Source organism: Ruminococcus sp. XPD3002, from assembly GCA_900119535.1.
Classification (GTDB): Bacteria; Bacillota; Clostridia; order Oscillospirales; family Ruminococcaceae; genus Ruminococcus; species Ruminococcus flavefaciens_H.
Genome location: FPJT01000011.1, coordinates 57,672 through 115,342 on the forward strand (window position 1 = coordinate 57,672; position 57,671 = coordinate 115,342).

The 57,671-nt window shown below is 47.0% G+C and carries 55 protein-coding genes (2 of these 55 cut by a window edge); 24 read left to right on the plus strand and 31 right to left on the minus strand.

Annotation, left to right across the window (positions count from 1 at the left end; genetic code table 11):
- The 5 genes from ilvB to BT127_RS10940 all read right to left on the minus strand — a co-directional run.
- Window positions 1-811, minus strand: partial view of a biosynthetic-type acetolactate synthase large subunit gene (ilvB, locus tag BT127_RS10920; protein ID WP_075425101.1) — the beginning only. It extends 887 nt beyond the left edge of the window; 811 of the gene's 1,698 nt are visible here — the first part of the coding sequence; its start codon is at window positions 809-811; its stop codon lies beyond the left edge, outside the window.
- 491 nt (window positions 812-1,302) lie between these two features.
- Window positions 1,303-2,979, minus strand: coding sequence for a 2-isopropylmalate synthase (locus BT127_RS10925; protein ID WP_075425035.1), 1,677 nt, complete (start codon window positions 2,977-2,979; stop codon window positions 1,303-1,305).
- Between the two features lie 458 nt (window positions 2,980-3,437).
- Entirely contained in the window at window positions 3,438-4,751 is a 1,314-nt protein-coding gene (murA, locus tag BT127_RS10930) for a UDP-N-acetylglucosamine 1-carboxyvinyltransferase (RefSeq protein WP_075425036.1), read from the minus strand.
- Between the two features lie 94 nt (window positions 4,752-4,845).
- Window positions 4,846-6,393, minus strand: a complete 1,548-nt coding sequence (locus BT127_RS10935) for a peptidylprolyl isomerase (RefSeq protein WP_075425037.1) — start codon at window positions 6,391-6,393, stop codon at window positions 4,846-4,848.
- Between the two features lie 177 nt (window positions 6,394-6,570).
- Window positions 6,571-7,368 carry a peptidylprolyl isomerase gene (locus tag BT127_RS10940; protein WP_075425038.1) on the minus strand — a complete coding sequence of 266 codons (798 nt, stop codon included), beginning with the start codon at window positions 7,366-7,368 and terminating at the stop codon, window positions 6,571-6,573.
- A gap of 342 nt (window positions 7,369-7,710) precedes the next feature.
- On the opposite strand from BT127_RS10940, the gene BT127_RS10945 reads away from it, so the two are divergent.
- Complete coding sequence (locus BT127_RS10945) at window positions 7,711-8,184, plus strand: DUF2726 domain-containing protein (RefSeq protein ID WP_075425039.1); 474 nt, start codon at window positions 7,711-7,713, stop codon at window positions 8,182-8,184.
- A 110-nt stretch (window positions 8,185-8,294) separates the two neighbouring features.
- Entirely contained in the window at window positions 8,295-9,002 is a 708-nt protein-coding gene (locus BT127_RS10950; protein ID WP_075425040.1) for a sporulation initiation factor Spo0A C-terminal domain-containing protein, read from the plus strand.
- A gap of 395 nt (window positions 9,003-9,397) precedes the next feature.
- Here the strand turns inward: BT127_RS10950 and BT127_RS10955 are convergent, their stop codons facing one another.
- The 24 genes from BT127_RS10955 to BT127_RS11070 all read right to left on the minus strand — a co-directional run bounded on the left by BT127_RS10955 (window position 9,398) and on the right by BT127_RS11070 (window position 29,229).
- Window positions 9,398-10,021: a hypothetical protein gene (locus BT127_RS10955; protein WP_075425041.1), complete on the minus strand. Its 624-nt coding sequence runs from the start codon at window positions 10,019-10,021 to the stop codon at window positions 9,398-9,400.
- A gap of 10 nt (window positions 10,022-10,031) precedes the next feature.
- On the minus strand, window positions 10,032-11,318 hold the full coding sequence (gene purD / locus BT127_RS10960) for a phosphoribosylamine--glycine ligase (RefSeq protein WP_075425042.1): 1,287 nt from the start codon (window positions 11,316-11,318) through the stop codon (window positions 10,032-10,034).
- A 28-nt stretch (window positions 11,319-11,346) separates the two neighbouring features.
- On the minus strand, window positions 11,347-12,321 hold the full coding sequence (locus tag BT127_RS10965; protein ID WP_075425043.1) for a hypothetical protein: 975 nt from the start codon (window positions 12,319-12,321) through the stop codon (window positions 11,347-11,349).
- A gap of 24 nt (window positions 12,322-12,345) precedes the next feature.
- Entirely contained in the window at window positions 12,346-13,395 is a 1,050-nt protein-coding gene (locus BT127_RS10970) for a hypothetical protein (protein ID WP_075425044.1), read from the minus strand.
- A gap of 35 nt (window positions 13,396-13,430) precedes the next feature.
- Entirely contained in the window at window positions 13,431-13,937 is a 507-nt protein-coding gene (locus tag BT127_RS10975; RefSeq protein WP_075425045.1) for a hypothetical protein, read from the minus strand.
- A gap of 57 nt (window positions 13,938-13,994) precedes the next feature.
- On the minus strand, window positions 13,995-15,176 hold the full coding sequence (locus BT127_RS10980) for a phosphoribosylaminoimidazolecarboxamide formyltransferase (protein WP_075425046.1): 1,182 nt from the start codon (window positions 15,174-15,176) through the stop codon (window positions 13,995-13,997).
- A gap of 39 nt (window positions 15,177-15,215) precedes the next feature.
- Entirely contained in the window at window positions 15,216-16,223 is a 1,008-nt protein-coding gene (locus BT127_RS10985; protein ID WP_075425047.1) for a hypothetical protein, read from the minus strand.
- Between the two features lie 22 nt (window positions 16,224-16,245).
- Window positions 16,246-17,256 carry a hypothetical protein gene (locus BT127_RS10990; protein WP_075425048.1) on the minus strand — a complete coding sequence of 337 codons (1,011 nt, stop codon included), beginning with the start codon at window positions 17,254-17,256 and terminating at the stop codon, window positions 16,246-16,248.
- Window positions 17,257-17,280: 24 nt separating this feature from the next.
- Entirely contained in the window at window positions 17,281-17,760 is a 480-nt protein-coding gene (locus BT127_RS10995) for a hypothetical protein (RefSeq protein ID WP_075425049.1), read from the minus strand.
- Between the two features lie 18 nt (window positions 17,761-17,778).
- Window positions 17,779-18,492, minus strand: a complete 714-nt coding sequence (locus BT127_RS11000; protein ID WP_075425050.1) for an IMP cyclohydrolase — start codon at window positions 18,490-18,492, stop codon at window positions 17,779-17,781.
- An 18-nt stretch (window positions 18,493-18,510) separates the two neighbouring features.
- The gene (locus tag BT127_RS11005; RefSeq protein ID WP_075425051.1) at window positions 18,511-19,068 is read right to left on the minus strand and encodes a putative ABC transporter permease; all 558 of its coding nucleotides are present in this window, start codon (window positions 19,066-19,068) and stop codon (window positions 18,511-18,513) included.
- A gap of 85 nt (window positions 19,069-19,153) precedes the next feature.
- The gene (gene purN, locus BT127_RS11010) at window positions 19,154-19,780 is read right to left on the minus strand and encodes a phosphoribosylglycinamide formyltransferase (RefSeq protein ID WP_075425052.1); all 627 of its coding nucleotides are present in this window, start codon (window positions 19,778-19,780) and stop codon (window positions 19,154-19,156) included.
- A gap of 26 nt (window positions 19,781-19,806) precedes the next feature.
- Window positions 19,807-20,214, minus strand: coding sequence for a DUF3592 domain-containing protein (locus tag BT127_RS11015; RefSeq protein WP_075425053.1), 408 nt, complete (start codon window positions 20,212-20,214; stop codon window positions 19,807-19,809).
- A 15-nt stretch (window positions 20,215-20,229) separates the two neighbouring features.
- The gene (locus BT127_RS11020) at window positions 20,230-21,114 is read right to left on the minus strand and encodes an expansin EXLX1 family cellulose-binding protein (protein ID WP_075425054.1); all 885 of its coding nucleotides are present in this window, start codon (window positions 21,112-21,114) and stop codon (window positions 20,230-20,232) included.
- A gap of 15 nt (window positions 21,115-21,129) precedes the next feature.
- Window positions 21,130-21,597, minus strand: a complete 468-nt coding sequence (locus BT127_RS11025) for a DUF3592 domain-containing protein (protein ID WP_075425055.1) — start codon at window positions 21,595-21,597, stop codon at window positions 21,130-21,132.
- 1 nt (window position 21,598) lies between these two features.
- Window positions 21,599-22,636 (minus strand): phosphoribosylformylglycinamidine cyclo-ligase, encoded by a 1,038-nt coding sequence (gene purM / locus BT127_RS11030; RefSeq protein ID WP_075425056.1) that lies wholly within the window; start codon window positions 22,634-22,636, stop codon window positions 21,599-21,601.
- Between the two features lie 123 nt (window positions 22,637-22,759).
- On the minus strand, window positions 22,760-24,187 hold the full coding sequence (locus BT127_RS11035; RefSeq protein WP_075425057.1) for an amidophosphoribosyltransferase: 1,428 nt from the start codon (window positions 24,185-24,187) through the stop codon (window positions 22,760-22,762).
- A 4-nt stretch (window positions 24,188-24,191) separates the two neighbouring features.
- On the minus strand, window positions 24,192-24,911 hold the full coding sequence (purC, locus tag BT127_RS11040) for a phosphoribosylaminoimidazolesuccinocarboxamide synthase (protein ID WP_075425058.1): 720 nt from the start codon (window positions 24,909-24,911) through the stop codon (window positions 24,192-24,194).
- A gap of 73 nt (window positions 24,912-24,984) precedes the next feature.
- Window positions 24,985-25,191, minus strand: a complete 207-nt coding sequence (locus BT127_RS11045; protein ID WP_075425059.1) for a DUF6440 family protein — start codon at window positions 25,189-25,191, stop codon at window positions 24,985-24,987.
- 21 nt (window positions 25,192-25,212) lie between these two features.
- Window positions 25,213-25,863 (minus strand): HAD hydrolase-like protein, encoded by a 651-nt coding sequence (locus BT127_RS11050; protein ID WP_075425060.1) that lies wholly within the window; start codon window positions 25,861-25,863, stop codon window positions 25,213-25,215.
- A complete protein-coding gene (locus BT127_RS11055) occupies window positions 25,863-26,519 on the minus strand; it encodes a DUF4272 domain-containing protein (RefSeq protein WP_075425061.1) in 657 nt (218 codons plus the stop codon). The genes BT127_RS11050 and BT127_RS11055 overlap by 1 nt, the downstream gene beginning before the upstream one ends.
- Window positions 26,520-26,558: 39 nt before the next feature.
- Window positions 26,559-27,059 (minus strand): 5-(carboxyamino)imidazole ribonucleotide mutase, encoded by a 501-nt coding sequence (gene purE / locus BT127_RS11060; RefSeq protein ID WP_075425062.1) that lies wholly within the window; start codon window positions 27,057-27,059, stop codon window positions 26,559-26,561.
- Between the two features lie 17 nt (window positions 27,060-27,076).
- Window positions 27,077-28,234 (minus strand): hypothetical protein, encoded by a 1,158-nt coding sequence (locus BT127_RS11065; protein WP_075425063.1) that lies wholly within the window; start codon window positions 28,232-28,234, stop codon window positions 27,077-27,079.
- 26 nt (window positions 28,235-28,260) lie between these two features.
- Window positions 28,261-29,229: a glycosyltransferase family 2 protein gene (locus BT127_RS11070; RefSeq protein ID WP_075425064.1), complete on the minus strand. Its 969-nt coding sequence runs from the start codon at window positions 29,227-29,229 to the stop codon at window positions 28,261-28,263.
- A 538-nt stretch (window positions 29,230-29,767) separates the two neighbouring features.
- On the opposite strand from BT127_RS11070, the gene BT127_RS11075 reads away from it, so the two are divergent.
- Both BT127_RS11075 and BT127_RS11080 read left to right on the plus strand, forming a co-directional pair.
- Entirely contained in the window at window positions 29,768-32,005 is a 2,238-nt protein-coding gene (locus BT127_RS11075; RefSeq protein ID WP_075425065.1) for a hypothetical protein, read from the plus strand.
- A gap of 102 nt (window positions 32,006-32,107) precedes the next feature.
- Complete coding sequence (locus BT127_RS11080) at window positions 32,108-33,190, plus strand: hypothetical protein (RefSeq protein WP_075425066.1); 1,083 nt, start codon at window positions 32,108-32,110, stop codon at window positions 33,188-33,190.
- Between the two features lie 239 nt (window positions 33,191-33,429).
- Here BT127_RS11080 and BT127_RS11085 read toward each other — a convergent pair whose 3' ends face one another.
- On the minus strand, window positions 33,430-34,632 hold the full coding sequence (locus tag BT127_RS11085) for a CPBP family intramembrane glutamic endopeptidase (RefSeq protein ID WP_075425067.1): 1,203 nt from the start codon (window positions 34,630-34,632) through the stop codon (window positions 33,430-33,432).
- A 405-nt stretch (window positions 34,633-35,037) separates the two neighbouring features.
- On the opposite strand from BT127_RS11085, the gene BT127_RS11090 reads away from it, so the two are divergent.
- The 20 genes from BT127_RS11090 (at window position 35,038) to BT127_RS11185 (ending at window position 54,914) form a co-directional block, all read left to right on the plus strand.
- Window positions 35,038-35,538, plus strand: coding sequence for a terminase small subunit (locus BT127_RS11090; RefSeq protein WP_075425068.1), 501 nt, complete (start codon window positions 35,038-35,040; stop codon window positions 35,536-35,538).
- Entirely contained in the window at window positions 35,516-36,760 is a 1,245-nt protein-coding gene (locus tag BT127_RS11095) for a PBSX family phage terminase large subunit (protein ID WP_075425069.1), read from the plus strand. Before BT127_RS11090 ends, BT127_RS11095 begins: the two co-directional genes overlap by 23 nt.
- A gap of 39 nt (window positions 36,761-36,799) precedes the next feature.
- Window positions 36,800-37,924 (plus strand): phage portal protein, encoded by a 1,125-nt coding sequence (locus tag BT127_RS11100; RefSeq protein WP_075425070.1) that lies wholly within the window; start codon window positions 36,800-36,802, stop codon window positions 37,922-37,924.
- Window positions 37,925-37,937: 13 nt separating this feature from the next.
- Complete coding sequence (locus BT127_RS11105; protein ID WP_075425071.1) at window positions 37,938-38,894, plus strand: phage major capsid protein; 957 nt, start codon at window positions 37,938-37,940, stop codon at window positions 38,892-38,894.
- A gap of 58 nt (window positions 38,895-38,952) precedes the next feature.
- Window positions 38,953-39,780: a hypothetical protein gene (locus BT127_RS11110; protein WP_139275506.1), complete on the plus strand. Its 828-nt coding sequence runs from the start codon at window positions 38,953-38,955 to the stop codon at window positions 39,778-39,780.
- A gap of 8 nt (window positions 39,781-39,788) precedes the next feature.
- Window positions 39,789-40,154 (plus strand): hypothetical protein, encoded by a 366-nt coding sequence (locus BT127_RS11115; protein ID WP_075425073.1) that lies wholly within the window; start codon window positions 39,789-39,791, stop codon window positions 40,152-40,154.
- Complete coding sequence (locus tag BT127_RS11120) at window positions 40,151-40,561, plus strand: hypothetical protein (RefSeq protein WP_075425074.1); 411 nt, start codon at window positions 40,151-40,153, stop codon at window positions 40,559-40,561. The genes BT127_RS11115 and BT127_RS11120 overlap by 4 nt, the downstream gene beginning before the upstream one ends.
- Window positions 40,558-40,950: a hypothetical protein gene (locus tag BT127_RS11125; protein ID WP_075425075.1), complete on the plus strand. Its 393-nt coding sequence runs from the start codon at window positions 40,558-40,560 to the stop codon at window positions 40,948-40,950. The genes BT127_RS11120 and BT127_RS11125 overlap by 4 nt, the downstream gene beginning before the upstream one ends.
- A gap of 1 nt (window position 40,951) precedes the next feature.
- Window positions 40,952-41,878, plus strand: a complete 927-nt coding sequence (locus tag BT127_RS11130; RefSeq protein ID WP_075425076.1) for a hypothetical protein — start codon at window positions 40,952-40,954, stop codon at window positions 41,876-41,878.
- 235 nt (window positions 41,879-42,113) lie between these two features.
- Complete coding sequence (locus BT127_RS11135; RefSeq protein WP_075425077.1) at window positions 42,114-42,944, plus strand: dockerin type I repeat-containing protein; 831 nt, start codon at window positions 42,114-42,116, stop codon at window positions 42,942-42,944.
- A 380-nt stretch (window positions 42,945-43,324) separates the two neighbouring features.
- Window positions 43,325-43,753 (plus strand): 50S ribosomal protein L13, encoded by a 429-nt coding sequence (rplM, locus tag BT127_RS11140; protein ID WP_075425078.1) that lies wholly within the window; start codon window positions 43,325-43,327, stop codon window positions 43,751-43,753.
- Window positions 43,754-43,771: 18 nt separating this feature from the next.
- Window positions 43,772-44,173 carry a 30S ribosomal protein S9 gene (gene rpsI, locus BT127_RS11145; RefSeq protein ID WP_075425079.1) on the plus strand — a complete coding sequence of 134 codons (402 nt, stop codon included), beginning with the start codon at window positions 43,772-43,774 and terminating at the stop codon, window positions 44,171-44,173.
- A 584-nt stretch (window positions 44,174-44,757) separates the two neighbouring features.
- Window positions 44,758-45,405, plus strand: a complete 648-nt coding sequence (locus tag BT127_RS11150) for a signal peptidase I (protein WP_075425080.1) — start codon at window positions 44,758-44,760, stop codon at window positions 45,403-45,405.
- Window positions 45,406-45,508: 103 nt separating this feature from the next.
- Window positions 45,509-46,351 (plus strand): hypothetical protein, encoded by an 843-nt coding sequence (locus tag BT127_RS11155; RefSeq protein WP_075425081.1) that lies wholly within the window; start codon window positions 45,509-45,511, stop codon window positions 46,349-46,351.
- 185 nt (window positions 46,352-46,536) lie between these two features.
- Complete coding sequence (locus BT127_RS11160; RefSeq protein ID WP_075425082.1) at window positions 46,537-47,475, plus strand: hypothetical protein; 939 nt, start codon at window positions 46,537-46,539, stop codon at window positions 47,473-47,475.
- Window positions 47,472-48,014: a signal peptidase I gene (locus tag BT127_RS11165; RefSeq protein ID WP_075425083.1), complete on the plus strand. Its 543-nt coding sequence runs from the start codon at window positions 47,472-47,474 to the stop codon at window positions 48,012-48,014. The genes BT127_RS11160 and BT127_RS11165 overlap by 4 nt, the downstream gene beginning before the upstream one ends.
- A gap of 54 nt (window positions 48,015-48,068) precedes the next feature.
- Window positions 48,069-48,680, plus strand: a complete 612-nt coding sequence (locus BT127_RS11170; protein ID WP_075425084.1) for a hypothetical protein — start codon at window positions 48,069-48,071, stop codon at window positions 48,678-48,680.
- Window positions 48,681-48,702: 22 nt separating this feature from the next.
- On the plus strand, window positions 48,703-49,308 hold the full coding sequence (locus BT127_RS11175) for a hypothetical protein (protein WP_075425085.1): 606 nt from the start codon (window positions 48,703-48,705) through the stop codon (window positions 49,306-49,308).
- Window positions 49,305-53,855 (plus strand): InlB B-repeat-containing protein, encoded by a 4,551-nt coding sequence (locus tag BT127_RS11180; RefSeq protein ID WP_075425086.1) that lies wholly within the window; start codon window positions 49,305-49,307, stop codon window positions 53,853-53,855. Before BT127_RS11175 ends, BT127_RS11180 begins: the two co-directional genes overlap by 4 nt.
- A gap of 120 nt (window positions 53,856-53,975) precedes the next feature.
- Entirely contained in the window at window positions 53,976-54,914 is a 939-nt protein-coding gene (locus BT127_RS11185) for a hypothetical protein (protein WP_075425087.1), read from the plus strand.
- 471 nt (window positions 54,915-55,385) lie between these two features.
- Here the strand turns inward: BT127_RS11185 and BT127_RS11190 are convergent, their stop codons facing one another.
- Window positions 55,386-57,671: the 3' portion of an ABC transporter substrate-binding protein gene (locus tag BT127_RS11190; RefSeq protein WP_075425088.1), read on the minus strand. Its footprint extends 117 nt past the window's final position; only the last 2,286 of its 2,403 coding nucleotides appear in the window; its start codon lies beyond the right edge, outside the window; it ends in the stop codon at window positions 55,386-55,388.

Below are 57,671 nucleotides of genomic sequence, written 5' to 3' on the forward strand. Positions count from 1 at the left end.
GGTCCGCTTCGTCCTCTGCGACCGATGAAGCGTAGTGGCCGTGCATACCCTGCATACCGAGGAAGCGTGGATCGTCCGAAGGTACTGCCGAGAGTCCCATAAGAGAGCAGCCCATTGGAGCGTCTATTTTCTCTGCAAGCTTTCTTACTTCCTCCGAAGCCTTGCCCGAGATGATGCCTCCGCCGAAGTAGATATACGGACGCTCTGCATGTGCTATAAGGTCCGAAGCCTTTTTCAGCTTGCCCTCTGATGCGAAGCTTACAGGGTAGGGACGTACAGGATCGGGTTTGGGTTCAAAGTCCCATGTTGCAGTCTGTACATCCTTTGGGATGTCCACGAGGACAGGTCCCGGACGTCCTGATTTGGCTATCTTGAAGGCTGTGCGGAGGGTATCCGCAAGCTCACGTATGTCCTTTACGATGAAGTTGTGCTTGGTAACGGGCATTGTCACACCGACTATGTCCACCTCCTGGAAGCTGTCACGTCCGATGAGGCTTGTGGGGACGTTTCCCGTTATGGCTACCATTGGGACCGAGTCGAGGAATGCTGTAGCTATTCCCGTAACGAGATTGGTAGCTCCGGGACCTGAGGTAGCTATTACAACGCCTACCTTTCCCGTAGCTCTTGCGTAGCCGTCGGCTGCATGAGCTGCACCCTGTTCATGTGCGGTGAGTATGTTGCGTATTCTGTCCTGGCAGAGATAAAGCTCGTCGAAAAGGTCTATTACCTGTCCTCCCGGATAGCCGAAAATAGTGTCGCAGCCCTGTTCGATGAGAGTCTCTGCTACTATCTTTGCGCCTGATATTTTCATAGTATCAAAGTCCTTTATTATTTTTTGGTACGGCGGCGGAGGCTGAGCTCCGCTTTTCAGTCGTCCGCCCATGACTGCGGGTTACGCCGTCTTTCACTCCGTGCAGATGTAAAGTCATGGACATTCCGCAGGAGAGCATTTGAAACAGTTTTTACGTCCCTGACTGTCGGAGCATAACAAAAAGCCTCCGACATTCCGCCGGAGGCTTGTAGCTTCATTGCTTGCACATATACATCGGTATATATCAAAAAGCATGAGACTCAGCGCCGTGAGGGCAGAATGAAAAACAGCTGCAGCCAGAGACGTTAATGACCGCGCCGACGTTAATGACGATACCGTTGTAAGTGATAACTGTTCTCATCATTTTCACTCCTTACTGAGATCTTTAACATCATTGTAGCACGTTGGAAAGTTAAAATCAATAAGGAAAAACGGATCGGCTTATATTTTGTCAATATTATACACTTCATTACGTCGTAGTGATAAAGGATTTATTTGTTTTGAACCTTTTCCTTCAGCATGTTGTTAACCGCACTTATCAAAGCCTTTACTGAAGATGTGATGATATCGTTGTCTATACCTGTTCCCCAGAAGCTGTTTCCGCTTCCGTCAACTATCTCAACGTAGGAGACAGCCTTTGATGCAGAACCTACTTCAAGAGCATGCTCGGTATAGGTGCTGATGTTGAAATCCGAACCTGTATAGGATCTTATCGCATTGCTTACGGCGTCGAGACGTCCGTTACCTGTATCAGATGCGGTAACTCTTCTGCCGTCATAATCGAATACTACCGAAGCTTCGATGCCGTTGCGCTGAACGAAGTGAGTCTCCTGAAGCTGTATAGGAGTAGTTATGTCCACGAAATACTGCTTGAATACGGTGTAGACCTCGTCGGGAAGAAGCTCCTTGTGGGCGTGGTCCGAAACGCTCTTGACCATGTAGCCGACCTTTTCGCGCATCTTCTTAGGCAGATTGTAGCCGAAGCGTGTTTCCAGTATATAACCGATGCCGCCCTTGCCCGACTGACTGTTGATGCGGATAACGTCCGCTGAGTATTCCCTTCCGATGTCCGCAGGATCGATGGGGAGATAAGGTACGTTCCAGATGGGAGAATTCTTTTCCTGACGCCATTTCATGCCCTTTGCGATAGCGTCCTGATGTGAACCGCTGAATGCGGCGAATACAAGCTGTCCCGAATATGGCTGACGCTCGTATATGTTCATTCTTGTTACACGGGAGTACATTTCCGCAATGTCGGGGATGTCCGAGAAGTCCAGCTTGGGATCAACGCCCTGAGAGTACATGTTCATTGCAAGAACTATGATATCAACGTTGCCTGTTCTCTCGCCGTTTCCGAAGAGAGTACCCTCAACACGGTCCGCACCTGCAAGGAGTCCCATTTCGGTATCTGCAACAGCACATCCGCGGTCGTTGTGCGGGTGGAGCGATACGATGACGTTCTCGCGGTATTTCAGGTTATCGCACATATACTCTATCTGGTTTGCGTATACGTGGGGCATTGAGAGCTGCACCGTTACAGGCAGGTTGATTATGACCTTATCATCAGGGGTAGGCTTCCAGACGTCCAGCACCGCATTGCAGACCTCCAATGCGTATTCGGGCTCGGTACCCGTAAAGCTCTCGGGGGAATACTCGAAGCGGAAATTGCCCTCGTACTTCTCACGGTACTCCTTGCAGAGCTTTGCTCCCGAAACTGCGATCTCCTTTATTTCCTCCTTGTTCTTGCGGAAAACCTGTTCACGCTGTGCAAGGGATGTGGAGTTGTAGAGGTGGACTATGGCGTTCTTACAGCCTTTCAGCGCCTCGAAGGTCTTTTCGATGATATGCTCTCTTGACTGCGTGAGAACCTGTATCGCCACATCATCGGGGATGAGGTCCTGTTCGATAAGAGCACGGCAGAAATCGTACTCGGTCTCGGAAGCGGCAGGGAAGCCTATCTCTATCTCCTTGAAGCCGATATCCACCAGCTTTTTGAAGAATTCGAGCTTCTCATCAAGGCTCATGGGTACTATGAGCGCCTGATTGCCGTCACGCAGATCAACGCTGCACCACTGGGGCGCCTTATCCACGTAGGACTTCTTTGTCCATTTCATTTCTGTTTTCGGAGCTTCAAAAAATTGTCTTGTGTACTTTTCTGTGTTTTTCATAAATTTTCCTCCATTCCGATCCGTTTTTACCAGTGCAGGAGGGTAATAAAAAAGTCCCTCCCATGCAAGGCATGGAAGAGACGAAGCTGTTCTTATAATACTCCGTGGTACCACTCTTCTTGACGTATGATGATACGCCCACTCGTCTGCGTCGGATCAACGCATATCTCTGTAACGGGAGAACCCGTTCAAGCCTAATCATCCGCAGACTTTCAGCCGACTGCTCGGGGAGGAGCTATGACCTGTAATGGTTTACTGCCTTTCACCGCACGGCAGCTCTCTGTGGAAACGTTTTACAAGCTTTATTTCCCTTCATCGCATTTGGTAGTTTGTAATTGTTATTATAAACCGCTTTTTTGATTTTGTCAAGGGCTTTCTGAAAAAATTTTTTGTGACTGAGTTCGGCTTGCATACAAAAAAGCCGCAAAGCTTGTGCTTTACGGCCTGATCTTTACTTTTCAGACAGCCTGTTTGCTGTCCTTGCTTTCTTTATTGTCCTTATCCTCGGGCTTGTCGGGAACGCTTACCTTCTCGATATCTGCGCCGAGTGCCCTGAGCTTGCCTTCCATGCAGTCATAGCCGCGCTCGATATGGAAGATATCCTCTATCTCGGTGATGCCGCTTGCTGCAAGTCCTGCAATGATAAGTGCTGCACCAGCTCTAAGGTCACAAGCCTTTACGGGTGCGCCCATGAGCTTGCCTGTACCCTCGATAAGTGCTATCTTACCGTTAACTGTGATATCAGCGCCCATGCGTCTGAGCTCGTCCACATAGCGGAAACGCTGCTCCCAGATATTCTCGGTTATGATGCTTGTACCCTCTGCAAGACACAGGAGAGTTGCTATCTGCGACTGCATATCAGTGGGGAATCCCGGGTGCGGAGCGGTCTTTACATTGGTCTTTACCAGCGGACCGTCTACCCATACTCTGATGCTGTCATCAAACTGCTCTATCTTTACGCCGATCTTTTCGAGCTTCTTTGTTATGGACTCGAGATGCTTCGGGATAACGTTCTTGATGAGAACATCGCCCTTTGTAGCGGCAACAGCTACCATGAATGTACCTGCCTCGATCTGGTCGGGGATAACTGCATAGGTGGTACCGTGGAGATGCTCGACGCCGCGTATCTTGATAACGTCTGTACCTGCACCCATGATGTTAGCTCCCATAGAGTTGAGGAAGTTTGCCAGGTCGACGATGTGGGGTTCCTTAGCTGCGTTTTCGATGACTGTAAGTCCATCTGCCTTGACAGCAGCGAGCATAGCGTTCATAGTAGCGCCGACTGTTACAACATCGAAGAAGATCTGACTTCCTGTGAGCTTATCAGCAGTGAGGTCGATCATTCCCTGGCTGAGGGAGTAGTTAGCACCGAGGGCAGAAAATGCCTTAAGGTGCTGGTCTATAGGACGGTCTCCGAGAGGACATCCGCCGGGCATCGAAACTCTTGCCTTATTGAACTTGCCAAGGAGCGCTCCCAGGAAATAATAGGAAGCTCTCATTTTCCTTGCGGTCTCGTAGGGAACGCATGTGTTATTTATGGATGTAGGATCTATTCTGTAGGCATCCTTGCCGATATTCTCGACTTTTGCGCCCATTTCCTCGAGTATCCTCAGGCTTATGGTAACATCGCTGATAGTCGGAACGTTCTCAACAATACAAGGCTCGTCCGACAGTATAACAGCAGGGAGTATGGCTACAGCGGCATTTTTTGCACCGCTGATGGTAACTTCACCATGAAGCCTTCTTCCGCCTCTGATTATGAACTTATCCAAAATGAATTCTCTCCTTATTTCACGGGATTTCTATTTTTTCCCGCTATTCTGTTGTCTACAAGCGGAAATCCCTCCGCCTGCGTCAAGCTTTGGTTCATTCCGCAGCTGCTGTAGTCTCAGCCTCGGGAGTTTCAGACTCCGCAGCTGTAGTTTCCTCACTTTCAGCAGCTTCTGTTTCTTCTGTATTTTCTGTTGTTTCAGCCTCGCTGTCGGCTGTGCTGTAATCGCTTATATACCAGCGTGGGGCTCTTCCGTCATAGTCCACTACCTTGACGGATTCGATTATAAGGTCCTCAACGGGCTTGTCTGCTGAATCGGTATCAACGTTCTGAGCATCAAAAACGATATCGAGTCCGTCGAATACCTGACCGAACAGCGTATAGCTTCCGTCCAGCCATGGAGCTCCTCCGACTTCCGAGTATATCTTCTGAGCGTTCTCGCTGAACTTATATCCGTTTGCTGCAAGCTTCTCGAAGTCGTCGGAAGTGTACTTTTCACCTGTTACGATGTAGAACTGACTTCCGTCGGTCGCAGTTCCCCCGCTGTTTGCGTAAGCAAGAGCGCCTGCTGCGTGGCAGAGATGCGGATCTGTACCGCCGTCGAACTCTCCGCCCCATACGGATTCGCCGCCTGTACCGTCGCCGTTGGGATCACCGCCCTGTATCATGAAATCCTTGATAACGCGGTGGAATGTAAGACCGTCGTAATAGCCGCTTTCTGCAAGCTGGAGAAAGTTGTCAACGCCCTTTTCCGCATATTCGGGGAAAAGCTTGACCATAACGTCTCCGCGGTCCTTTATCTTTATGTCTACTACCTTTTCGCCTTCCTCGGGAGCTGTGAAGTTGTTGAGGTCGACGTTTTCTATAGGTGCCTCTGTAGGAGGCTGATAGTTATAATCACTGAGATACCATTTAAGGTCCTCACCGTTATATTCGCTTACCTTTATGGATTCGATGATAACGGGAGTTGTGGGCATATCATTTGAGCCTGTAGCTACATGCTGTATGTTGAAGATAACGTCCAGACCGTCGAATACCTGTCCGAAAACGGTATAGCTTCCGTCAAGCCACGGAGCACCGCCTGTCTTGGTGTATACGTCCAGTGCGGGACCTGAGATACCCATGCTTGAAAGAGACTCTGCATCGCATTCGGAGCCTGTTACAATGTAGAACTGGCTTCCGTCGGTCGCAGTTGAACCGCTGTTTGCGTAGGCAAGAGCGCCTGCGGCATGTATAAGGTGGGGATCTGTACCGCCGTCGAATTTACCGCCCCAGAATGATTCGCCGCCTGTACCGTTTCCGAGGGGATCGCCGCCCTGTATCATGAAATCCTTGATAACACGGTGGAATGTGAGTCCGTCGTAGTAGCCTTTCTTAGCGAGCTCTACGAAGTTCTCAACGCCCTTTTCGGCGTATTCGGGGAACAGCCTTATCTTGACTGTACCGTAATCCTTGATATTCATTTCAATTATCGTATCGCCCTTTTGCGGAGCGGTGAAGTTCATTACCTCTGCGGTCTCGTTTTCACCTGCGGACTGGGATGTTTCCGAATTGCTGCTGTAACTTATTTCCTTTCCGCAGGACGTAAGTGAAGCAGCTGCAGCAGTCGCACAGAGAAGTGCAGCAAGTATTCTTTTGAACATAGTTTATTTACCCCCATTTTTACGCGAATGGTCGCGGAGTAGGTATTATACTGTTATTCTCAACCAATTCATTATACAACAAAAAAATCCATTTGTAAATAGTTTTCGCATATTTTTGGTCATAATCGGGAAAAGCGGGCAGGTTGAAAGCAGGGTTTTTCTTCATATTGCCGCAGATTATGACTGTTTTTCCGATGTATAAGAATCTATTTTTACTGAATTTATCATTATGTCCTTGACCGGAAGCTTGTAAACGCCGTTGTTTTCGGTCTCAAGCTCTGAAAGCGCTTCTATTACCTCTATTCCCTCGTAGGTCTGACCGATAATGGTCATCTGCTGAGAAAAGTTCGGTATTCCGCCTTTTTCGATGAATGCATCGGCAAGCTCTTTCACCTGTGAGTTGTTGATGAGTTCGTTTTTCAGCTCGTCATCGAACTCTATAGTGTTGAGCATTGCGAAGCGGCTTCCGTTGTAGTATTTACCGCCGCCTGTGAGTTTTTCCTTGAAGGTGCGCTTGAGCTCGGTGTTCATCATGCATACAGCGCCTTTCAGCGGCCAGAGATCCTGACTCAGTTCACGCGGTATGCGCTCGTGAGAGGAATCTGCATCCTCGGGCATTGCGCCGTTCTTCTTGGGACATCCTGCTGCGGAGTAGACTCCGCTTTCGGAATTGAACACGTAGGTACCGTCGTAGTATCCGCTTTCTGCAAGGTCGGTGAAGTTCTTTACCGCCAGCGGTGAATACTGAGGATAGAGTACAAAACGGAATTCTCCAAGAGTTGTATCGACTATAGCGATAGGATCGCCTTCCTTCGGAGCTTCAAGCTGTACAAGCTTTATCGTTTCGGGATCGATGTTGATAGACTGGTCATTCTTTGCACGTTCGGTCTGAAGGAACAGCAATACTACTGTAAGTATACCCATTACGAGCGTAACTATAAGAATAAATTTCAGTATCCCGTTTGTTTTTTTCATATCGATCACCGCCTGTCAGATAAACTTTACCCTGTAAAAATCGCTAATACTATAATTATACATTATTTATTAATATTTGTCAACTTTTGTTTAAGCGGAGGTGTGATATCAGTTTAAGTTTTCACATGCATCTGACAAATGATCCCGAAAAAATGTATCCTCTGCGATATCTTCGGCGGGTTGGATTCCTCCTGCTATACCGGCAAAGTTAAACAGAACAAATTTTTCGTTTTTTATTGACTTTGATGTTAAAATCGTTTATACTTTAATTGCTGATATCCCTATGGATATCAGTATTTTATCCACAATGCTATGCGGTGATACCGCGGAAAAGAGGCCTGCTTGAAAACCGATGAGATACTTCTGCTTATTGCGGTTGTTTCGTTTATCATATTCGTCATATGGCTTGTACGGCGCAGAAAAGCTCCAGATATAACCAAGCTGTATGATCCTGTTCCTATCCTTACAGACCGTGAGTTCGAGTTCTATGAACGCCTAAGACCTGTGGCGGAGGAGTTCGGACTTCAGATATTTACTAAAATACGTCTCGCCGATCTCATAGTCCCCAAACCAAAGGCGGAGAATCCCTTCTGGATGGAGTGCTTCAACAAGATTCGCTCAAAGCATATAGATTTCGCCCTCGCTGACGAAAATGCCGCCATTGTCATGCTTATCGAGCTGGATGATTCCACCCATGACCGTCCCGACAGGGTGGAGCGTGACGATTTCGTAAATGCCGTTCTTGAAAACACCGGCTACATACTTATAAGGACTTACGGAGAGACCGATGAGATAGCAGAATTGCTCTCAGATTGAGAAAATCCGAGTTTTCGACACGGTAAGAAAATATTCCTTGACATACAACATTTTTTGCTCTATATTAAAAATGTATAAAGTTTTTCTGGAATTTTTTCGGAGGTGTTAAGTTGAAAAAGAAGCTTCTCATAGGTGATACAATAGACGGCTTCGGAAGCAGGATGGCTTCATGTTTTAACGGTATGGGAGCTGTGGCTTCTGTGTGCAGCAACAGATATTCCGAGTATCTGTCACGTCTTAAGAACGACCATTATGATTGTATGATCTGTACTTCGATAAACACTGATACGGAGATGTATCCATTCATCAGATCGGTGAGAAGTGAATTTCCCGATATGCTGATACTTGCTGCTTTATACGAAGTATCTGATGATTACTGCAAGGGACTTATCGATGCAGGTGCAGATAACTGTTTCAGACTTCCGTATTCCGTTACCGATATGTGTATATGGATCTGCGGGATGCTCGGTGAGGATACTGCCGAACTGCATCTGCCCGAGATATCAAGGATACTTGAAAAGAAAAAATTTCCTACCGATATGAACGGCTTTTCATATCTTTGTACTGCTGCTGAGATATGTATCAGAAAACCGGATATGCTTGAAAGTATAACAGATAAGCTTTACAGCAGGATAGCTGATAAAATGAATATTTCTGAAAAGCTTGTGGAACGTTCATTAAGGCACTATTCTTCCGCTTTGTTTGAAAAAGGACTGATACCTGTACTGTTTGATCAGGAGGTAGGACAGGCACTTACTAACCGTGAGCTTATCGCTCTTACCTGTGATCTTTTATCAACGGCACTGGTATTGTATTGATACATAACAGCAGTCATTAAAAAAGGCTGTACAGTTAAGGACGGTACCCTTATAGAAGTTTTTACACGTGATATTGAGGGAAACCCTTTTGAAAAAGGGTTCCTCTGACGGAGGCGGTCCCCTCTGTCACTGCGTGACATCTCCCCGCACTGCGGGGAGTCACCCTCAAACTCCCTTCCTAAAACTTTCGCCTTAAATTTTCAGCCTGATATATCCCTTAAAAAATTGCTGCTTATCATACATAGCAGCAAAGGGATATATCAGGCTGAAAATTTGGAGCAAAAAGTCTTTGGAAAAGGGGTACGGGGGAAGAACCTTTCCTCAGAAAGGTTTGCCCCCGATAATTACATATAAAGCTGCTATATGAGTACAACCCTTAGCTGTACAGTCTTTTTTTAATCTCTGAAGAATTCGCTTCGGTATTCGGTGACCGTCGCCTTGTCTCCGTAGCAGTCGATCTCTATATCGCCGTTATCCTGCAATGACAGTATCCTGAAGAACAGCAGTGAGTAGCTTACTGCATTTGTTATGATACTGAAATAGATTCGGATGCCCATTATATTTCCGAGCATACCGCCGAATATTATTCCGATGCATACTATTATCACAACTTCGAGAGCAGTCTTGTCGGGATCAAGCTGAAGGAATGTGAAGCAGACAAACCCCGAAAATGCTGCGTGTACTATCGCAAGTCCCAGTGAGAAGGGGCGATAGAAAGAATTGAATTCATATGCATTAAGTTCAAGGAACATCATGACCGCTTCAAGCAGTATGTATATTGAATAGCATACTTTCATCAGAGTTCTCATCCGGGCAGAAGTCGCTATGCAGAATGCCGATATTGCAAGGGCTATGAATCCGCATACCTCGATGATATATGCGATAACTTCAAGAACATTGGAAAATCCCGAACCATCTTCGTATGTGTTATAGTAGAGAAGACAGGTGAGTCCGAAGAACAGGAACAGGATATTTCCCGTAAGACCAAGGTTGAACCCTGTTTTTAGTCTTTCATGCATATAAGGCTCCTTATCCGAGAGCTTTCAGCGCTCTCTGTCCTATATCTTTTCTGAAATGTGCGCCTTCAAAGCTTATGGTGCTTACTCCCTTGTATGCGGTATCAAGAGCCTCCTGAAGAGTTTCACCCTTTGCTGTAACTCCGATAACTCTTCCGCCGTTTGTAAGGAATTCGCCGTTTTCGCCGAGCTTTGTACCAGCATGGTATACGAAGCAGCCCTTTGTCTGTCCCTTGTCGTCAAATCCGTTCATTACTATGCCCTTCGGGTAGCTTTCGGGATATCCGCCGCTTGCCATGACTACGCATGCACAGCTTCCCTTATGCCACTTGATATCCACCTTGTCAAGCTCGTGGTTGTATATAGCCTCGAATATCTCATAGAGGTCGGCATCAAGCATAGGGAGAACAACCTGAGTCTCGGGATCGCCGAAACGGCAGTTGTATTCGATGACCTTTGGTCCCTTTGGTGTGAGCATGAGTCCGAAATAGAGGCATCCCTCAAATGTTCTGCCTTCGGCGTTCATAGCGTTCATAGTCGGGAGGAATATCTTCTCCATGCACTCCTTTGCTATGTCCTCTGTGTAGTATGGGTTAGGTGAAACTGTACCCATACCGCCCGTATTGAGTCCCTTATCGCCGTCAAGAGCGCGCTTGTGGTCCATAGATGATATCATCGGAACCATAGTCTTTCCGTCTGTGAAGCTGAGCACGGATACCTCGGGACCTGTAAGGAATTCCTCGATAACTATACGTGAACTGCTCTTGCCGAATTTCAGCTCGTCTATCATCTCGTGTACTGCCTTTACGGCTTCGTCCTCGTCCTGAGCGATGATAACGCCTTTTCCAAGTGCAAGACCGTCAGCCTTGATAACTGCGGGATAGCTGTTCTGCTTTTTCAGGTAAGCAATGGCGCTTTCGGAATCTGTGAAGACCTCGTAGAATGCTGTAGGGATATCGTACTTCTTCATGAGCTCTTTCGAGAATACCTTCGAGCCTTCGATTATAGCCGCATTTGCCTTTGGTCCGAATGTCATGAAGCCTTCCTTCTGAAGTGCATCCACCATTCCGAGTACAAGGGGATCATCGGGAGCAACAACTACCATATCAGGCTTAAGCTCCTTTGCAAGAGCAACAACTCCGTCAACATCGGTAGCACCTACGCTGAAACACTCGGCATACTTTGATATACCGCCGTTTCCGGGGGTGCAGTAAAGCTTTCCTACCTTCGGGCTCTCTGCAAGCTTCATGATAATGGCGTGTTCACGGCCGCCACCGCCGACTACTAATACGTTTTTCATTGGGGTATTCCTCCTGTATGTGAAATAGTTATTGTGCCTTTACAGTTATTCCGTCAAGCATTTCGGCTGCATCAGCTTCGCCGATATCCTTCTGATAGACCGCACTGACTGCATAGGTGTATTTACCGCTGTCGAACCAGTAAAAGTCAAAACATTCGGGATGTTCGTTATTATTATATAAGTCGTATTCGTAACAGATGTGCTCACATTCCGAGCCGAACCTGTTCTGCTTGTCCCTTGTCAGGCCAGTGTATTTATCGGGATCTTCCATTAACGAATCGTATTTCTTGTCTGCAAGTTCCGAAGCAGGACTGCCATTTTCCATTACCTTGACAGTGACCATAGGTATGTCGATATTATCGGGATCATCTGCTTCGGCATAGCGCTCCAGAATACTCAGGACGATACTTTTGTCCCCGAGGACTGCTTCTTCGGTTTTGTCGGTGCATCCGAATTTCGAGCCTGTATCGATGCTCAGCATCGCATAGTCATACACTGTGGGTTTGTCGGCAATATGGAAATCACCTGTATATTCCGCACTTTTTGCTATGGTATCCATTACCTTTCTGAACTTTTCAGCCTTTTTTTCATTGCATGAACTGTCGATACGAAGAAAGCGGGTGTCTGTTCCGAGTATGTATGAAAGTCCTACAGTGGGTTCATCTACGACATCGAACTCAGATGAACGAACCCAGCATGTATACTTACAGCCTTCGAGCTTTTTGGTCTCTCCGTCTGTTTCGTAATAGCTTAAGAATTTACCTGCCAGTTCGGGTGTGCAGTTATAGCTGTCGGTGCTGACAGTTATTTCCTCACCAAGATATGAGAAGTTGTATGAGGTCTCGTCACCTTCTATAAACTTTACACTCTTTGGTACGCTGAAGCTGTAGTCTCCGTTATCGTACTGAACTGTGGCTGTATTATTGTAGATGCTGAGGCTTTTGATAAGCGCTATGGCGGCGACCGCTGTTACAGCGCCTAATCCGATAATGAGTTTTTTCATTTTTCATCCTGTTATCTTATAGGTTTATTTGAATGTTGTGTTGTCCATGAGTTTCTGAATGTCTGCTGCAACTGTTCCGTCGTCTTCTGCAGGTATGCTTGTGGTAACACACCAGATTATACTGCCCTTTTCAAAGTAGTATTCTGTACAGTGGTATGAGAAGACATCCTCTGTATCATAGGTCACAGTAAATGCCTTTTCGCCGAATATCTCGTCTGTACCGTGTGATACTTCCTTTTTCATAAGGTCTTCGCTGTATTTGTCAAAGGCGTTGTTCGCCATTTTGTTAGCTGTGTTGAAGTCACGCATCTTTACGGCTTTAAGCGAGTATTTCGACTTAGCCTTGCTGAACGAATCGGTATGTGCGTACATGAAGTTGATTACCTGGAACGCAGAATCCGAAAGGTCGGTATCCTCGTTCTGTGCGGCATACCACTCGGGTTCGTGGTATACCGATACATAATCGTTCTCAACGGTCTCGGCTTCGGTTGGAAGAAGCGTCTCTCCTGTGTACTCCGAGGCACTGAGGATATAGTCCGCATAAGCCTTGCTTACTTCCTGAAGTCCGTCGGGATAGCTCATTGCGATGTTGAGAAGGGATACTTCCTTCACCGCATTGTATGTGTCGGTGTGGTAGCACTGCGTAACGTTCGGATCGTTTTCGTCAGCTGCGTATTCCACAGTGTATACGACCGAACAATCGTATTTGTCATGCTTGAAATGCTCCCATGATACGGGAGTATCAGCTTCTACGCAGGTATTGATGTATTCAACTGCGTTGGCATCGGCATTCATGTTGAGCGACATAGTCTCGCTTATGCCTATCATTATGGGGAAGCTCTTGGCTGTAAATACCAGATCAAAGCCCTCCATATCGGACTTTGTAAGCTCGCTGCTGAGCGAGAAGCTGAAATTATCTGTGCTGTACTGTGTTTCTCCGCCTTTGCTTCTGATAGTTTCCGCCGTAAAAGCATTCTCGGAGCTTTTTTTCTCTGAGGATGAAGAACATCCCACAGATACTGCTGCCGCAAATACAGCAGCGATCAATAATGCGGAGGCATTACGTATTTTCATGAGTAAGATCTCCTTTATTATGCAGTGAGCAGGACTCAGCGCATATGGTTGAAATGCCTTACTTCGTCGATACCCAGTGCCGCTGAGGTACATACAAGTACCAGCGCTGCTATATGAAGGATACCGAAGAAAAAGGTGAAGTATTCATTTGAGTGTATCATCCAGCGTTCGGATTCATGACTCAGTGAAGAAAACTGAGAGATAACACGTGAAAGTGCATGCTCGGCAAGGAAGCCTCCAAGCCAGAGCAGAGGAGCTGCCCTGAATGTACGTTTGCAGCGCTTTGCTGAATAGCCTGCATCCACGCAGCCAACAGTATACAAAAGGAACGGACACCATACCAGCTCGGATATGCAGAGGAAGAATATATTCTTTCCCGATATGAATGCATCGGGGTGGAGCTCCTTCATATGTGCGCCCCCGATGCCGCTGAAAATGAGTCCCGAAAAGATAAAGCAGATCATACAAATAAGTATGTACGCCGCGCACAGGGCGGCAGCAAGTACGTATATCTTACGTAAAGAAAGCGATTTATATTTCATGATATTTCCTTACTTTCGGAGATAAAGGGACGAACATAGTCCGTCCCTTCAGGTTTATCAGTGATGGAACAGACGGATGCCTGTGAATGCCATAGCGATGTTGTACTTATTGCATGTCTCGATAACATTGTCGTCACGGATAGAACCGCCGGGCTCTGCAATGTACTCTACGCCTGACTTCTTAGCGCGCTCGATGTTGTCGCCGAATGGGAAGAACGCATCTGAACCAAGGCATACTCCTGTGTTCTTTGCAAGCCATGCCTTCTTTTCCTCGCGTGTGAATACAGCAGGCTTTACCTTGAAGATACGCTGCCACTCGCCCTCGCGGAGAACGTCCTCGTACTCGTCGCCGATGTATACATCGATAGCGTTGTCACGGTCTGCACGGCGGATATCGTCTACGAACTGAAGTCCCATTACCTGCGGGGACTGTCTCAGCCACCAGTTATCAGCCTTCTGACCTGCAAGACGTGTGCAGTGGATACGGGACTGCTGTCCTGCACCGATACCTATAGCCTGACCGTCCTTGACGTAGCATACAGAGTTGGACTGTGTGTATTTCAGTGTGATAAGTGAGATGAGAAGGTCATCCTTCTTGTCATCGGGGATATCCTTGTTATCTGTTACAACGTTTGCAAGAAGCTCGCGGTTGATATCGAGCTCGTTGCGTCCCTGCTCGAAGGAAACGCCGTATACCTGCTTTGTCTCGATAGGAGCAGGCTTGTAGTTCTCATCCATCTTGAGGATGCAGTATGTGCCCTTTCTCTTGGACTTGAGTATCTCAAGAGCCTCGGGATCGTAGTCGGGAGCGATAATGCCGTCCGATACCTCGCGCTGTATCATCTTTGCTGTGCATACGTCCACCTTATCGGAAAGAGCGATAAAATCGCCGTATGAGGACATTCTGTCTGCACCTCTTGCTCTTGCGTAAGCGCTTGCAAGGGGTGAAAGCTCGCCCAGATCGTCTACCCAGTAGATCTTTTTGAGATCGTCGCTGAGCGGTCTGCCGATAGCTGCACCGGCAGGTGAAACGTGCTTGAAGGATGTTGCTGCACACATACCTGTAGCAGCCTTCAGCTCCTTAACGAGCTGCCAGCCGTTGAATGCGTCAAGAAGGTTGATATAGCCGGGCTTTCCGCAGAGAACTTCGATAGGAAGCTCGCTTCCGTCAGCCATATAAACTCTTGAAGGCTTCTGATTTGGGTTACAGCCGTATTTTAACTGCATTTCATTTGACATGATAATGTCCTCCTTAAAATATATTTATTGTATCGAGCATCAAAGCTCTTCATATTCGTATGTAGTTTTTGTTACGTTCTCGGTCTCGTCATCCTTGTAGGTAGATGTTACATGGACAAGTCGTCCGCTGCTGTCGAATTCGCGCTCATACAGCATCGTGTTATATACGGAACCGTCCGGATTATATGAGATATCCTCGGTACGGCATTCTTTGCCGCTTGCGGGATCGTATTCACGGTGTGTTTCGCTTCTTTTATAGCTGCCGTTTTCTGTGTTTTCGCTTATCGTGATCTCGGTGAGGATCCTGTTTTCGCTGTCATATGTGTATTTTTCAGTTCTGAAAAGCGCACCGCTGGCGGTATAGCTGCGTACAGCGAGCCTGTTTCCGTTATCATCGTAATCACAGTCGGAATAGTCAGATACTACATTTGAAAGCAGTTCATCTGTTCCTGTTTTATAATAGCTGGAATCTTCAAGGATGATATTGTCATACTCATCATACTTGTATTTTACTTCCCAGCTGATAATGCCGTCATCGACGTTCTTTACGTTGATCTCACGGCCTTTGTCGTCGTATTCATAATACGTTTCGGAAAGCTGGTAATCTTCAAGGTCATACTTGTAAGTTGGATCGCCTTTGTCGTTATACTCGTACCTGAGATTTTCATCTACAGTTTCTTCACCGTCGGAACCCACATTGATGATAAGCACAGGATCGTCATGATCGTTGCGGTATTCTATACTGACGGTTGTGATTTCGTCGCGGTATTCTGTCGTTATGGTGACCTTTGTAACTGCATCCGCAGGTATCTCGTCCGAGAGCTCAGGCAGTTCAAAAGGCTCCGTTTCCTCGGGAAAGGAGAGATCAAGATCAGGTGACTCTTCGTTTACCTCGTCAGCTGATGCCTCAGAGGACTTGCCTGATGTTTCAGCAGATGATATTTCTGAGTCGGGACCTTTGTCTGTGCAGCCTGCTGTGCATAAGATACATGCAAGACTGAGCAGTAAAGCGGTGATGCGTTGTCTGTTAGTGCGATAGTTTTTCATTTACCCCGATAAACCTCCATTGTTATAAAGCCTCATATTCGTAAGTCTGTTTTATTACATTCTGAGTGCTGCTATCTTTGTAGGTCTTTGTTGCCTGAGTTACTCTGCCGCTGTCATCAAACTCTCGCTCAATTATGACCGTTGAGTATATAGAGCCGTCCTTTTTATATTTTACAGTCTCTTCAAGGGAAGGAAGCTTGTTGTCAGGGACGTATTCGTACTTTCTCTCGGTAGTTTGGTAATCATCGTCGGGATCAAAGTCCTCTTTTACCGCTTTCTCCGTGAGTCTCTGTCCCTCGGAGTTGTAGGTGTAGCTGTACGTTTTGGACAGGGAACCGTCACTTTTATGTTCGCGGGCAGTGATGAGATTTCCTTCGCTGTCGTAATCACAGTCGGAAAAATCGTCGGTGAAAACGGACATTATTTCGCCTGTAGTATCGTCATAATAGGTAGACTCGTTCAGCAGCAGATTGCCGTATTTATCATATTCGTATCTGCTTTCCCAGCTCAGTTTGCCGTTCTTGGTACACTTCATAGCTGTGTATCTGTTTTCACTGTCGTATTCCGTTGTGGTCTCGTTAAGACTTGATTCTGACAGCTCCCATTCGTAAGTATAGTCGCCGTTGTCGTTATACTTGTATCTGTAGTTTCTTGCAGCTTTGAGAACGTTATCAGAGTCCGGCTCCATTAAAAGCAGTGGATGGTCATGCTCGTCATTGTACTCAACTCTTACGATACGTGTTTCGTCGCCTGTTGTCTCGGAAATTGTGACTTTGGTGACTGCTTCCGCAGGTATCTCGTCCGAGAGCTCAGGCAGTTCAAAAGGCTCCTCTTCCCCAGGAAAGGAGAGATCAAGATCAGGTGACTCTTCACTTTCCTCAGCAGCTGATGCCTCAGAGGACTTGCCTGATGTTTCAGCAGATGATATTGCTGAGTCGGGCCCCTTGTCTGTGCAGCCTGCTGTGCATAAGATACATGCAAGGCTGAGCAGTAAAGCAGCGATTCGTTGTCTGTTAGTGCGATTATTATTCATTTTCCCCGATAATGTCCTCCTTTTTTATCTCATGGACCTGTTCATTCCGTATGCGAACATTCCTGCTGCCCAGCCTATTACTCCAAGCAAAAACAGTATCGCATACCATTTCAGTATCGTTTTTCCCCGTGAAGGCTGCCTGCACATCTCACGCATCTCACTGCTGAGCGGCTCTGTATAGCCTATAGCTATTGGTCCGCCGATAAACAGCGCTCCGCCTATGAACAGACTCAGTATACTGACTTCGCCTAATGCCGACGATATCCATGTACCAATGCTGCACAGAAAGTTCAGCGCCGCTATTGCTCCGGATACTATCTTCCACTTTTTCAGCTCTCTGATATAGTGTATATCCTCCGATGCAGAAGCTTCCGCACTGACTGCTGCCGTCGCTTTTTTCAGATACAGCTTCGCTCCGCATGAGGGGCAATAGCTCTCATACTTCCCGATGCGTACCTTCGCGTCTCCGCCGCACTCCTGACAGCGTACTGTCTCATATTCCATTTTTTCGCAGATCTTCGGTCAGTTGTTCTTGTTAACTATGCGAGTCTCCTCTGTACCTGTTTCGAGGTTCACGTAGCGGACAAAGAGTGATACCTTGTTGTCAGCGTTGAGGTTGTTCCAGAGCATGTCTGTGAACTCGTCGATGCTGCCGCTGATGCCTACGAGCTTTGGCTCGCCCTCGAAGCTCGGAAGCGGTGAACCGTCACCCATGTATGTGTGGATGAAGTGTCCCTCGCCTGCGATAGGATTGTTGTAGCTGAATGTGTATCTCTGACATGACTCGGGATTGCCGTTAGCGCTCTTGAGTATGGACATTGCGTAGTTGAAGCCCTTGTCGTCGAAACGGAGTATTCCTGAGATACGAGGTGTATAGTTAGGAGCATCGTCCTCGAATTCGCGTGTGCGGAGGGACTGCTCAAATGTGAACTGCTTGTCCATGAGCTCGTAGATAGTATCGGTCTGGTCGCCGTTTGTTACGATGAGCTTGTTGCCGAGTACTCTTACGGGAGCGTAGATTATAAGGTGGGGATCAGTGAGCTTTGAAGGATCGAAAGCCTCTGTGCGGATGCCTCTGCCTTCCTCGATGAATACGCGGTTGCGGCTGTTCTCACTTCTGCCCATGATGAAGTATGCTGTAACTGCGTATTTTCCGCAGTCTGATTTACCTATAACGATACCTCTTCCGGGGTATGCGTTTGAACTGAGTTCTTTTGCAAGATCAAGCTTTATCATAGTGATAACTCCTTTCGGTCATTTGATGAAGAATGTATATATGCAGTCTGCGATCACTGTCACAAGCAGAGCAGCTGCGATGATGTTTATTGTTTTTCGGCTCGGCTTGGAGAGGAGCCGGTCATATAAAGGCTGTATCGCATACATGAATAGCAGTCCGCCGAGTCCGAAACGGACAGAGGTGGAAAGGGCGATACGTGCCTGATAATTGTACTTGTAATCGGCGTAGGTCTGCCACGGCCAGCTTCCTGTGGCTGCTTCGAGTATGTAACTGGCGGCAAGCTCGATAAGCGTTGCAACTGCCATGCACCCGACGAATATTATCAGCGGTTTGACTATATTCAGCCATTTCAAGTCCTTCTTCCGCATAAGTGCGCCGAAGCACAGCAGGAAGGTGAGTGCGCCTACACCGTATACGGGACAGTAGGGACCGAAGAGAACTCCTCTGTTTGTGAAGCCCCAGCGGTATACTACAACTTCAAGGAAAACCTCATAGCACCAGCCCAGTATCGCATACAGCCAGAAGCAGATGAACAGCTGGGGGACGGTGCGCTTTTTTTCAGCAGTTTTTTTCATATCCGTATTTTTCACATATAGATGTTTAGCAGTATAACTGTTGTTTTATGAGAGACGGTCCTTTGCGGCCGCTGTTTTATATGTATCAGCTTTTAACGTAAGCCTTGCCGTCGATTATTTCTATCTTGTCCTGACAGAACAAGGATACAGCTTCGGGGAGAAGCTTCCACTCGACGTTTTCCATGATACGGCGCTGAAGTGTTTCGGGAGTGTCGTCCCTTTCAACGTTTACCGTACCCTGTAATATTATAGCGCCTGCATCAGCTTCCTCGTTGACGAAATGTATCGTAGCTCCGCTTACCTTTACGCCGTATGCAAGAGCCGCTTCGTGTACTTTAAGTCCGTAGAAGCCCTCTCCGCAGAAGGAGGGAATGAGTGCAGGGTGGACGTTTATTATCCTGTAGGGATAGGCTTTTGTAACGCACTCGTCAAGTATGGTCATAAAGCCTGCAAGTACCACAAGGTCAGCTTTTTCTTCGTTGAGTGCATCAAGTATAGCCTTGCTGTAGCTCACGCTGTCGGAGTATTCCCTGCGTGGGATGACTCTCGAGGGGATATCTGCGTTCTTTGCCCTTTCAAGAGCATACACGCCTTCCTTTGAGGAGATAACGCAGGTTATTTTTCCGCCCTTGATGATGCCTGACTTTTCAGCATCGATAAGAGCCTGAAGATTAGTTCCGCCGCCCGAAACGAGAACAACTATATTTTTCATTGGTATCACTTCCTGATAATTGAAGTTCAGACTATTATCTCCAGAACTATGCCGAGTATCACAAGCAGCGCTCCGCCAACGGCAGCCGCTGCGCCTCCGAGGTCTATCTTCTGCTCCTCGTCTGCGAACCAGAATTTATCGGGGACGACGGGGTTGACTCTTACGAGCGCCTTTTCACCCACATCGTGCTTGATGAGATATCTCTCGGTATAGCGTCTGTGGACGACCTGTCTGGAGTGTCCGTCATTTTTTTGTATTACAGCGATAGGAGCGTAAAGTCTTCTCATTACGTGTCCTCTCAGCTTTATTTTGTCATCTATTCCTGTTACTTCTGCAGGATATGTCTCGGCGTTGTCTATCTCCTTCTTTCTTACCCAGCAGAAAAATAAGCCGCCTGCAAGAAAAAATAAGCCAAACAGCGAGAATGCGATCATTATGATGACCTCCTGTTATTCGGGGAACTGTACATGTCCCGGTATTATTTCTGTATCGTCATAGGAAAGAGGGATGTTCTCGTCGATTATCTGCTGACCGTAAATATCGGTTATGCGGAATGTGAAGGGACCTTTGCCCATTTCCATTGACTCGAAGTAATTGTAGGGACGGCGCTGTATCTCTACGAATTCGCCGTCTTTAAGGTATTCCAGCTTTGTTATGGGGTAGCGGTGGTTCCTAACCTGTATACCGCACCAGAATTCGGTAGTTCCAACCTTGTACTTGTAGCATACGGGAGCGTCCGCAGCTGTATCAAGGGGGACTATCTTCCAGCTTACAGGTACTCTGCCCTTCTCTACGGGAGCTATAAGCGGAAATGCATCGGTATAGAGGTCAAGATCTCCCTTTTTGCCCTCGGGGAGCTCATCCGTTACCAGCATATTTATGGTGCCCAGTTCGCCTGTAACTTCAAGATATGCACCTGCAAGCTGAGCTTCGTTATAATCGGCGTGGTTCATTGCGACTATCCAGTAATCGTGTGAAACGGGATCAAGCATTGCGTGTCCGCCCACATAGCCTCCGCCGTAGAATGTGCCTTCACCTGTATGTACGGTGCCCTTTGGTTCGAGGATGCAGCTTTCGTCTATAGTGACTTCGGTCGTTATAGGAGTGGTCGTCTCGTCAGTGAAGCCTTTTCCGTGATTCAGAAGGAAGTCTGAAAGCAGTTTCAGCTTCGCTTCGGACAGACCTGTCTGACGTGCAGCCACCAGATCAAATGTGTTGACGATCCCGTCGCCGTTTATATCCATTGCCGTTTTCTGTGCGGAATCCGCAGTTACAGCTGTTGAGGAAAGTATGATCGCAGCGGCAGAGATCACGGAAATGATCGCTTTTTTCATAGTATCCACCTCGCATTATATATGAAAATGGAAGTAGATCAGCACGATGCCGATTAATATTATGATCGAGGCTGCAACGAATTTATAGGCTGCTTCACGCAGTCTGAAGCCTCTTTGAGAACCGTAGTAGCAGGTCTGGGGAGAGTACTGATCGTATCTTATGGGAATGGTATTTCCGTTCTCAAAGGCGTAAAGGCAGTCCTTATATACGGAAGACATCGCCTTGCAGTAAGGCAGCGCAGTCTTAACGTCCATGCCCTCTTCCGTGCGGAAAAGGAGCTGAGGACTGTATTCACGTCCTATGATAGGGATAAAGTGCCATAAATGAACAGTATACTTTTTGTTTATTGCCGTAACTTCGGCGTCCGCAGGGAGGTATTCCGCTTCGGCTGCCATTTTCCGGCGGCATTGCAGTATACCTGCGGCAATGAGACATATACCCGCTGCTATCAGGACTATGCCCGATATGATGAGAAGGTACATATCAGCAGATGATAACGCCCTCTTCCGACTCTGTCAGCTCGCCGAGGATGTATGCATCTTCGCCTGCTGCCTTAAGTACGGATACAGCCTTGTCTGCGTCATTTTTGTCAACGCATACTATCATTCCAACGCCCATGTTGAAGGTGTTGAACATGTCACGCTCCGGAATGCTTCCGCTGCGAGCGATAAGGTCGAATATAGGAAGCACCTGAACTGCGTTGCGCTCGATCTTTGCAGCAAGGTTCTTGGGGAGTGAACGTGGGATGTTCTCGTAGAATCCGCCGCCTGTTATGTGGGATACGGATTTTACTGTAACCTGATCTATAAGGCTCATTATAGCCTTTACGTAGATACGTGTAGGAGTAAGGAGAGTTTCGCCGAGAGTAGCTCCGAGGTCATCAAAATGCATAGCGAGGTTCTGTTCGTTCACATCGAAAACGCTTCTTACGAGTGAGAAGCCGTTTGAGTGTACGCCGCTGGACTTGATAGCGATAAGAACATCGCCTGCCTTCTGGGTATCGGGCTTAAGGAGCTTATCCTTGTCCACAACACCTACAGAGAAGCCTGCAAGGTCATACTCGTCCTCGGGCATAAGGCCCGGATGCTCTGCTGTCTCTCCGCCGATGAGAGCGCACTCAGCCTGAACACAGCCCTCAGCAACGCCTGAAACGATCTGAGCGATCTTTTCGGGAACGTTTTTGCCGCAGGCGATATAGTCGAGGAAGAACTGTGGCTTTGCGCCGCAGCAGATGATATCGTTAACGCACATTGCTACGCAGTCGATACCGACTGTATCGTGCTTATCCATGATAAATGCTATCTTTATCTTGGTGCCTACTCCGTCAGTACCCGATACGAGTACAGGCTTGTTTATGCCTGTCATATCCAGCTCGAAAAGGCCGCCGAATCCGCCGATGCCTGAGAGTGCGCCCTTAGTCATAGTGCGGGCGATATGGCTCTTCATCAGCTCAACAGCCTTGTAGCCTGCGGTAACGTCAACGCCTGCCTTCTTGTAGCTTTCTGAAAAACTGTTGTTCATATAAAAATCCTCCATTTTATTAGCCTTTAGCCGTTAGCCTTCAGCTTTCAGTCTGATGCGCCCTGAAGTGAATACAGTGGACGCACCATAGCTGAGGCTAATGGCTGACAGCTTAAAGCTGAATTATTCTTGTCCGTTCCAGCAGTAAGTGCAGAGCTTACATTCTTCCATCGGAGCAACAGCTGCAACAGTACCCGGAAGTGACTGGAATTCAAGTGAAGTGAGCTTGAGTCTGCGGCAGATCTCGTCGCGGAGACGTCTGCCTCTTTCTGTATTTGAATCGCTGTATTCTGAAATGTACTTTATACCCTCTGCGCCCTCGAATTCGTCGATTATCTGACGTGCGATGAGCTCCATTTCAGAGGTGCTGCGTGAGAAGTTGAGGTATTTGCAGCCATACATTATAGGCGGACAGGCAGAACGCATATGTACTTCCTTGGCACCGTTCTCGTAAAGGAACTCTACAGTTTCTCTCATCTGTGTGCCGCGGACGATACTGTCATCCACAAAGAGAAGCTTTTTGCCCACGATAAGCTCGTGAACGGGAATGAGCTTCATTTTTGCCACCTGATTTCTCATGCTCTGATTTGTCGGCATGAAGCTTCTTGGCCATGTGGGGGTGTATTTTATGAACGGTCTTGCAAATGGTATGCCGCTCTTGTTGGCATAGCCGATAGCGTGTGGAGTTCCTGAATCGGGAACGCCGCAGATATAGTCCACATCGGGAAGTCTGCCGTTCTTCATATCATTTTCAGCCATGATCTCGCCGTTGCGTGTACGCATGACTTCTACGTTGATACCTTCGTATACGGCATTCGGATAGCCGTAATATGTCCACAGGAAGGTACATATCTTCATCTTTGAGGGATCGCCTTCGCTGAGTGTGCGGCACTCGTCTGCTGTAAGTTCAGCGATCTCGCCTGCCTGAAGCTCCTTGTATGTATCGTATCCAAGCTTCTGGAATGCGAAGGACTCGGTTGAAAGACAGAAACCGTCGCTTCTTCTGCCGATGATTATGGGAAGTCTTCCGAACTTGTCCCTTGCGGCGATGATGCTGTTCTTTGTGAGGATGATAAGGGACATTGTACCCTCTATCTTATCCTGTGCATAGCGGATACCGTCCACGAAGTTGTCCTTCTGTGCAATGAGAGCGCCGATAAGGTCGCCCGAATTGATATTTCCGCTGCTCATTGTCTCGAAATTGGCACAGCCGTTTTCAAGAAGCTCGTTTACAAGTGCGTCTGCATTGCGGATGATTCCGACTGTACATACTGCATAGAGTCCGAGCTTTGAGCGGACCAGTATAGGCTGGGGATCTGTATCGCTGATACAGCCGATACAGAGCTTGCCCTTCATTTTTATAACGTCATTTTCAAATTTTGTCCTGAACGGGGAGTTTTCAATGCTGTGGATGTTTCTCTGGAATCCCAGATCCTCGGCATAAGATGTCATACCGCCGCGGCGTGTGCCGAGATGCGAATGATAGTCTGTACCGAAGAAAACGTCAGTAACGCAGTCGTTTTTTGATGCTGCACCGAAGAATCCGCCCATTGCATTATTCTCCCATAAGTCTCTTCATGATTTCCTGATAAGCCTCTTCAACGCCGCCCATATCTCTGCGGAAGCGGTCCTTATCGAGCTTTTCGTGAGTTGTGCTGTCCCAGAAACGGCATGTATCAGGTGAGATCTCGTCAGCGAGGATAATAGTTCCGTCGGAAGTCTTACCGAACTCGATCTTGAAGTCGATGAGGTCGATGTTGAGCTTCTTGAAGAAGTTTACCATGAACTCGTTTACCTTGAAAGCGTACTTAGCGATAGTGTCGAGCTCTTCCTTTGTAGCAAGACCGAGTGCGAGTGCATAGTAGTCGTTGATGAAAGGATCGCCGAGATCGTCGTTCTTATAGCTGAATTCGAGTATAGGGCAAAGGAGCTTCTTGCCTTCCTCAACGCCCATTCTCTTTGAGAAGCTGCCTGCTGCTACGTTTCTGATGATAACCTCAAGAGGAACGATAGATACCTTCTTAACGATAGTCTCACGGTCGCTGATCTCCTCAACGAGATGTGTCGGAACGCCTTCCTTCTCGAGCATCTTGAACATGTAGTTTGTCATTCTGTTGTTGATGACGCCCTTGCCTGAGATAGTGCCCTTCTTCTCGCCGTTGAAAGCTGTAGCATCGTCCTTGTAATCGACGATAACGAGGTCGGGATCGTTTGTAGCAAATACCTTCTTAGCCTTGCCCTCGTAGAGCTGTTCCTTCTTTTCGATGTTTTCCATTTTTAAATTCCTCCTGAGATATTAAAAATTGTGATTGTTTATGCAATTCCGCATCATTGCGGAAATTGTAGGTTTATTCAATGCCGTCTGAAACGGGAGTCACAACGACTTTGCCGTTTTCGTCCAGCAGGGGAGTAAGTCCCGAAGCTCCCGCACCGAGAGTATTCAGGTAATTCACGCCTGTTTTCTTATCGACGATTATCTGTATTGCGCCGTTCACGCCGAGAGTCTGTTGGGCTCTTATGGCGAATCTTTTTGGCTCTTTTTCTTTACCGAACATGGAATGTTCCTTTCCTGATAATTATACACGCAGCAGCATATCTGCCGCCGACTGCGGTGTACGTGTGATATAGTCCGCACCTGCCTGCGTAAGCTCCTCAACGGGGCCGTAGCCCCAGAGGACTCCCATACATTTCAGACCTGTCTTATGCGCGCCGAGAACATCCTGCCTGCGGTCGCCTATCATAAGTACGCTGCTCCTGTCGGTTATGCCCGATTTTGCAAGGACGTACTCTATCACCTCGTGCTTGTAGTCCCTTGAACCGTCAAGCTCGGCTCCGCCGATGATATCGAAGTATGGCGACATGCCGAATCTGTCGGCTATGCGTACTGCGTATACCTCAGGTTTGCTTGTGGCTATCATCAGGCGTTTGCCTGCGCTCCTGAGCCTGTCCAGCAGCTCGGGGATACCGTCGTATACGCGGTTCTCGAAGAGTCCGACGGTGGAGTACCTTTCGCGGAATATCTTTACCGCTTCGGTTATCTGCTCGTCGTTCATGCCGAGAAACTCGGCAAAGGACTGGCGTATAGGCGGTCCGAGGAACTTGTTTGTATCCTCGGGCACTTCAAATCCCATCTGCTTTATGGCGTGTTCAAGGCAGTTTATGATTCCCTCGGTGGAGTCTGTGAGAGTTCCGTCGAGGTCGAAGAGAAGTGTATCAAAGTTCTTCATTACGTAGCAAGTGTAAGGTCGAACCAGTTATCTGTGTTTGAGAACAGCCATTCAAGACCGCGTCTGCGCTCGAATACTACCTGTCCGTTCAGACCGCCTGTGGGACAATCGGGATCAACTGTGTCTTTGCGGACAACTGCCCAGCTGTATCTGAAATACAGGTCGAGCATATCGAGTATCTCGTCGATATCTCTCGGATGGCATTTGTTCTTGAATTCCTCTAAGGTCTGGCAGGAAGATACAAGGCGTACAGCGGCTTCAACGTCGCAAATCTCGTTTGCATCGGTGATATCGTCTACGAGTCCCATTGCCCATGCGATAGCCCAGAAGTCCTCGTATTCCCAGATGACTTCCGTAACGTCCGTACCTGTGAACTTGCCGTTTATAAGGAGCATCTCCTTGGGGTTGAGGTTGAGTTCAAGGCCGTAATGCTGGATAAGTCCGATGAAATAGCGCACCTGATCGGTGTCCTCTGCGCCTATGGCACAGCCTATCTGTGTGGATATGATAGCTGAGAGAGCACGGCGGCATATTGCGTCGAGACTTCTCATATTGACCTGTGATGCAGGCTCTATCATCGGAAGCGCATCGTTGACTCCGATGCCTTTTTCCCTGAGTATTTTTTCTGAACGTTCTTTTCTTTCAGCAGGTGTCATATCAATAACCTCCTTATGTGGGGGATGTTTTTTAATGTATCAGAGAGCTGCTATCTGCTCCTGAAGCGCCTTGTCCTTGGCGATAACGCCGTCAGCCATAGCCTTCTTTTCGGCTGCGAGCTTAGCTGCAAGCTCCTCGTCCGAGATCGCAAGCATCTGTACTGCAAGCACTGCCGCATTCTTTGCGCCGTCTATGCCGACTGTTGCAACAGGTACTCCCGGAGGCATCATTACTGTAGCAAGGAGAGCGTCAACACCCTCGAGTGCCTTTGACTTCATCGGGATACCGATAACGGGGAGAGTTGTGTGGCCTGCAACTACGCCTGCAAGGTGAGCTGCCATACCTGCGGCACATATGATAGCGCCGAAGCCGTTTTCTCTTGCCTTTGAAGCGAATTCGCAGGCTTCTGCGGGAGTTCTGTGAGCACTCATTACTCTGCACTCGAACTCTACGCCGTATTTTTTCAGCTCTGTAAGTGCTGATTTAACAACAGGGAAATCGCTGTCGCTTCCCATGATAACTGCAACTTTCTTTGACATGGTATTATCTCCTTTTTTCATTGTGAAGCAGAAGCTGTGGTAGGCTCTATCTTCGGCGACGGATCACCGTCATAGCTTTCGTGAGGTCCCGTAGGCTTCTGCGGATCGTTATTGTCATTTTCCTCCGCACTCTCTGTGGGAGGCTCGGGTTTCGGATATTCGGGAGCGCTCTGTAGGAACGAACCCGAAACAGCGGTGAGGTTGCTTTCGCTGCTGCCGCTGAATTCTATCGATGCACGATATTCGTCACGCATTGTCTTTGCTTCGCCTGTTTCGTCCGAGTAGTTTATCTCGGTATCGGTTACGACTGAAACGGAGTAATGCGGTGTATCATCCTCCGACTTTGCGGAGTATATGTATATATCGGGAACGCTTATAAGGCGTTTCGAGAGTATCTTGTGGTCATCGGGGAAGAGCTGCACGAAGTTTCCGTGACTTCCCGTGGTTATGCTGCTGAGCATATCATCGTTGCCGCTGTAGGCGTATTCAAGGTATCTGCCGACGGAATCCGATATCATTTCAAGCATGTTGACGTTCAGTTTTGAAAGCAGTACACGGCTTGATATGTCGAAGGTGTAGCTGCATCCGAGAGTCTCACCCGTTACCGAAGCACTCTTGAAGAGAAAATCCTCAGAGGAAGGCGAGTAGGTGTAGATACCCTTTGCGGTACTGAGTACAAGCCCGTTGGCGTTGGCAACACAGCTGTCCCATGAACGCCTGAACATCGGTCTGAAGCTGTCACTGTAGACCACCACCGAATTATCGGAATCCGAAACAGCGGTGTAGTAGCTGACCTTGTCTGCACTGCGGCCGGTTATGCTCCTGTATATAAAAGGTATGATGATATTTCCCTCGTAGTCGATACAGCCGCACATCATGTGCCCGCCTATGCGCTTTGAGGCTATGCAGCAGTTATCGGCTGCGAATTCAAGCGAGTTCCACTCGGGAGCTACGATTATGCGGTCGCTGCCGTCGATGATGCCGTAAAGGTTATTGCTGTCGGAAAATATCCTGTTTCCTTTCGAGTCGCTGTCAAGTCTGCGGACTATCTCCGCCTGTGAAGAATTACTGCCTGTGCCTTCGGGTTCTGTATAGTAGAAACGGGTTATGGCTGCTGCAAGGACGATAATGAACATAAACAGCAGAGATACTACAAGTCTGGTGTGCTTGTTCAATACGGTTCACCTCTCAGCGGAGAAATTCAGGCATTTTTCTTTTTGGAGCGGTATATCTCGTCGGTCTCGCTTGCAATGTATATCGGACGGTGTTTTGTTTCGAGATAGGTCTTTGCAAGGTACTGACCGAGTATTCCCGTACAGAAGAGCTGGAGTCCGCTCAGCAGGAATATCACGCATATAGTGGTCGGATAGCCTGCAACGGGATCGCCGAAAACAAGCGTTTTTATGACTGTTATTATCATGAGTATGAATGCTATGATACAGCTGATTATTCCGAGCATCGAGGCGATAGCCAGCGGAGCTGTCGAGAACGCCATGATGCCTTCAAGAGAATACTTGAAGAGTCCCCAGAAGGACCATGATGTAGTGCCTGCGGGACGCTCTACGTTCTCGTAGGGGAGGTACTTTACCTTGAAGCCTACCCAGCTGAAAATACCCTTTGAGAAACGGTTATACTCGGACATATCGAGTATTGCATCCACCATCTGACGTGTCATGAAGCGGAAATCCTGAGCGCCGTCAACTATCTCGGTCTGGGATATCTTGTTCATGATCTTGTAGAACTTCATTGCGAACCATGAACGTATCTTTGATTCACCTTTACGGTTCACACGGCGTGTGGTAGCGCAGTCGTACTCTCCGTCCTTTACATGACCGTACATTTCGGGAAGAAATGCAGGGGGATGCTGGAGATCGGCGTCCATTACGACAACGTAATCGCCCTTTGCGTTCTTAAGACCTGCGTACATTCCCGATTCCTTGCCGAAGTTACGCGAGAAGGAAATGTATCTTACACGCTTGTCCTTATCCGCAAGCTCACGGAAAATTTCGAGGGTGCGGTCCTTTGAACCGTCGTTTATAAACAGGAACTCAAAAGTGAGTTCGGGCCATTTTTCAGACATGCCGTTTGTTACTTTAATTATCTCCTCATAGAACATGGGGAGAACTTCTTCTTCGTTGTAGCATGGCACGACAACTGAAACGAGTTTCATGAAACTCCTCCTTTTGACATACATTTATAATAATTAAACGGAGCTTTATTCTCTGTCTTTAATCAATACACTTTTATTATACTACAAAACACTCAGCACTGCAAGAGAAAAATGAAAAAAATACAAAAATGTTTCAAAGAGAACTGCTCATCACGGAGAGGGTGATTATTAATTGAGAAAAACAGATTACAAAAAGAAAAAAATAATTATCTCGGATAATGTGAATGTTATTCAGTTATTTCAAACAGTATGTGGAGTTTTTGACAAAAAACACTATAACGTTTTGTTGTTTTCTCCGAAAAAATTGAATTTGGTATAATTTTACGTGGTTATTTTTAAGAAAGTGTTGATTTTTTTTGTCGCATAATGTATAATATAAATATATGGAGTCTGCATTTTCTTATGCTGTAAGGAGTATACAGTTGCTCCCTCGGGGAGCTTTTGGAGTAAAAAAGCAGCTCAATCGGATGAATTCGGCTTACGCTGCCGTGAAAGCGGTGTCCGTGCGGTTTTTTGACGGACGGAAAGGAGAATCGTTATGATGTATATAACACTTGTTACCACTTCTTTCAATGACGAGGTACATGGCACCAGTAATGATAAAAAGACGGGCTGCGGTATAAACCTTCTCAAGCCTGAAAACGTTACTCGTTTTCGCAGAGGCGACAGGATGAAGGACCTTAAGGAGATCACCTGCGAAAAATGTAAGGAACGCATCGCCAAGGAGATCATAAGATCTGATAAAAAAGAAATGGCTAAGCTCATGAAAGAGGAAAAACAGCGTGCTAAGATGGGCCTTAGCGACGAAGGTATCGTTCCTCTCGGAAATACCACTGCAAAGATAACCGCTGCTCCCGAAAAACAGGTCAGCGAAAGAGCTTTCAAGCCTGAGCCTTTCCGTTCACCGTTCAGCGATCCCGAGCCTGAACCGAACAACGTTCCCGAGGAAGAAGTTGTAAAGATCCCCGGAACAAATGTCGCTATGGACAATACCCTCTCACAGTTTGCTATAAATGTTCCAGAGGAACCGGAAGAGGAGATCGTTTCAGAGCCTGAAACAACTGACGATTTCCTTGCTCAGTTCGCAGTTCACGATACAGAAGAAGCTCCTGCAGCTTCTGCTCCCGTTTCACCTCAGAACGATTTTCTTGCTCAGTTTGCTATACCCGCACAGCCTGCTCAGCCACAGCAGCCTGCACCTGCACCTGCTCCCGCAATGAACGGCAACCAGCTGCCACAGGGCAATGATATCATGAGCATGTTTGCTATAGGTTCTCAGAGCAATGCTCCCGAGCAGCAGAACTCATATGAGGCTCCGCAGAATAACTATGGCGCTTCACAGAATAATTACGGTGCACAGCAGAACAGCTACGGTGCTCCGCAGAATAATTACGGTGCACAGCAGAACAACTATGGCGCTCCGCAGAACAATTACGGTGCACAGCAGGCACCTCAGTACAATAACGCTCCTGTACAGGAAGCTGCTCCTGCTGCAAACGAGTGGGATTCAGTTGCTAATCAGCTCTTCGGATATAACAACATGACAGAGGCAAATGCTCCTATAGCTCCTACAGCTCCTGCATTATCTCCCGATGAGCCCGCTGAGATGGCAGAGCTTGCCCCTGCACCTGTTATCGACGATATAGAGTCCGCAGCAGCTGCTGCCGCAGCTACTCTCGGCGGATACAAGGCTCCTACACGCGAAGAGGGCAACAGCATCTCTGCAAGAGCAGTTGCAGCTGTAAATGCTCTCAAACAGCCTCTTATCGATGATATAAATCCTTCACCTTACAGTAACCTCGGCGAGGACTTCGGTGTCCGTGAGGAAGAGGAGATCGTGCCCGAATACGACGAGACTCCTGTTGTTGAAGCAGCTCCCGTTCAGCCCGAGCTTCCTCCGCTGGATTACCTCGAGCCTGTTCAGCCTGCTGCTCCTGTTCAGCAGAGCACACCTGTACAGCAGACAGCTCCCATTCAGCCTGCACAGCCGAAGAAGCCTTCAGTTCCGAGAACTGTTGCAAAGGCTTCAGAGGGCGAAGAGCCTTCCGGACAGATCGTTTCTGTACCTCAGTTCGCAGGCTATGACCTCGATAATAACCCTGTATATACATACATCCAGATGCAGATATCAGGCTATGATGAGAACGGTCAGCCTATACTCGCTCCTATCCCCGGTCAGCAGGCACCTGTTGATCTTGAGTTCGCTCAGAAGAGCGGCGCTGAGATCATCGATCCCGAGGATATTCCTTACAACCGTATGACTCCCGGACAGAGGATCGCTGCAGCAGCTGCTGCAAGAGGAAATGTCCCTGCAACCGCAAACATCTCAAAGATCGCTGTTCACGAGCATACAAAGGCTACTTCTCAGGCGTTCATACACGCTATCTCAGAATCAAAGGAGTATGCTAACCAGAGCCTTACAGATACTCAGGGCATGGTCCAGAGATCACGTGTTATCAATTCCGTTGAGGATGTTCTCTCAGAACTGGGTGACAGTTCCGCAGCTATCCAGCGCGACCAGAGAGCTGCTGCCGCTGCCGTAGCTGCTTCAAAGACTGTTGCAACTCCTCAGTACAGTGAATTCAAGCCTAAGAAACCTGCTCAGAAGTCACCTTATCGTCCGGCGAATACAGGCGGTTATAATTCCACATTCAATTCGTCCCCTTACGATAACGACTACAGCAGACCTATGACAAAGGCTGAGATCAAGGCTCAGAAGAAGCAGGAAAAGATCGATGCCAAGTTCAGAAAAGAAATGGCAAAGAGAGGCTATTGATAGCTTTATCACTTAATAAAATAATTCCCCCGCCGCACAGCGGGGGAATGGTATAAATAGGGGATTTCCCTACAGAAATATAATGTAAATGAGGTAGAAAATATGGCTTACAATGATATCCTTGAAGAACTCCGCTCACATATGGGCGACGATGCAGAAGCAAACGAGAAGTTCCTTAAAGAAGCAGGCGAACGCTATGCCCATGAGAGCAATTATGACGCTGTTAAGGCTGTAGGCGAGCTCCTTATGGAGAATATGCCCGAGGAACGCAGAAACGAGATAATCCGCCTTACTCATATCGACGGTGTGAGAATGGACGAGATCTACAATCAGGTGAATCGGCTTATTTCCGAAAAGAAACTGATAGAGGCTAAAAGCCTTGCTGAAAAGCTCTATAAGAAGGTAACTGTTGACTTCGCAGAGACTGATAAGGTAAAGTTCGTTTCACTGAGAAACCCCTTTGAGGATAATCTTTGTCAGCTCCTTTTCCCTTCGGAAAAGACTCTTAACCGCACTCCCTTTGATTTCTGCGCTTATCTTGCTACTTATGCTTTCATTCTCGTTGAAACAGGCTCTACTATAGACGCTCTCCCTATTCTCGAAAAGGCTATAGAATACAACCCTGTTGACGTGGGACCGCTCTTTGAAATGGCTGAAATATTCAAGCTCATCAAGAATAAAAAGCGCATGATAGAGGTAACTCAGCAGACTCTTAAGGTTGCTTCTTCACCTCTTGCTATTGCACGCTGCTATGCTAATATGGGTTATATGCTTACAGATTTTGCCGAGTATGAGGACGCTGTCGTGTTCTATACCGCAAGCGCTATGATGGCTCCTAATCCTGCTATCCCAAGAGAGATACAGCATGTTGCTGACCTTAAGGGAACTCCTGTAAAGGTTCCTCCGCAGGAAACTGTCGTTGAGACCATGAAGAAGTACGGTATGGAGTTCGGTCCCGACAAGAACGTTATATCTGTGGCTGCACAGCTCTCTATGCACTTCCTCAGCGAAAACGATATCCCCAATGCCCTTCAGGCTCTGAAAATGACATTCAACCTTACTCAGGACGAAAGTGTCAAGAAGCTCATACTCAAGTATGATCCCAAGGCTGCAACGATGAAGCCTTATGCAGAGAGCGAAAAGCCCGATATCAAGCAGACTGTTAACGATAACCCCGAAGAGTAATAATGACGGTGTGTCATGGGGCGATGTATATTCAGATATCCTATCCTCATGATACATCAGACCGGGAAATAATAGCGGGCGAGCGGAACTCGCCCCTACATAAAAAAACGATTTGTAGGGGCGCTTTCCGAGCGCCCCTCATATGTTCTTATCAGATTCCGTTTTATGATACTGCTATAATTACAACAGAAAAGCCATAGTACCACTGCTTTTGGTGGTGCTATGGCTATTTTTTATGCCTAATTGTGCTTGCTGATAATTATATTTGCAAGGATGTACGCCAGCTGTAACATTACCGATGCAATGAAGGGTATCGAACCTGCCGCAACGCTGAATCCTCTTCTGCTCTGCTTTGGTGTGGTAGAGGGGAGACGGTTGTTTACCATGAAGGATATCAGCATGATAAGTCCGAATACTGCTCCTGCTATCATTATCATTTCAATTGCAAAGAGGAAGAACATATCGTCTGTATCGCTTACCTCTTCCAGTATCGTTGAGAAGCTGTTAAGGAATATGTGGACTATTACCGACGGGATTATCGAACCGTGTTTCAGCGTTATGTGTCCCAGGAAAATACCTATTGTGAACGCAAGGATGAACTGCGGTATATTGCCGTGGGCGAGTCCGAAGAAGAATGCTGTTGCAAAAACTGCGAAACGCTGGTTAGCCTTGCCGAGTACCCGAAGAAGCATCCCTCGGAAGAAAAGTTCCTCGGTTATGGGAGCGATTATGCAGGTGTATATGGTCAGGACCGCAAATCCGATGCCTGTTTTCGCGTAGTCGCTCGTGTCCACGGGATTCGATGCATAGCCGAATTCCTCCATTATCTCGCTTATGCCGTTGCCTGCAAAAGCCGATACCGCCCATAGAAAAAATGCGGCACAGCAATACTGAACGGCGGTCCCGAGACCAAAATCACGGGTACGTATCAGCTGCGAGCCTTTGATACCTGCCCATTTCAGTCCCACGAAGGCGAATACAACGTTGCATATCAGATATACTAGCATATTCAGTCCCGAAGATATCGAGCTTCCGTTCATATACCGATGTATGGAGGTCATGGTCGCGCCGTTGTTCATCATAACTATTATCCCTGCAACAAGCTCCGCAAGAGCGGTTATCAGCAGGTAGCTTGCGCCGAACTGGAACAGTGTACACCAGCCGCCTATGGAGTAATTCCTGCGCAGGTTCCTGCGTTCGGAATAGTCGGGTTCAAGTGGGAGCACGTAATCCGCAACGGTTATATTCGGCTCTATTTTGCTGTAATCACCGCTGAAACCCTTGTATTCCGTCGGGTTGTCAAACGGATCGTATTGGTCGATCGCGGCTGCCCTGAGACGTTCCTGCTCCTTTTTTTCGAGTTTCTGAGTAAGGCTGTATATCTCATGGTTCAGCATCGCTATTTCCGCCCTGTAGTGTTCGGGGGTTATATTATCCGACATTGAACTGTTTTCCTCTCTTTCTATTCGATTATTCTTATTTTAACATATTTCTCACCGCTTGTAAAGAGGTATCGCATCAGGCGCACAGTGTGTACCCTTTTAATTCATAATGCTTAATTAATGTGTTCCCTGACTGGGACGAATTTGAATTGTAGGGGCGCATTCCGTGCGCCCGTTGGTAAACGGATAATTACCCACAAACCTGAAATCCTGTAGGGGCGGCGCTCCCTTAAATATTTCTGGAAATTGATTTTTGTCAATTTGGCAATATATCGGGAAATTTGCCGCATCGGGAATAAAAACTGCAAAAAAATTTTTTTCTTATTCAACCTTTTTAGGTTGAATAAGTGCCTTTTCCGCACCCCTTATGAACGGTGATGTTCACATGAAACAGTAAAGGAGGTAATGGTCATTTCAAACAAGTTAAGCAATGAGGAAAAGCTGTTCTGCTGCTTCTATGTCACCCTCGGAAGTGTGGGCGAAGCTGCTGTGAAGGCAGGCTTCAGCAGAGAAAATGCTCTCGAAGAGGGCATAGCGTGTCTCAGGGACAAAAGGTGCAGAAGGCTTATCAGTGAACTGAAACAGCTTCTCGGCGGCGAAAGCTGCGTGGTATCGGGACTTAAACGTCTTGTGTTCGGAAGCTGTGCGGATGCGGTCAGTCTTGCATTTGCAGACGAGCTTCCGCCCGGTCACGTTATCGATAAGCTGGACCTTTTCAACGTCTCGGAGATAAAAAGGGTAAAGGGCGGGGGAGTTGAGATAAAACTCTTCGATAAGCTGAAAGCTCTTGAAAAGCTCTATGAGATCGAGACTACTCTCAGTGACCGCGGAAGGTCCGATAGTCTCATCGAGGCGCTGGCGGCTTCTGTCGGGGAGGCGGACGATGCTGATCAGATTCTCACCTAAACAGCTCGTTACCATGAACTGGTGGCTGGATGAACGCTATAGCTCAAAGGACGCACTTATCTGCGACGGCGCTGTCAGAAGCGGAAAGACCTTTTCCATGTCCCTCGGATTTGTCATGTGGGCAAGCTGCTCTTTCAGCGGCAATTCCTTCGCAATTTGCGGCAAGACCGTCACTTCCCTCCGCAGGAACGTTATAACTCCGCTTATTGCTTTCCTGTCGGCTCACGGATTTACTTGCAGTGAGAAGATAAGTGCGAACTACATCGACATATCATTCCACAGCAATACCAACCGTTTTTACCTGTTCGGCGGCAAGGACGAGGGTTCAGCCGCACTTATACAGGGCATTACTCTTTCAGGTGTGTTTCTGGACGAGGTAGCTCTTATGCCCCGTTCGTTCGTGGAACAGGCTCTTGCAAGATGCTCCGTAAGCGGTTCGAGGATGTGGTTCAACTGCAACCCCGATAATCCTTCACACTGGTTCTATAACGAGTGGATAAAAAAGGCGGAGGAGAAAAATGCACTTTGCCTTCACTTTACTATGGACGATAATCCCTCGCTTTCCGAAGCCGTCAAGGAGCGCTACAGACGTATGTACTCGGGCAGCTTCTATGACAGGTTCGTCCTCGGCAGGTGGACTGCCGCAGAGGGTGTTGTCTACCCTATGTTCAATGCAGAAAAACATGTGTACAGCGGAGAGGTCGAATGTGAAAGCTTCGTTATCTCCTGCGATTACGGTACTGTCAATCCCTCGTCCTTCGGTCTATGGGGACTGAGCGGCGGAGTCTGGTACAGGCTCGGGGAATATTACTACTCCTCAAAGCGTGAAGGCTCTTCCCGTACAGACGAGGAGCACTATGCCGCTCTGGAAAGGCTTGCAGGCAGTCACGATATTTCAAGGATCATCGTAGATCCTTCTGCCGCAAGCTTCATCGAGTGTATCCGCAGGCACGGCAGATTCAGAGTGGTAAAGGCTGACAATGACGTTATATCGGGGATAAGAAAGGTAGGAACTGCTCTTAAGCAGAACAAGCTCCGCATACACGAAAGCTGCAAGGATATAATAAGGGAATTCTCACTGTATCGCTGGAACGAAAAAGCAGGTAACGATGCTCCCGTTAAGGAGAACGATCACGCTATGGACGATCTGCGCTATTTCGTTTCCGATATGCTGAGACACAGCGGAGAAGATGCACCGATAGTAATGTCGATTGCCCGCTGAAAAACGCATCACCGTTCAATACATCTGTAAGGAGGAAAAATGAAACTCTTCAAGCGTAAAAACGACAGGGCAGCTCCCGAGCTCATCCCTGCATCACGAGAAGCTGAAAGCTGTCCCGTACTCCCGTTTTCGGCAGATCCCGTTGAGAAGGAACTCTTTGACAGGCTCCGCCGTGCAGTACCTATCGTCGATGCGGCGGTCATGAAGATAATCCGTCTTACCGGCGGCTTCAGGCTGGTCTGCTCGGATGAGAAAATGCAGGCGGCTCTGGATGAGTTCTGCGATAACGTACCCGTAGGTCTTACGGGACGCTCGGTAAATACTTTTGCGGACAACTTCCTTGACAGTCTGCTGACCTACGGCTCGGCAGTAGGTGAGATAGTTCCCGACACGGAAAATTCACGTATCGCAGGACTCTGGATAGCCGATCCTTCAAGGATAACGGTATCGGCAGGAAGCTCGCCATTTACAAGGGAATACTCCCTGAGACAGAGCGACGGCAGTATGAAAAAGCTCACTCATCCCGAAAACATCATCTATGCTTCGCTTACAGGCGGTGTTTCACTGCTTCGTGGACTGCCTGCACTAAGCGGAATACTCATGAGGATATACCAGTGCATCGGTCAGAACTTCGACCGTGCAGGCAATGTCCGCTATGCTGTTACATACAAGCCCGAAAACGGCTCGGAGCTTACCAATACCCGTGAACACGCCATGCAGATAGCAAGAGAGTGGGCGGACGGTATGAACTCCGCAAAATACGGTCAGGTAAAGGACTTCGTTGCAGTAGGGGATGTGGATATAAAGGTCATCGGTGCTGACAATCAGTTCTATGATACGAATATACCCGTCCGACAGCTTCTTGAACAGATAGTGGCAAAGCTCTCTATACCGCCTTTCCTGCTGGGACTCAGCTGGAGCAGTACCGAGCGTATGTCCTCTCAGCAGGCGGATATACTCACCTCTGAGCTGGAGTATTACCGCAGACTTCTAACGCCCGTCATCCGCGATATAGGACGCTCTTTCCTGCGTTCGTCAGGTTCGGACGCCGACTGTACCGTTGAATGGGAGAACATCAACCTGCAGGATGAATCAGTCCTTGCAGAAACAAGACTTAAGAACGCTCAGGCGCGTGAAATTGAACTGCGCCTCGGCGATGAATAACAGGAGGTAAATTATGTATAACGATATCAGACTTGAAAAAGGACTCTATAATCTCAGCGGAAAATCCTTCACAGCTGCCCTTGAGGAGCTTGATCCCTCGTCCGCTTATCTCGGCACTCCCCTTGAACCTCTCGATGCCTTCGAGCGTCAGCTCAAGCGCTTCAACATCAGGGTAAGCGGTCCAGACTGCGATAAGGTCGAGAAGTTCTTCTCATCTACCGAGACCGCTGTACTCTTCCCCGAATACGTAACAAGATGCATCAGAAAGGGCTTCGATGAAACTGTGCTTGCATCGGTATGCGCTGCAAAGACTGTAAGTGAGAGCAGCCAGTATCTGGGCTGTGTGCTCACGGATACGGCTCAGTATACCACAACCACACAGGCTCAGCTCCTTCCCGAGGCTACTGTTTACGAGGGTACAACTCCCGTAACACTGGAGAAGTTCGGCAGACGCATCAGCGCTTCCTACGAGGCTGTGAGAAAGCAGCGTCTTGACGTATTCGGCGTTATGCTCAGAAGCATCGGCGTGAAGCTTGCTTCATCCGTAGTGAAAAAGGCGGTAACTGTCCTTGCTGAAAATGCACAGGGCATCTCTACTTCCGACCTTACCTATGCTGACCTTGCAGAGCTTTACGGTCAGTTTGAATACTTCGACATGACGGCTGTTATTGCTTCTCCTGCAAACGCTTCAAAGATAGCCGCTATGGAGCAGCTCAAAAACACCCGTGCGGATAACGACGGACGCATCGTACTTCCATTCGGTTCCGAGCTTATCAAGTCCTCTGCGGCAGCGGATTCAACTATCATCGGTATCGATAAGAGTTTCGCACTTGAATTCATCACAAGCAGCGATCTCGTGCTTGAAACCGACAAGCTCATCGACCGTCAGCTGGATCAGATAACCGTATCTATCACCTGCGGCTTCAGAAAGATCACACCTGAGGCAGTAAAGGTTCTTACTATCAGCTGATACATTTATTGAGGGGACGTCCTTCGGGACGTTCCCGCCTTCAGAAAGGAGTGATATTGTGGATCAGAAAACACTTGATCTTATCAATAAATTCACACGCCGTCCCTTTACCGAGGAGGAACTGTTCGTGTTCTCTGTAGTCCTCTGCGATAACGATATAGACCGTGACAACGAACGCTTTTCCGACGATGCGCTTGTTTCGCTCAAGGACCTCTTCATCGGCAAAACAGGCATATTCGACCACGATTCTGCCGCTTCTAACCAGAATGCACGTATCTTCCGCACGGAAGTTGTTACCGATGAGGAACGTTCCACAAAGTACGGCAAGCCATATAAGTACCTTAAGGCTATGGCTTATATGGTCAGGACGGATGAGAATTCCGCCCTTATCGCCGAGATAGACGGCGGCATCAAAAAGGAGGTAAGCATCTCATGCTCGGCGGCAGGACGTATCTGCTCGGTGTGCGGCTGCGACAAGAATGTTTCCCAGTGCAGTCACGTTAAAGGAAAGAGCTATAACGGTCAGCTCTGCCATACCGTACTTACCGACATAACGGATGCATACGAGTGGAGCTTCGTAGCTGTACCTGCACAGGTCAATGCAGGCGTAACAAAGCGCTGTACCTCCGGGGAGCATCGCTCTGCACCCGTTGAGCAGGAAAGCAGCAATGACCGTCAGCTCAGAAGCGATATCCGCCGTCTTGCCTACTTCACAGGCGGACTTGCGGCAGCTGAAGCTGCGGATATAATTACCGAGGGTATGGAGACCGAACGTCTTGTGTCCCTTAAATCCGCATACGAAAGCGCTCCCAGAAGAAAGGGCATAACCGTTCAACTCATGCCGCAGACCGAAGAATCGGACGATAACTGCTTCACCGTCAGATAGGAGGGAATATGAACTTAGAATCCGTAAAATCACTGTTTCAGCTTTTCTCGGGTGAGGAGCCCAACGAGAAATATGCTCCCGTTATCACCCTTGCCATGACCGAGGTGACACGTCTTCTGCGTCCCGATGCGGACGCATCGGATGTGCGCCTTGACTTCCTTGCGGCTGCCTTCGCAAATTACCGTGTAAGGACTATCCTCTGTTCGGCGCAGTCCGACAAGGTGACTTACGCAGGAAAAATGGTGACTCCCGAGAACGATTCTTCCCTTGCCTATGCGGAAAAGCTCCTTCGGGACCACTGCGAGCTCTGCTCGGACCTTATTTACCCTTACTCATTCATTTTCATCGGCGTTTCGGGAGGTGAAAGACTATGATAAGAAACATCATCGAAAGTCTCGTGACAGAGCTTAGAAACAGCGGCGTCACCGAGATATACAGTGCATTTGATGCCATACCCGTAAGCCGAAAGAGCAGCGGTTTCTTCACTGTTGCGGATATAGGCGGTTTCGAGTGCGGCAGACCTATCTATTCGCAGTACACCGTGTTTATGCCATTCAAGTCCGAGGTGCTGCTTTCCGTTACAGCTCCCGAGGACAGCCGTCTGGACAGGCTGTATTCCTACTTCGGCAGCGATATAGAACCTGTTCTGCTCAGTCTCTCCGACCTGGACTGCCGCCTCAGCAAGGTCACTGTAAAGCACGATTCAAATATCCGCCGACTTGTGCTTACGGCTTCTTTTTCCGTCTGCGGAGTTGAACGTATAGAAAGGAGCGGCGAATGAAAGATACACCTTTCAATGTCCGTGAGGCAGTGCCCGTAACTCTCGGCAGCCTGACACTCTACTGTGAGGAATTCCGTGTTACCGACTCGACAGCGTGGTTCGAGCAGCCTACGGTAAGCGGCGACACCGCCATAACGAACTGCTGCCGCCATGCCAAAAAGATTACCCTTACGGGCAGAGTCACAGAGGAGGATACACCTCTCGGGTTCATCATTGCAGCGGACTCTGCGGCAGGTGCTTCAAATGTCTACTCCTTTACCTACAGGGGAGCGGTTTTCAGCGGCTGCAGGGTGGCTTCATTCACCGCAGAGGATAAGGGCGGACCTTTCTTTTATGTGTCCGTGACGCTCATTTCCTCCGAACCCGTTACCGCTGCGGAGGTGGTATGATATGCAGGCACAGCTTGTTTTCCGCAATGAACAGGGCATCGATATCACGGAAAGCTGCATACTCGCTTTCACCTTCCGAAAGGATGCCTATACGCCTTATACGTCCCTTACGGCACGATTTATCGCACATGATACCGTACCCTCACAGGTAACGGAGGTTCGGTTCATCTTAGGCGGACATCTTATACATCACGGTACTGTGGACAGCCTTACGGTTGAGGAGACGGGAGGAGTCAGAACGGGAGTTCTCAGCTCACAAAGCTTCACTGCTATGCTTGCACAGAATCAGCTCGAACCGGGACTGTATACCAATATCTCCATTGACAGTCTTATGGATAACATGCTGCCCATCCCTTATGTCACCCATGAAGCAAGCTCCGACAGCAGCGGTTATATCTACGTGAAAAAGGGCTCAACACTCTGGGACGGCATCGTTAATCTGTGCTACAAGAAAAGCGGCAGATTCCCCTATATCCACGGTACAAACTGCGTGATGTTCAGTCCGCTCGCACAGCCTGCGGACTTCTCCTACGGAAGCGGCGATATGCTTTCTGTGGGAAGCGCTCTTGCGGAGAAACGTCTTGTGAGCGACTTCCATATGGCTGACATAGACGAGCAGTACGGCAGCTACGACCTGAACGATCCCGATGTTACCGCAAGGAACATAGTTCGTCACCGCTGGTTCGACCTTGATATGCAGTTTCTGTACGATCCGCAGAAGGCTCTGACCTACCGAAGCAGCTTCGCTTCAAGAGCGTGGCGCAGACATTTCTGTACGTATAACGGTTACAACGGCGAGGATATCGGCGATAATGTGACCTTTGACAGCATCGTGCAGAAGCCTGTGGGTTCCGTAGCCATAACGGGCGGACGAAACGGTATAATCACCGAAATATCGGTATTCAACGACAAATTTTACCCTGTTTGAGCCGGTGCGTGGACTTTCAATCACAGACATTTCTGTTTATGCTGAATTATATAGTATAATTAATTTCTTTGATATGTACAGATGTAACAATGATATATAACTAAATACACGAAATTTTTATACATAAGTCAAAGTTAACTATATGCAACAAACGAAAAATATTTCTTGTAACGTGTTATAATTAATAACAGAGATGTCGACAACTCAGAAAATACTATAAAGGATAATGATCAAAATGAACAAGAATTTTAAAAAAATCGCAGCATCTATCGCAGCAGCAGCTCTCTGCGCTGTTTCAGCAATGTCAACAACTCTCAATGTAAATGCAGCAGAATCCAACAAGCATTCAACATTCAGAACTTATTTCTATTATGACGCAGCTAATGACACAAGCAATGCGCTTGATTCACTCGAAATCTGCTTCTATACATACCATTACTGCCCTGTAAAGGGACCAGGTATCGTTGGACCTGTCCGCACATATGGCTGCCTCAATAACTTTAGCTGGGCTAAGCCTTACGGAAGCGGTACACAGTACGGTGAACTCGGCATTATGACTACAAGAAGAACCAATAAAACTAAGCAGAGCGGTATGATCTGCCAGATAGTAACAGAGGCTAAGGATAATAAGGAACATGACCTCGCTTGGGCTATTGGCAATGAATACAATGAGAACAGCGGATCTTCAATTGAATATTCTTACAGAATACGCAATGCTAATAATCAGCTTATGAGTGTATCTGAGTATTCTCAGTACGAGTCTAAGGCTTACGAGGACGCTGACAAGGATGTTCTCAAGAGTGATCTGTGCGTAAAGGCAATGACTGTACGCATCGGTGACATCAATCTTGACGGCGTAGTAAATTCAGCTGACCGTCAGTGGATCTACAGATACGTATACCAGGGAATTGCTCTTCCAACTGTTCACAAGAGCCTTGGCGGAAAGATGCAGTCCTACTATGCTGCTGATATTAACGGCGACGGACAGGTTAACGGTACAGACTACAGTCTGATCACTAACTACCTTAATGGCTATCAGAGACTTGTTGACTGCCAGTTTACATAATAATAAATTTTTTGTACATACGAAAGGGCTCCCGTTCATCGGGAGCCTTTATTATTTACAACTGTATGCGTTAGAAAGTTCACGGAACAACTGAGATACAGCTGAACTGCACGCTTTTTACACGTAAACACCGTTATTCTGCACATAATTCCGCAGAAAGCGATCCTCTTTTTCTACCCGAATTTCTCGAAATCAAACACGAGAACACGAGAGAAAACGAGAAAACAAGAGAGAAATCATGAGAAAATACGATATACTTTGAAAAAAATCCGAAAAACCTATTGACAAATCCCTCCTTTTCGTTTATAATAATTCTTGCACTGTCGGGAATTCGGAAAACTCCGTACCTGACGAAAATAATTCTAACGGAGGAAATTATTATGTCAACTACACTGGCTAAACCCGCTGAAGTAAGCCGCACATGGTATATCCTTGACGCTGCAGGTCAGCCTCTCGGCCGCGTTGCAGCTAAGGCAGCTCACATTCTCAGAGGTAAGCATAAGCCCACCTACACTCCTAACGTAGACTGCGGCGATCATGTTATCGTTATCAACTGCGCTCAGGCTATTCTCACAGGCAGAAAGCTCGAGCAGAAGAAGTACTACTGGCACACAGGCTGGATCGGCGGTCTCAAGTCCATTTCTTACAAGGACATGATGGCTGATCAGGCTGACAGAGCTATGGCTATCGCTATCAACGGTATGCTCCCTAACAACAGCCTCGGCAGAGCTCAGCTCAAGAGACTCAGAACTTATAAGGACGCTAACCATAAGCAGGAAGCTCAGAAGCCTGTTGCTTACGAGTATTAATAAAGGAGGGCTTTTCAAATGTACGAATCAAAGGTTAAATACTACTACGGAACAGGTAGAAGAAAGCACTCCGTTGCAAGAGTTAGAATCTACCCAGGTTCAGGCAATGTTACTATAAACGGCAGAGGTATCGATGACTATTTCGGTCTCGAGACTCTTAAGCTCATCGTTCGTCAGCCTCTCGCTCTTACAGACAACCTCGATAAGTTCGATATCGTTTGTACTGTTGCTGGCGGCGGCGTTACAGGTCAGGCTGGCGCTATCAGACACGGTCTTTCACGTGCTCTCCTCGAGTTCGATGCTGAGCTCCGTCCAACCCTCAAGAAGGCTGGATTCCTCACTCGTGACCCACGTATGAAGGAGAGAAAGAAGTACGGTCTCAAGGCTGCTCGTCGTGCTCCTCAGTTCTCAAAGAGATAAGTTTATTATCGATTATCAAAGTACCTTTGCTATGCAGAGGTACTTTTTTATAGCTAAAGGCCTCTCAGTTCATTGCTGGGAGGTTTGTTTTTTATAATAAGGACTATTATTTCGTCAGCAGGATAATTGCCAAAATTGTTATGGTGAAGTTTATGCATAATGGTTACATATAGACCTGATGGTTGTAATATACCTTTTGTTATATTTTTGATACTACTATCAATTAGTTAGCTAAATAAAACGCAAGGAAATATTGATGTGAAAATTCTGGAGAAAATGCGGATATACCTGGGTTACACTCTGTTTGAGATCTGCGGCTTAAAGAGGATAAACGGGACTGTTCAATGTGATGAAAAGGTGAAACAAAAAATTACGGATTGGATAAAAATAAGTTCATTATACTAATGATTAATCTTTTTTATCACTATTTGACATTTTGCATATATAAAGTTTGTGTAAAATGAGAAGTGAAATTTTCATTAAAAAATGGTATAATAATAAAAAAATATATCATGTATTTTCAGCCGATGATACAGCAGCGTAAAAACTGTAAGGTATGATTCAAAGGAGAGTGAATTTCCCCAATGGCTCAGAGGAAAGAAAAAGATTCTTCTGTATCTCATAAAGTACTTACGTTGATCGGCGCTTTGATATGTATAATACTTATACCGATACTGGTTATCAATATTACTCTTATCGTCAAAAGCTATACCAATAAGGACGAGGTCCCGAAGCTTGGCGGATATTGTCCGCTGATAGTTCTCACCAAGTCCATGGAACCTGAAATAAACGGCGGCGATCTTATAATCGTCAGGCAGATTGACGGTGGAGACGTTAAAACAGGTGATATAATCGCTTTCTTTGATCCCGACGGAAACGGCAGCAGCATACTGACACACCGTGTTACAGCCGTAGAGACCGAGAACGGAGTTCTCTCCTTCAGGACCAAGGGTGACGCGAATAACACAGAGGATAAAAAAGCAGTCTCTGAGGATAAACTCGTAGGTATATATAAAATACGTATCCCAGGCGCAGGCAATGCGGCTATGTTCATGCAGACAACGGCAGGACTCATAGTCTGTGTCATAATCCCGCTTATACTTCTTGTGGGATTTGACCTTATACGCCGCAGGAAACATGAACAGCAGAATCAACAGGATACAGCTGCACTCCTTAAAGAGCTCGAGGAGCTGAGGGCGCAGAAAAAAGACAAAACCGACGGAACAGAATAAACAAGAAAACTGTTCACGGTCCATACGTTATCCACCATAAGCTATTCCGAGAGGGAGAATAGAAAACATTTAAACCGAAAACCATATGAAAGGGGTATGAATTATGAGAAAAAACAAGGCAATGAGAGCAGCAGGTGGAATGCTTATAGCTACATTATTATCCACCAGCATAGTAAGCGGAACATATGCAAAGTATGTTACAGAAGACAGCGGCTCTGATACAGCACGTGTTGCAAAGTTCGGAGTAGTTGTTACCGCAGACGGAGACCTTTTCTCCGATACATACAAGACTACTGCAAATACACCTGGTGTAAGCGCTGATAACAAGGCTGATGCAGCATCACTTTCTGTTGTTTCTGCAGCATATGCAAGCGGCAACGGCGTTGACGGTACAGACCATGTTGTAGCACCCGGAACAAAGAATACAGACGGTCTTACATTTACAGTTACAGGCACACCTGAAGTCGCTGTAAAGCTCGCATTCGACGTTAAGGATGATGCAGGCGCTGCTTTTGACCAGACCGCTAAGGATATCTACCTTAAGGCAAAGACAGGCCTTCCTGATATGACAACAGGAAATTCGACTGATACATTCGATAACGCTGCTGACTATTATCCTGTACAGTATACTCTTACTTCAACAGGTACAGCAGGTATCAGCAAGACAGGTACACTCAAGGAAGTTACAGACTACCTCAACGGTCTGACAACTCTTACATATCCTGCAAATACAGATCTCTCAGCTGCTATCGGTACACTTAAGCTCACATGGGAGTGGGAGTACGGTGCAGCAGCAACAGATACAGGTCACGACAAGCAGGATACTCTCCTGGGTGACCTTGCAGCAGGTACTACACTTACACCTGCGGCAACCCTTACAGCAGGTACAGACTATAACCTCAATACAGGCGTTAAGATCACTCTCAGCGTAACTCAGGTCGACTGATAACAGGTTTACAGTCCATAAAAAAATGAATAATTAATGTGGGGCGGTACGGTCTTCGCTTAGCGGAGACTGTACTCAGCCTACATGTTTGCGGCAGCCCGATCCGACATTGTTGTCTTCGTCGGACTGCCGCAAGTGCGATATATACATTCTTTCCGCATTGCGGAGCAGAGGAGGGGAGACATTTGAAACAGAGATTGGATAACAGGATATCATTTCTCGGCATTGCTGCGGTATTGGTGATAATCTGTGATATTGCTTCGTTTGCACTCCTTTTCTCACGTCTTTCCGCTTATGCTCCCGAAGGATTCAGAAATGTCATACCGCTTACGGAGTCGAGAGACCTTACTACAGTTACGGAATCAACCCGTCAGGAGCTTGCGGGCGGAGACAGTGCCTCACAGCTTTCGGCGCATGATGTTCCGAATGTGGTACAGCTTGCATCTCCGGGATTCAGGACATATGACAAGGATAAGGTGTGGGTATCGGATACCGATCTGGAGATATTCCGCCTTACCTACAGCAGCGAGAACGGTATGACCGTAAAGAGTGAGAACGGCGATAAGCTCATAGCTCCCGGAACTTCGGAAGAATATGTGTTCACTCTTGAAAATACGGGCGATGTACCTCTTGCATATGACATGACAATGTCCGCAAAGGTAACGGGTACCGACCTCGAACTTCCCGTAAAGGTGAACGTTCACGATCATACAGACAGGTATATCCTCGGAAGCAGCGACACTCTTACAAAGGTCGATTCGCTTAACAGCGTTGCGGAACATTCACAGCTAAGTGCTGGCAGATTCGCAGTTTATACCCTTAAATGGGAGTGGCCCTTTGAGTGGGACAACGATGACTATGATACAATGCTCGGCAATATGGCTGTTGATGACGATCTTGCTCTTACCATACGCATCAACACCTATGCTTCATACGATGAAGAAGCTGCCGAAGCTCCTGCGGAAAAGCAGGAGGAGCACGGACTTGAAGCTCCGTATTCACCTGTGGCTTCACCGAAAACAGGTGTTGCTCTCGGCATGATACCTGTGATACTTACGGCTGCGCTTATAGCCATGTTCGTAATGCGTCCCAAAAACAGAAAAGATGAGGAAACTGAAACTTGAAACGTAAATTCAGCATCCTGCGTATCCTGATACTTGCTTTTATAAGCCTTATCATAGGTCACAGACTCTATATATGGAACGCAGAGACTCTTGTAGGCAACGCTATGCCGATGCCTTTCGGAACAGGTGTAGCAGTTGTGCTTTCGGGCAGTATGGAACCCGAACTAAGCGTGGATGACCTCGTTATAGTAAGGGCTGCCGATACATACAATAAAGGCGATGTGGTGGTATATCAGGACGGGAACGGTCTCGTCATACACCGCATCATAGACTCTGATGACAACAGCTATACTACAAAGGGCGATGCCAATAATGTCCCCGATCCTCCCGTAAGGAAGGAAATGATAAAGGGCAGAATGACCGCTCGTATCAGTTCGGCAGGAGCTGTTGTAAGATTTATAAAGACACCTGCGGGGTTCTTTCTGATGATAGCGGCTGCTGTGCTGCTGTTTGAGATACCTTATCTTTCGGAAAGAAAAAAAGCACTGGCTCAGCAGGAAAAAATAAAGGAAGAGATAAGAAAACTTAAAGAGGAATGATACGCCGTCCGAGTCCGATGAGCGACGGTATCTTATAATAAAGGAGGAAACGCTGTGAACAGATCCAACAGAAAAAACGGCTTTCTCTCATATAATAATCTGCTCAGAGCAGCGGCTGTCCTCTTCATACTCACTATGATATCGGTTTGGTGGGTGAGCGGACTTTTTGCAAAGTTCATCGTTTCGGATAACCGCTCTGATGCAGTTCGTGCAGCGGCTTTCTCTGAGATAGCCGTGAAAGAGCATAAAGTAGTTTACGATAACGGCGTCTATTCGCTTGATACTTCCAAAGCTGTCAGCAGCAACGAATACAGTATCGTTGTTCCGGGAACAAAGCTCCCGAAGGATCCCTTTGTTACAATAGACGGAAACAGCGATGCTTCAGGCGTTGTCTATATCGAGGTCAATGATGACGGGCTTCCCGATGAGATAACTTACAGTATCAGCAGCGACTGGACTCTGTCCGACGATATCGCTCCGATGCACGGAGGAAGGATATATAAATACAAAAATGTGCTGCCTGCACATACCGAGACTCTTATCGAACATATCATCAAGGATGATGAGCTTGCCGTAAGCGAGAATTTCAGGGATAAGAGCAATAAGACAAAGAATTCGGGCAGCTTCAGCATGGTATTCTATGCTTATCTGATACAGACAGACTGATATGCGGAAAGGAGGGGAGCGTATGAGAGCTGAGCTTTTAAACAAAAAGAATATAGTGATATTTGCTGTTACGGCTTCTCTGCTCCTTACGGCTGCCCTTACCACTGCATACGCAAAATACCGCAAAGGCTCCGAAGCCGTGGAAAACACTTTTTCCACCGCTGAATACGGAGAGCCTTCCATCAGCGATAATGTAGAGAAAAACGGAAGCGGTCACTTCGTCAAGAATAATCTCGCTGTCATTGCGGCAGATGAAGGCTATCCCGTATATGTCCGCGCTGAACTCGTTGTAACATGGCAGAACGCCGACGGTATCGTTTACGGCTCTCAGCCTGTTCCCGGAACGGACTATGCCCTTGAATACGATACCGATAAATGGGTAAAGGCTTCGGACGGTTTCTTCTACTACACTGAAAAAGTTGAGAGCGGAAGTCATACCGCTCCCCTTATCGGAGCTCAGCAGGCTCTTGAACAGCTGTCTTCCGCGCCTGTAGGCTATACCATGCATGTAGAGGTCATCTCAGAGACCATACAGGCTGTGGGAAATACGGACGATGATTCCGCTTCGGCTGTTCTGAGCGCATGGGGCGTTCAGCCCGATCAGCTTGCAGAGGGAGGTCAGCCATGACTAAAAATATGAAAAAAACTTTACTGCTTGCCGCAGGTTTCATATTCATCGTGGCAGCATGCCTCTTCGCAGGAGGTATTTATGCAGAAACTGCCGATGATATGGTAACGGCAACCATAAATTACTACTATTACGATGAGAATGCAGAGGGCTTCAAGGGCTCTTCACCATTCCCTTCATTCGTTGCACATATGCCGAAGGGTTCGGCTGAAATGGCGGAAAGAAATCCCGTAGTTCCGGGATTTACGCCTTGCGATATAGACAGGAACCCCCTTGAGAGCGTATCTGTTGAATTTACGGAGGACAGTGTTACTGATATATTCTATTTTCCTTCCGAAGTTCAGTACGTTATCAGGCTGAATAAACAGACACCTGATCTTAACGGCTATGATACTGCCGTTATCATCAACGGAAAGGGCATAACAGGTACGGAACCCATAGAATTCGAGGACGATCAGCCTATAGAGGAGCTGGACGGAAAGACTCTCGCCGAGGCTTTCGAGGGATTTACCCTTATGTACCACGTTCCCGAGGTCATTGCAGCGGACGGTTCTACCGAGTTTGAGTGCTTCTACGACAGGAACAATTACCTTGTTAAGTTCGAGCTCGGAAACGGCGGCTACGGAGTTGATCCGATATATGCTCCTTATGAATCGACTCTCTACGTGAATCAGGCGCCCGTAAGAGCAGGCTATACTTTCCTCGGCTGGTCCGATCAGCAGCCTGACAGTGAGGGAAATGCTCCTGTTACGGGACTTGCTCCGACTGTCACTGAGGATAAGACCTATTATGCAGTCTGGAGAAAAAATGAACCTGTTCCTTATACGATAATCTATAAGAATGCGGATATAGATGACGGCGGAGAAACTTCCTACAGCTACTGGGGAGTTAAAACTCTTACAGCCGATCCCGATACAGTCTTTACTATCGACGAGATCATAGCCGCAAACAAGGATAACACCGAGCTCAATGATTTCGGTTATTTCACCTTCGACGAGGCTGCTACAAAAGCCGATAACCCTTCCGAGATAACTGTAAAGGGCGATGGTTCAACTATAATAAGATTCTATTATTCCAGAAACAAGTATAAGCTGAGGTTCGTTTATCTGAAGCATACATCTTCAACTTCTGTTACAGAAGGTGATCCCGTAGAGAGCATTACAGACGGTCATCAATATGCACTTGTCAATACGAACCGTGGAAGATCAAAGGTTCTTACAAATCAAAAAGCGAATGATAATATGCGTGCGCTAAAGAATTTCAGCGAAGTGAAATTCGATTATCTATGGACATTTGTTCCTGCTGAGGACGGTTATTACATACAGTATTCCGACGGTCAATACCTGTCCGTTAATATTACTAATACAAATGCAGGTAATGCTGTTGTTATGTCGGATACACCGACTCTGTTCAAAATTGCACCATATGGTGATTCTTCAAATGAATTTCTTATTTATACCACCTATGCAAATAAACAGTTTTATTTGAATGATAAAAGTAATGCGGGTGAAAGAATACAGGTGTATCCAAGTAATCCTCCTATAGAAGGTGGAAATAACAATCCGAACAGATGGCAGATATATGACGCAGAAGATGCTGTGACCACAACTATATACAGCATTATCAAAGCTGCAAACAGTACCGGAAGCGGTCACTTCCCGGGTGATGCGAGTATGAACTATGTTCTGCCTTATATGCCTGAAGTGGACACTTCATCAGGTATAACCAGAGGTTCGTATATTTACAATAACGAGGAATATGAATATCTCGAACTGGTTGCGGAATATGATGCAAATATCGAGGATATGTGGCCTGCTGACGTTATAGGAACTTCGGGAAATTATTCCTTCGGTTCATGGAGTACTCAGGACGGTACGGAATACAGAAGACGTCATTCTACTCATGCTAACATTGTAGGAGCATATCCTTATATGTCATCTGAGATGATAGTCGATCCTTCATATGTATATGATCCCGAAAACAGCGAGAGCGTTGCTCAGCTCCTCTGGGCGTGGTGGGGAAAAGCAGATGATAATGTGACTGATCACCGCTTTAATATCTATTACGAGGTGCTGGATGAGAATGATCCAAATGCTGTAAGCTATAACGGTGTAAACTATCTGCTGGACCGTACACTGGATCTTACAGCTGCTCACAATTTAAATACAAGAATAGATCCGTTCGTTTATAAGGGCTTTACTATAATCCCGTCAGAGCAGGGCGGACACGCACGTTCAAACGTTACAGAGACAGGTCAGTATCAGGATCCTGTTGACGGCGTATGGACTACCGAATTCCATTACATGCGAAATGTCCACTCTATCAGATACTATAATTACAACAGCTATTACGATACAGGCAAGGATACATCTGCTGTAAAGTATGGTCAGGCACTAAGCGAGTTCACTCCCGATACACCGCCATATCCTTCTGATCTTAAGGAGGATGCTTACGAGTTTGCAGGCTGGTATACCACCGATACCTATGACGAGCTTTTCGACTGGTCGGAAACTATGCCCGATAACGATATTACAGTGTATGCCTACTGGAAGCCCAAGACCTTTACTATCAATTTCTATAACGATGAAAGCGATTATCGGAACGGCAACCCATTTAAACACTCGGAACCCGTAGACTATGGTACATTCATCAATCCTTCGGAAGCAGAGCAAAACCTTGTTCCGCCTGTTATAACAAGCGCTACAGGTGAATACAATGCGGCAAAGGCTGGCTGGTATTACTACGACAGCAATAACAAGCTTCACGCTTTCGATCCTGCAACTATGACAGTTTCGGGCAATATGGACCTCTTTATGAAGTGGTCTTCCACTGTTCCTTCGGCTTTCGGAGTTCACTATGTTGTGAAGAACAACGAATCCGTAAAGGTTGCGGATGATACTACTGGTTACTCCTTTGTCGGTCTTACAAGGACCTTCAAGGCTAAGGTAGATGATGAACTGAATGAGGGATTCAAGACGAATTATTTCCCCGACAGAAGCAGTACTTCAATACTCATGAGCGGTGATCCCGAGCAGAACGAAAAGTCATTCTACTATGTACACCGCGACAGTGTTCCGTATACGGTCAGATACCTTGAAAAGGGTACTGACAGACCGCTTCTTGAAGACAAGATAGTAAGCGACAATATCTATTCTGTAGTTACGGAAAAATACATACCTATAAACGATTATGTTCCCGAAAACTACTACCAGTCACTTATCGTGACTGTTTCGGACGATCCTGCGGAAGAAGCAGAAAATAACGTTATAATCTTCTATTATACCGAGGATACGGTCAATGTTCCTTACCACGTAAAGTACCTCATTGAGGACGATAACGGCAAGTATACTCAGGAGATAGACGGCGTTACATACCACTTCAAGGAAGCAGGCTATATAGATTCCATAAGTCAGCGCGGAAGCACAAAGGATATAACTGTAAATACCTACAGCGGATATGAAGCCGATAATTACCACGAGATAATCTATACAAAAACAGACGATGTTGAGTACAGCACAGAGGGCGAACCGCATAAGGTTAACGGCGCTTCATCCGTAAGCCTGACTCTCGACGGCGACTGTACAGGCAAAGAACTTCACATCCATTATCTTAAGAAGTATTATCCGGTAAAGATAACATATAAGTCCTCGAATATGAACGAGGAGGCTCTTAAACTCTGGAATGAGGCTATGCTTGCAGAGTACAGCGGTCTTACAGGCGAAGATCCTGTTGAGTACGGCGGAGTTCGCTACTACAGATCATTCTACAGGATAGATGAAGACCGGAAATACAATGATACCTACACTTCGTCCGCAAAGGAACTTAACGGTTTCAATATCACAGGTGCAAATTCCAAGAGCATTATCGTTGCAGACGACGATAGCTTTACCAAAAACAAAATGGAATTCATCTATACAAGACTCGAACAGATGATGTTCAGGTTCTATGGAGTGATACCCGACGGCAATTCAAGAACTATCGCAGATCCGAACGAGATCAGCCTTCTCTCTTACAATCAGCAGATAAGATACGTCGGCGAAAGACCTACGACTGTCAGAGCTGAGACTTCAACAGACCTTTACCGGTTTGTTGGCTGGTATAACGATGAGGCTTGCACTCAGAAGGTCAACGATTCCCTGCTGAGCGGAACCGCTAAGAACGAATTCAGACCGCTCGGTTCAAACGATGACGTTTCATACTACGCTCTCTATGACTTCAAACGCGGCGATCTTACCGTAACTACCGACGGATGTGACGATACGTCTCAGTCATTCGAATATATTATCAGAGGCAAGGATCCGCATAACAGTCACATTGAGATGAAAATATGCATAAACGGCAACGGAAGCAAAACTATCAAAAACCTTCCTATCGGTAACTATGATGTTATCCAGACCGACTGGTCATGGAGATATACTCCCGATGCTGTTACAAAAACAGCGGCAGTAAATGATACTGCTCCTGTTCAGGCAGACTTTACACAGACAATGTCAGACACCAGATGGCTTGACGGAAACGGCTATAAGGACAACAAATTTGCCGAATAAAGCCGCTTAACAATGCTAAAACAAAGGGATCCAAAAACTGTCTGCACGATCGTTTTTGGATTCCCTGTTTTAATGACAATAATATTATTCTTAGTGAATAATAAAAAGAGGAGACTTAATATGAAAAAATACCTTATTCCCGCACTCATACTCGCTATGGCAGCTTCAATGACAGGCTGCGGACGTGATAAACCATCGTCAGCGTCAGCAAATTCCAATGTCAGCAGTTCTGAGACTACAGAAGCGGCATCGGATGAAACTGAAGCAGAGACAACTGCTCCTGCTGAGGAAAAAACCGAGGAAGCAACTACCGAAGAGGCGGACGGAACAAAAGAAACCGAGACTGAATCGACGGAACCTTCGGAGGACGATTTTCAGGAGCCGAGCCGTGAACCGCAGGACCTCAGCGGTATTGCAGGCTACTGGTATATAGACGGCGATGCTTCTGCTGCAAGCTTGCATATATCCAATGACGGTAAATTCGAGGCTTACTACGCAATAGGCATCAAGGAAGCAAGCGGATATATCATCAGGGAATACAGTAAGGAGATCCCGGGATATTACTTTGTTATGTATCTCGATTCGGGCGAGAAGTATATGACATTTGATGATGACGGAAGTGAGCAGAAGAACGATATTTACCTTCAGGGCGAAAATACCGTACACTACGTAAGACTCTACGGCGAAGGCGGTCTTGCAGATGACGGACGCGGTCCCGGAGAGGAATTCTGCGGAAGCTGGATGTGCGACAGAGCTAATCTGGAGATAACTCAGGAAACAGATACAGAGTTCCATGCTGTTATAAAGTGGGGCGCAAGCGCTTCAGCTCATGCCGAGTGGGATTATCCGCTTGTTCTCGAAAACGGAAAGCTCGTATGCAGCGGCAAGGGCACCAAGACTTTCGTTGAATATAAGGACGCAGGTTCTGAGCCTGAGAAGACAGTCGAGTATACCGACGGAAGCGCAGAGTTTGAAATGAGCGGCAGCGATATCAAATGGAACGATAAAAAGGAACACAGCGGAGACGATATGCTGTTCAAAGCTGATATCTATGCATAAATAAAAATGCACTCCCCTCTGTAGATTATCCTATCGAAGTCTTATATGCACTTATCGGGGGCAAACCTTTCTGAGGAAAGGTTCTTCCCCCGCACCCCCTTTCCAAAGACTTTTTGCTCCAAATTTTCAGCCTGATATATCCCTTTGCTGATATATAAAATAAACAGCAAATATTTTTGTAAGGGATATATCAGGCTGAAAATTTAAGGCGAAAGTTTTAGGAAGGGAGTTTGAGGGTGACTCCCCGCAGTGCGGGGAGATGTCACGCAGTGACAGAGGGGACCGCCTCCGTCAGAGGAACCCTTTTTCAAAAGGGTTTCCCTCAATAAATACGTGTAAAAGTCCGATAGGATAATCTACAGAGGGGAGTGTAAATATTTTTTTATGTAAAGCACAGCGGCTTCCCGAGGAAAAAGGGAAGCCGTTATGCTCATAAGGAGGTGGAGTATATAAAATTGTAGATAGCGTTTATCAGGACTGCTCACTCATCATGATCTCGACACGGTTCTGGATGAGTTTTGCAGTTTCTTCTGCGGAGCGTTCGCCATTGAAGTAGGCTTCTATCTCTTCCTGTATGATAGAGATCATATCGGATGAAAGATTGCCGATGTACGCTGCGCTTGCATTTGAGATATAGTCATAGAGATAGTCGCGCTCTTCCTGTGTAAGAGGCTTTATGTCGAACTCCTTATCGCCGATATATACCTTATCGTCATATTCTACGTCCTTGCCGTTTTCGTCTTTGTAGCTCGGCTTTTTCATAGAATCGTCCAGACGCTTGTCGAAAGCAGATTTGAGTGCAGGGAGAAGGTACATATTCTGGCTTGACTGGTTCTCTTCAGAGAAAGTTGTCTTTATAAGATCCCAGCACATATCCTTATATTCCGAAGTGCTGAGGATCGCGAAAAAGTTGTTTGCAATGACTTTGGCACCGCTTCCGTTTGTGGATGGGAAGCCGACAAGAGTCATATCATCGCCGAGATAGCCCTGTTCAGCCTGAGCATAGCTTCTTGGCTCGGTAAGGTAAAGATCGTAAAGAAGTGCCTTGTCGTTTCTGCATGCAGCTTCTCTTTCGTTCCAGTATTTATCCATTTCTTCAGGTGAAGCGTTTTCCCAGTCGAATTCCTCTTCGTCCTCGAATTGGTTGCAGAATTCAAGGAGCTTTACAAATTCGGGTGTATCTATAGTGCACTTGTTTGTTTTAGGATCAAAGAGATCAAGTCCTGCGAGGAGATAGTTGAATATATTTTCGCGGCCGTTTGCTTCTGCGAAGAGGCTCATATCCTTTGGCATCTTTTCAAATGTTTCAAGGAAATCGTCAAATGTCCAGTTCTCTTTGTCTGCGAACTTGGTCTTTGCTGCAAGAGTAGTTACACCGAAGCTGTTGCAGAGAGTATAGAGCTTTCCGTCAGTTTCGCATACGTTCAGGACGGTAGGTACGATGTCATCCTTTTTGAGGGTGTCATCCTTTGCAAGGTAATCATAAAGGTCAACGAATGCGCCCTTTGAAGCAAGTGTATTTACAATAGCAGGACTGTATGACATTATCATATCAGGACCTTTGCCTGCAACGATATCCATTTTCAGCTGATTTTCAGCGGAGCTTGTCATCTTCTCAGTCTCTTCGTCCCACTGGTCATACTTGCTGTAGTCGATAAGCTTGAAGCGGTATTCTGTATTGCTCTTGTTGAAGTTTGTGATAGCTGTGGAAGTAAGCGGATCTGAACCCATAGTAGCGATAGTTATTACCTTTACTGATGAAAGCTCGGAAGGATCGCGGCGTGTAAGGCTGTAGAATCCTTTTTCGTCAGTGGACCAGTTATAGTAATACATGAGGAAGTCGCCGTTGCTGAGTTTGAGTACAGAGCGGACAAATTCTCCGTTAAGGTCTGAATCCACCCAGTTGATAACTTCTTCTGCGGTGCCGTCGGACTTAACTCCGTAAAGTCCTGTACCTGTTGCTGCGTATACGGTATAGTCGCCGTCACCTGTGAGCATTGCGTTTGTACCTGTGATCTCAGTATCCTTAAGGTCGATAACGTCATCGGACATTTTGAATTCATTGCAGTCGATATGCTTTATCTTAAGGCTGCTTTCATCCCATGTTGCGAATGCAAGATTACCTTCTGCATCAAGGCAGCCGTTATAGAACCATGTATCTTCGCCTGTTTCTATTTCTTGCTGTATCTTTCCGTCAGTTCCGAGGACTGTGTAAATGGTATTTGTGCTTCCGTTTATTCCGATAATAACCTTATCGGTGCTTCCGCAAGGATACATCTCGCTGAAGTATATTCCCTGCGACATGCCGTCTTCTTCTGTTTCTTCTGCATACTTTTCAAGACCTGTGATAGGATTCTGTGTGATGACTTTTCCGTCGGAACCGATAGTATATACAGAATAGCTGTATGTTGCGGCAGCTTCCATAGCTTCATAGTCGAATGTCTCGGGATCGAAATTCGGATCTTCAAAATCAGGCATCTTGAAATCGCCGTAATCTACATTGGTAACTGCTGCAACTATAGTTCCGTCAGAAAGTGCTGTTGCGCTGATGTTGCTGTCTTTTCCGAATTCCACATCCACCTTGCGGATGTCTGTAAGGTCCTTGTTTGCTATGTTGAGCTCGATACCTGATTCGCCGTAAACGGAGAGAAGGATATCATCGTTTGAGTTCAGAAGACACATCGAGTTTATCATGTTGAATTCCGAACCCACTCCAAGGTCAACGGCGCTGTATGCGTTTGTGATAGTTTTTTCTGA

Coding starts and splice junctions, on each gene's coding strand:
- BT127_RS10925 (WP_075425035.1), bottom strand. CDS start 2,979: ATGAAAAACACAGAAAAGTACACAAGACAATTTTTTGAAGCTCCGAAA.
- BT127_RS10935 (WP_075425037.1), bottom strand. CDS start 6,393: ATGTTCAAAAGAATACTTGCTGCACTTCTCTGTGCGACTGCTGCAGCT.
- BT127_RS10940 (WP_075425038.1), bottom strand. CDS start 7,368: ATGAAAAAAACAAACGGGATACTGAAATTTATTCTTATAGTTACGCTC.
- BT127_RS10955 (WP_075425041.1), bottom strand. CDS start 10,021: ATGCATGAAAGACTAAAAACAGGGTTCAACCTTGGTCTTACGGGAAAT.
- purD (WP_075425042.1), bottom strand. CDS start 11,318: ATGAAAAACGTATTAGTAGTCGGCGGTGGCGGCCGTGAACACGCCATT.
- BT127_RS10965 (WP_075425043.1), bottom strand. CDS start 12,321: ATGAAAAAACTCATTATCGGATTAGGCGCTGTAACAGCGGTCGCCGCC.
- BT127_RS10970 (WP_075425044.1), bottom strand. CDS start 13,395: ATGAAAATACGTAATGCCTCCGCATTATTGATCGCTGCTGTATTTGCG.
- BT127_RS10975 (WP_075425045.1), bottom strand. CDS start 13,937: ATGAAATATAAATCGCTTTCTTTACGTAAGATATACGTACTTGCTGCC.
- BT127_RS10980 (WP_075425046.1), bottom strand. CDS start 15,176: ATGTCAAATGAAATGCAGTTAAAATACGGCTGTAACCCAAATCAGAAG.
- BT127_RS10985 (WP_075425047.1), bottom strand. CDS start 16,223: ATGAAAAACTATCGCACTAACAGACAACGCATCACCGCTTTACTGCTC.
- BT127_RS10990 (WP_075425048.1), bottom strand. CDS start 17,256: ATGAATAATAATCGCACTAACAGACAACGAATCGCTGCTTTACTGCTC.
- BT127_RS10995 (WP_075425049.1), bottom strand. CDS start 17,760: ATGGAATATGAGACAGTACGCTGTCAGGAGTGCGGCGGAGACGCGAAG.
- BT127_RS11000 (WP_075425050.1), bottom strand. CDS start 18,492: ATGATAAAGCTTGATCTTGCAAAAGAACTCAGTTCAAACGCATACCCC.
- BT127_RS11005 (WP_075425051.1), bottom strand. CDS start 19,068: ATGAAAAAAACTGCTGAAAAAAAGCGCACCGTCCCCCAGCTGTTCATC.
- purN (WP_075425052.1), bottom strand. CDS start 19,780: ATGAAAAATATAGTTGTTCTCGTTTCGGGCGGCGGAACTAATCTTCAG.
- BT127_RS11015 (WP_075425053.1), bottom strand. CDS start 20,214: ATGATCGCATTCTCGCTGTTTGGCTTATTTTTTCTTGCAGGCGGCTTA.
- BT127_RS11020 (WP_075425054.1), bottom strand. CDS start 21,114: ATGAAAAAAGCGATCATTTCCGTGATCTCTGCCGCTGCGATCATACTT.
- BT127_RS11025 (WP_075425055.1), bottom strand. CDS start 21,597: ATGTACCTTCTCATCATATCGGGCATAGTCCTGATAGCAGCGGGTATA.
- purM (WP_075425056.1), bottom strand. CDS start 22,636: ATGAACAACAGTTTTTCAGAAAGCTACAAGAAGGCAGGCGTTGACGTT.
- BT127_RS11035 (WP_075425057.1), bottom strand. CDS start 24,187: ATGGGCGGATTCTTCGGTGCAGCATCAAAAAACGACTGCGTTACTGAC.
- purC (WP_075425058.1), bottom strand. CDS start 24,911: ATGGAAAACATCGAAAAGAAGGAACAGCTCTACGAGGGCAAGGCTAAG.
- BT127_RS11045 (WP_075425059.1), bottom strand. CDS start 25,191: ATGTTCGGTAAAGAAAAAGAGCCAAAAAGATTCGCCATAAGAGCCCAA.
- BT127_RS11050 (WP_075425060.1), bottom strand. CDS start 25,863: ATGAAGAACTTTGATACACTTCTCTTCGACCTCGACGGAACTCTCACA.
- BT127_RS11055 (WP_075425061.1), bottom strand. CDS start 26,519: ATGACACCTGCTGAAAGAAAAGAACGTTCAGAAAAAATACTCAGGGAA.
- purE (WP_075425062.1), bottom strand. CDS start 27,059: ATGTCAAAGAAAGTTGCAGTTATCATGGGAAGCGACAGCGATTTCCCT.
- BT127_RS11070 (WP_075425064.1), bottom strand. CDS start 29,229: ATGAAACTCGTTTCAGTTGTCGTGCCATGCTACAACGAAGAAGAAGTT.
- BT127_RS11075 (WP_075425065.1), top strand. CDS start 29,768: ATGATGTATATAACACTTGTTACCACTTCTTTCAATGACGAGGTACAT.
- BT127_RS11080 (WP_075425066.1), top strand. CDS start 32,108: ATGGCTTACAATGATATCCTTGAAGAACTCCGCTCACATATGGGCGAC.
- BT127_RS11085 (WP_075425067.1), bottom strand. CDS start 34,632: ATGTCGGATAATATAACCCCCGAACACTACAGGGCGGAAATAGCGATG.
- BT127_RS11090 (WP_075425068.1), top strand. CDS start 35,038: ATGGTCATTTCAAACAAGTTAAGCAATGAGGAAAAGCTGTTCTGCTGC.
- BT127_RS11095 (WP_075425069.1), top strand. CDS start 35,516: ATGCTGATCAGATTCTCACCTAAACAGCTCGTTACCATGAACTGGTGG.
- BT127_RS11100 (WP_075425070.1), top strand. CDS start 36,800: ATGAAACTCTTCAAGCGTAAAAACGACAGGGCAGCTCCCGAGCTCATC.
- BT127_RS11105 (WP_075425071.1), top strand. CDS start 37,938: ATGTATAACGATATCAGACTTGAAAAAGGACTCTATAATCTCAGCGGA.
- BT127_RS11115 (WP_075425073.1), top strand. CDS start 39,789: ATGAACTTAGAATCCGTAAAATCACTGTTTCAGCTTTTCTCGGGTGAG.
- BT127_RS11120 (WP_075425074.1), top strand. CDS start 40,151: ATGATAAGAAACATCATCGAAAGTCTCGTGACAGAGCTTAGAAACAGC.
- BT127_RS11125 (WP_075425075.1), top strand. CDS start 40,558: ATGAAAGATACACCTTTCAATGTCCGTGAGGCAGTGCCCGTAACTCTC.
- BT127_RS11130 (WP_075425076.1), top strand. CDS start 40,952: ATGCAGGCACAGCTTGTTTTCCGCAATGAACAGGGCATCGATATCACG.
- BT127_RS11135 (WP_075425077.1), top strand. CDS start 42,114: ATGAACAAGAATTTTAAAAAAATCGCAGCATCTATCGCAGCAGCAGCT.
- rplM (WP_075425078.1), top strand. CDS start 43,325: ATGTCAACTACACTGGCTAAACCCGCTGAAGTAAGCCGCACATGGTAT.
- rpsI (WP_075425079.1), top strand. CDS start 43,772: ATGTACGAATCAAAGGTTAAATACTACTACGGAACAGGTAGAAGAAAG.
- BT127_RS11150 (WP_075425080.1), top strand. CDS start 44,758: ATGGCTCAGAGGAAAGAAAAAGATTCTTCTGTATCTCATAAAGTACTT.
- BT127_RS11155 (WP_075425081.1), top strand. CDS start 45,509: ATGAGAAAAAACAAGGCAATGAGAGCAGCAGGTGGAATGCTTATAGCT.
- BT127_RS11175 (WP_075425085.1), top strand. CDS start 48,703: ATGAGAGCTGAGCTTTTAAACAAAAAGAATATAGTGATATTTGCTGTT.
- BT127_RS11180 (WP_075425086.1), top strand. CDS start 49,305: ATGACTAAAAATATGAAAAAAACTTTACTGCTTGCCGCAGGTTTCATA.
- BT127_RS11185 (WP_075425087.1), top strand. CDS start 53,976: ATGAAAAAATACCTTATTCCCGCACTCATACTCGCTATGGCAGCTTCA.